Raw genomic sequence first — 56511 nt, forward strand, 5'->3', positions numbered from 1 at the left:
AGGAGCGCACCAGCGTCCGCCGCAACACGGCGATCTGCTCATTGAGCCCGGCCCGGCTGGCGGCGACCTGGAAGCGCCATTCGACCGGCGATCCCGGCAGCCGTATCTCGCGGTCGAGGATGCGCAGCGGCTCCCCGCCGAACTCGTCGCTGTCGGCGACATGGAGGGTCTGGCCGTCATGCTTCTCGCCCTGGCGCAGCGCCCGGTCCCACAGCGATCGGGAACGGAACGGCTCGTGCGTCGGCGCCGAGACCTGCCAGTAGAGGCCCGAATAGGGCTCCAGGAAGCGCTGGTCGCCGAGCGGCCGGTTGAAGCGCACCTCCCCGTCGGGGCCGATCTCGGCCGAGCCGATCATCGCAGTCAGCACATATTCGAGCTGGGCGTCGAAATTGCGGGTGATCGCCTCGCTGAGCACGCGATCGAGCGCGAAGCCGCCGCCGACCAGCAGCACGCTGATCCACAGCGCCGCGATCGAGATCATGCGGCGGGTGAGCGAGCCCGTGGACGCGCCCGCAGTGTGGCGCCGTTTCAGGAACCAGGCGCGCGCGGCGGCGAGGCCTCGCTTAAGCCGGGTCATCCAGCGAATAGCCAAGCCCGCGGATCGTGGTGATGACATCCTGGCCCAGCTTCTTGCGGATGCGGGTCACGAACACCTCGATCGTGTTCGAATCGCGGTCGAAATCCTGATCGTAGATATGTTCGATCAGCTCGGTGCGGCTCACCACCTTGCCCTTGTGATGGAGCAGATAGCTGAGCAGCTTATATTCCTGCGCGGTCAGCTTCACCGGCTCGCCCGCCAGCGTCACCTTGCCGCTGCGCGTGTCGAGGCGGACGTCGCCTGCCGTCAGTTCCGACGAGGCGTTGCCCGAGGCGCGGCGGATCAGCGCGCGGAGGCGTGCGATCAGCTCCTCGGTCTGGAAGGGCTTGGCGAGATAGTCGTCGGCGCCGGCATCCAGCCCGGCCACCTTGTCCGACCAGCTGTCGCGCGCGGTCAGCACCAGCACCGGCGTATCGCGGCCTTCGCGGCGCCAACGGTCGAGCACGGTCAGGCCGTCGACCTCGGGCAGGCCAAGATCGAGGATGATCGCGTCATAGGCTTCGGTGGAACCAAGGAAATGGCCGTCCTCGCCATCGGTGGCGAGGTCGATCGCATAGCCCGCGCCCTCCAGCGTGGCACGGAGCTGCCGGCCCAGATTGGGCTCATCCTCGACGATCAGGACGCGCATGGGACTATCCCCTTTATGTTTATTGACCGACCCGACCGACTTCGCGGCCGGTGCGGCCGTCCATGTCCATCCATATCACCGAACCGCCGCGCTGAAACTTGAAACGGTAGCGTCCGGTTCCCGGATCGAATTCCGATCCGATCATCTGGCCGTCGACCCGACCCTGCGCGCGCGCGCGCATCTCCTGATAGGGGATATATTCGCCCGAACGGACGCCGTTGCGCAGCGCATCCTGCTCGGGCACGCGATTCCGCTCCGCCGAGGCGGGGGATGCGGCAACGAAAAGCAGCGCCGACAAAAGGGCGACGAGGGGTTTACGCATTGACATGGGCTATTGGCATAGGGTCAGGGGCTTGAATAGGGCATGAATGTTCCTGCCCTGGCGAAAATCTCCCATTGTTGCACCGCGAAGACACATGGCCGCTCCCATATTATCCTATCAGAATCTCGGCCTGAACCAGGGCAGCGGCTGGCTGTTCCGGGGCCTCGACATCCACATCGCCCCCCGCGACCGGCTGGCCCTGATCGGCCGCAACGGCGCGGGCAAGACGACGCTGCTCAAGCTGCTCGCCGGCCGGATCGATGCCGATGAGGGGCTGCGCACGATCGTGCCCGGCACCAAAGTGATTCTGCTGGAGCAAGAACCTTCGCTGGCGGGCCATGCCACCCTGCGCGATTTCGCGCTGGCGGCCCCCGATGCGCCCGACGCCCATGCGGTGGAGGCGATCGCCGACCAGATCGGCATCGACCTGTCCCGCGAGGCGGCGAGCGCCAGCGGCGGCGAGCGGCGGCGCGCCGCCATCGCCCGCGCACTGGCGCAGGAACCCGATGTGCTGCTGCTGGACGAGCCGACCAACCATCTCGATCTCGCCGCGATCGAATGGCTCGAATCCTGGCTCGGCCGATATACCGGCGCGTTCATCGCAATCAGCCATGACCGCACCTTCCTGACCCGGCTGACCCGCCAGACGCTGTGGCTCGATCGCGGCGGCATCCGGCGCCATGAGGTCGGTTTCGGCGGCTTCGAGGAATGGACCGACCGGGTCTATGAGGAGGAAGCCCGCAACGCCGAGCGGCTCGATGCAAAGCTCAAGATCGAAGAGCATTGGAAGCTGCGCGGCGTCACCGCGCGGCGGCGGCGCAACCAGGGCCGGCTCACCAAGCTCTATGAGATGCGCGAACAGAGGAAGGCGATGCTCGGGCCGCCCGGCACCGCAAGGATCGCCATCGCCGCCGACGATACCAAGACCAAGGTGGTGATCGACGCCGAGCATGTCACCAAGGCGTTCGGAGAGCGGACGATCATCCGCGATTTCAGTTTCCGGGTGACGCGGCGCGACCGGATCGGAGTAGTCGGCGCGAACGGCGCGGGCAAGTCGACCCTGCTCAAGCTTCTGACCGGGGAGATCGCGCCCGACAGCGGCACGGTGAAGCTGTCGAAGACGCTGAACGGCATCATCATCGACCAGCAGCGCAAGCTGATGGCGCCCGAAAAGAGCGTGCGCGACGTCCTTGCCGATGGCGGGGACTGGATCGAGGTCCAGGGCGTGCGCAAGCATGTCCATGGATATCTTAAGGAATTCCTGTTCGAGCCGTCGATCGCCGACGCCAAGGTGGGAACGCTCTCCGGCGGCGAACGCTCCCGCGTGCTGCTCGCCCGCGAATTCGCGCGGCCCTCCAACCTGCTGGTGCTCGACGAGCCGACCAACGATCTCGATCTCGAGACGCTCGATCTGCTCCAGGAGGTGATCGCCGATTATGAGGGCACCGTCCTGATCGTCAGCCACGATCGCGACTTCCTCGATCGCACGGTCACGGTTACTCTGGGGCTCGACGGGTCGGGCAAGGTCGACATCGTCGTCGGCGGCTATGAGGACTGGGAAAGGCAGCGGACCGTCAGGACCGAGACGAAGCGGTCCGTCGCGCCCAGGACGGAGGTGGCGGCGCCCAAGGCCAGGACCAAGCTGAGCTACAAGGACCAGCGCGATCTCGACATGCTGCCGAGCGAGATCGAGAAGCTGGAAGCGGCGATCGCCCGCGACGAGGCCGCCATGGCCGATCCGGATCTCTATGCGAAGAACCCGGCGAAGTTCGATCAGTTGATGAAGGCGATCGAGACGGCCCGGGGCAAGAAGGAAGAAGCCGAGATGCGCTGGCTGAAGCTGGCGGAAATGGCGGAAGGGCTGGGTTGAAAGATTCTCCCTGCCCGTGGGGCGGGACGCCTGCGGCGCGGTCCCCTTCCCCATGCTTCGCATAGGGAGGATCTGGAAGGCTTATCCCTGCGCCCCAGCCTTGCGATGGTGATGGATCACCTCGTCGATGATGAAGCGCAGGAACTTCTCCGAGAAATCCGGGTCGAGATTGGCGCTCTTGGCCAGATTGCGCAGCCGTTCGATCTGCACGGTCTCGCGGCCGGGATCGGCGGGCGGCAGGCCGGTCTTCGCCTTGTGCTCGCCAACCGCCTGGGTGATCTTGAACCGCTCGGCGAGCATGAAGATCAGCGCCGCATCGATATTGTCGATGCTCTCGCGGTAGCGGCTCAGCGTCTCATCGGCCATGCAGCGGCGTCCCCTTGTCTTGCCCGTCCCATGCCTATTGTGGACAGCCCCCGCCTTGGCAAGCGCCGAGTTGGGGCAGGCCGGGCGATTGGCCCCCGAATCAAACCGTTACGGCGGCTTACGCTCTTGCGTTTCGACGCCGCGGAGCCCATGGGCACGCCCATGACCGCCACCGTCACCCCGATCCGCCGCGAGGCGCAGCCGTCGCTCGACCCGATCATGGCGCTCGTCGCCCCGGGAATGAATGCGGTCAACAGCGTCATCCTGGCGCGGATGCAATCGGATGTGCCGCTGATCCCGGAGCTGGCGGGTCACCTGATCGCGGGCGGCGGCAAGCGGATGCGGCCGATGCTGACGCTGGCCTGCGCCAAGCTGCTCGATTATCATGGCGAGCGGCACCACAAGCTCGCCGCCACGGTGGAGTTCATCCACACCGCCACCCTGCTGCATGACGATGTCGTCGATCAGTCGGGCCTGCGCCGCGGGCGCAGCACCGCCAACATGATCTGGGGCAATTCGGCCAGCGTTCTCGTCGGCGATTTCCTGTTCAGCCGCGCGTTCGAGCTGATGGTCGAGGATGGCTCGCTGCGCGTGCTGCGCATCCTGTCGAACGCATCGGCGGTGATCGCGGAGGGCGAGGTGAACCAGCTCACCGCGCAGCGCCGGATAGAGACCAGCGAGGAACGCTATCTGGAGATCATCACCGCCAAGACGGCGGTGCTGTTCGCCGCCGCCTGCAAGATCGCCGCCGTGGTCGCCGAGCGCGAACCGGCGGCAGAGGAGGCGCTCGATTCCTATGGGCGTTATCTCGGCATCGCCTTCCAGCTGGTCGACGACGTGATCGACTATGTCTCGGACGGGGCGACGATGGGCAAGGATGCCGGCGATGATTTCCGCGACGGCAAGGTCACCCTGCCCGTGATCCTCGCCTACGCCCGCGCCAACCCCGCCGACCGCGAATTCCTGCGCGAGGCGATCGAGGGGCTCCGCAACGAGGACGAGGATCTGGTGCGGGCGACCGGCATATTGCGCGGCACCGGCGCGCTTGCCGACACCGCCGCCCGCGCCCGCCTCTATGCCCAGCGCGCGATCGACGCGCTGGCCGGTTTCCCCAACGGCGTGGCCAAGGCGGCGCTCACCGAGGCGGCGCAGTTCGCGGTAGCGCGGGCCTACTGACCTCTTCCCCTCCCTTGAAGTGCGGGAGGCCGGGGGGTGGGGGAGCCTTGTCGGATTTTGCGGCTGCGCCGCACCCACCCCCTGGCCCCCTCCCTTGAAAGGGAGGGGGGAAGCGTCCAAACCCACGCCCATGCTGCCGATCGACGCCGTCCTGCCCGATCTGATCGCCGCGCTGCGCGATGGGCCGAACGCCGTGCTGGTCGCCCCGCCGGGCGCCGGCAAGACGACGGCGGTGGCGCCGGCGCTGCTCGGACAGCCCTGGTGCGACGGGCAGATATTGCTGCTTTCGCCCCGGCGACTCGCCGCCCGCGCGGCGGCCGAGCGGATGGCCGAACTGGCCGGCGAGGCGGTCGGCAAGACGATCGGCTATGCCACCCGGCTCGACACGAAACAGTCGGCGGGTACCCGCATCCTGGTCGTTACCGAAGGCATCTTCGTCAACCGCATCCAGGCCGATCCCGATCTGCCGGGCGTGTCGGCCGTGCTGTTCGACGAGGTCCATGAACGCAGCCTCGACAGCGATTTCGGCCTCGCCCTGGCGCTCGACGCGCAGGCGGCGCTGCGGCCCGACCTGCGCCTCGTCGCGATGTCCGCCACCCTCGACGGAGGCCGCTTCGCCGCGTTGATGGCCAGGGCTCCGCAGCAGCCCGCCCCGCTGATCGAGAGCGAGGGGCGCAGCTTCCCGCTCGACATCCGCCATGTCGCCCGCTCGGCAGAAAAGCCAATCGAGGACGACATGGCTCCGGCCATCCGCCGCGCGCTTGCCGAAGAGACGGGCAGCCTGCTCGCCTTCCTGCCCGGCGTCGCCGAGATCGAGCGCACCGCCGAGCGCCTGGAGGGCAGCCTGCCCGCCGACGTCGTGCTCCATCGCCTGCACGGCTCGCTCGAACCCGCCGAGCAGCGCGCCGCGATCGCCCCCGCCCCTGCCGGCAGGCGCAAGCTGGTGCTCGCCACCGCGATCGCCGAAACCAGCATCACCATCGACGGACTGCGCGTCGTTGTCGATTCGGGGCTCGCCCGGCGGCCGCGCTACGACCGTGCGGCGGGCATGACCCGGCTCGTCACCGAACGCGCCAGCCAGGCGGCGGTCACCCAGCGCGCCGGCCGTGCCGGGCGCCAGCAGCCCGGCGTGGTCTACCGGCTGTGGGAGGCGGCCGCGACGGCGGGCCTGCCCAAATATGATCCGCCCGAGATATTGGAGACCGACCTGTCGGCGCTGACGCTCGACTGCGCGATCTGGGGCGTGGCCGATCCCGGCAGCCTGCGCTGGCTGGACCCGCCCCCGGCCGCCGCGATCGGGGAAGCGCGCGAGCGGCTCGGGCGGCTCGACGCGCTGGACGAAGACGGCCGGCCCACTGCCCATGGCAAGGCGATCGCCGCGCTGCCGCTGCCGCCGCGCCTGGGCCATATGCTGATCCGCGCCGCCGAGCAGGGCTTTGCCGAGACCGCCGCCGAGGTGGCGGTGCTGCTTTCCGAACGCGGCCTTGGCGGCAGCGATGCCGATCTGGAACTGCGCTTGCGCCGGTGGCGGGGCGAGCGCGGCAAGCGGGCTGAAGGCGCGCGCCAGCTCGCCGGGCGCTGGGCGCGGCTTTCGGGGGCGCGCGGACGCGACGACGCGATGATCGCGGCATCGGTGGCGCTCGCCTATCCCGATCGCGTGGCAAAGCGGCGCACCGCATCGGGCGAGGAATGGATTTCGAGCGGTGGGCGCGGCTTCCGACTCGATCCCACCTCACCGCTGGCGCGCAACGAATGGCTGGCGGTCGCGGAGATACAGGGTGCGGCCTCCGGCGCGCGGATATTGTCGGCCGCACCGATCGAGGCGGGCGATGTCGAGCGGCTGTTCGCCGACCATATCGAGCTGCGCCGCACCGCGCGGTTCGATCCCGCGACAGGCGCGGTCGAGGCGCGCCGCGAGCGGCGGCTGGGGGCAATCGTGCTGGCGGCCGGACGCGACGAGAGCGCCTCGCCTGCGATGATCAGCGCCGCGCTGATCGACGCGGTGCGGACACGGGGCCTTGGCCTGCTGGCCTGGCCTGACGGAGTGCAGGGCCTGCGCGCCCGCGCCGCCTTCGCCGCCGAACAGGGGGGCGAATTGCCTGACCTCTCCGACGACACGCTGATGCTGACGCTCGACGACTGGTTCGCGCCGCTTGCCGAGGGCAAGCGACGGCTGTCGGATATCTCGGCCGGCGAACTTTCGCACGCCCTCCACGATCTGCTGGGATGGGACGGGCGGCAGGCGCTGGACCGGCTGGCGCCCGAGCATCTTCAGTCGCCGGCCGGGAGCAAACATCCGATCGACTATGCGGCCGAAGGCGGCCCCGCCGTGGAGGTGAGGCCGCAGGCGTTGTTCGGGCTGGCGCGGCATCCCATGGTCGGGGGCGGCCGGGTGCCGCTGACCCTGCGGCTGACCTCGCCCGCCGGACGGCCGATCCAGACCACCAAGGACCTGCCCGGCTTCTGGTCCGGCAGCTGGGCATCAGTGGCGAAGGAGATGCGCGGCCGCTATCCGCGCCACCCCTGGCCCGACGATCCTGCGGCGGCGGATCCCACGCTTCGTACCAAGAAAGCCGCGCAGCGTTCTTGACGGGCATCGCCGCGCTGCGGCATGGCGAGGGCAACGGATATCCCCTCGGGACGATCATCATGGCGCATGCACGTATCTATCAGCAGGCAAAGAACGCGATGCAGTCGGGACGCGCGCGCACCGATCAGTGGGTGATGGAATATGAACCCGCCGAGCCTAAGCGCCCCGATCCGCTGACCGGCTGGGCGGGCTCAGGCGACACGCGCGGCCAGGTCAGCCTGACCTTCCCCACGCTGGCCGCCGCGCAGGCCTATGCGGGCCGCGAAGGGCTGACCGCCCATGTCGTGGCTGGACCGGAAAAGAAGCTCAAGATCCAGGCCTACGCCGATAATTTCCAGGTCGGGCCGATCAGTTTCTAGCGTCGCTGCGCGCGCTCCGCTTCCCGCCGAGCGCTTTTCGTGGACCGCCTGCTTGCTCAGCCCGGCAGCCCCGGAATCACTGGATCACTTGGCGCGCCCGGATCGGGGTCAGTGGGCGTGGGCACCGGTATGTCCACCGGCGTATCGGCGGGAATGTCCTCGGGCGGGGGCGGCTGGCTGGCCATGGCGATTCTCCTTCGATGGGGAAACGCCCGACTCGGTCCGCTTATCCGCAGCAGCGGCAGGCCGATGCGCAGCCGCGATGGTCTGAAAATGCAAGCGCCGGGATCGTTTCCGATCCCGGCGCCGCGTGACGAAAATTCGCCAACCCCCTTGTCGCGCTCTACACCGGTCACCCCTTTAAATGACGGCGGAACAACGACTTTCTTCCCCGAACCATGGCCTGTTTTGTTTGCTCATGTTCAGTGACGCTTTTCCTACAGGGAGCCTCTGATCTTGTCATTGGCTTTCAAAGGAAGCGGACTCGAATGACTGACAACTGTGTTTTCTTGGCAACAGAGACCGACCGGTACGGGGGCGATTCGATCCGCGAAGCAGTTGCTCCGAACGGCTTCGACGAATAGACAGCCGCATCTCCGTTTCATTGCGAGTAACCCGTTTCATGCGCCTCTCCCGCCACTTCCTGCCCGTGATGAAGGAATCGCCCGCCGACGCCCAGATCGTGAGCCACAAGCTGATGCTGCGCGCGGGGCTGATCCGGCAGACAGCCGCCGGCATCTACAGCTGGCTGCCGCTCGGCCATCGCGTGCTGCGCAAGATCGAGCAGATCGTCCGAGAGGAGCAGGATCGCGCCGGGGCGATCGAGATGCTGATGCCGACGATCCAGTCGGCCGACCTGTGGCGCGAATCGGGCCGTTACGATGCCTATGGCCCCGAAATGCTCCGCATCAAGGACCGGCATGACCGCGAGATGCTGTTCGGGCCGACCAACGAGGAGATGATCACCGCGATCTTCCGCGACAACACGCGCAGCTATCGCGATCTTCCCCGCATCCTCTACCACATCCAGTGGAAGTTCCGCGACGAGGTCCGCCCCCGCTTCGGCGTGATGCGCGGCCGCGAGTTCCTGATGAAGGACGCCTACAGCTTCGATCTCGACGCCGAGGGCGCGCGTCGCAGCTACGCGATGATGTTCATTGCCTACCTTCGGACATTCACGAGACTTGGCCTGAACGCTATTCCGATGCGGGCAGACACAGGCCCTATCGGGGGAGATCTGAGTCACGAATTCATCGTCTTGGCTGATACCGGCGAAAGTGAGGTTTTTGTTGAGCAGGCGGTATTGGACCGTTCCAGCATAAATGATCTGACTGGCTGGGAATTCTCAGACGACCTCGGCGAAAGAGAGATGGCATTTTACCGAGAACATTATGCCGCCACGGATGAGAAGAGAGATCTCCATCGAGAACAAGAGCTTGGAGATCAGGTAGTCCAACGCCGCGGCATCGAGGTCGGCCACATCTTCTATTTCGGCGCCAAATATTCGGCGGCGATGGGGATGAGCGTGCAGGGGCCGGACGGCTCGCCGGTGGTGCCGCAGATGGGCAGCTACGGCATCGGCGTGTCGCGGCTGATGGGCGCGATCATCGAGGCGAGCCATGATGATGCGGGCATCATCTGGCCCGACGCGGTGGCGCCTTATCATGTCGGCCTGATCAACATGCGTGCCGACGATGCGCGCTGCGCCGGTGCGGCGGACGATCTTTACGCCAGGCTCGAGGCCGCCGGTGTCGAGACGCTCTACGACGACCGCGACGAGCGCGGCGGCGCCAAGTTCGCGACGATGGATCTGATCGGCCTGCCCTGGCAGATCGTGATCGGCCCCAAGGGCCTCGACAAGGGCGTTGTCGAAGTGAAGCGCCGCGCCACCGGCGAAAAGGTCGAGCTGTCGATCGAGGACGCGATCGCGAAGGTTGCGGGTGAATAAGAACAAGAAGACCCTCACCCAACCCTCTCCCGTGAAGACGGGAGAGGGCTCTGTCGGGCGGGACGGTCGGGCGCTTTGCTCCTTCTCCCGCTTGCGGGAGAAGGCTGGGATGAGGGTCTTCCTTTTCTCATGATCCTCAATCGCTACGAGCGCATGATCGCCAAGCGCTACCTGCTGCCCGGCAGGGGCGAGGCGTTCATCTTCCTGGTCGCATCGATCAGCCTCGTCGCGGTCGCGCTGGGCGTCGCCGCGCTGATCGTGGTGATGAGCGTGATGAACGGCTTCCGCGCCGAACTGTTCGACAAGATCGTCGGCCTCAACGGCCATGCCGTCGTCCAGGGCTATGACGGGAAACTGCCCGACTGGCAGCGCATCGCCACCGAGGCGAGGAAGCTGCCCGGCGTCACCTCCGCGACGCCGCTGATCGAACAGCCGCTGATGGCGACCTATGGCGGCCGGGTCGAGGCGGTGCTGGTGCGCGGCATGACGATCCCCGATATCCGCCGCAATCCGGTGATGCAGGGCAAGGTGGTGCGCGGCTCGCTGAACGCGCTGGCGCCCGGATCGGATCGGGTGGCGATCGGCGCGCGGCTCGCCGAGCAGCTGGGCGCCGACCTCGGCAGCCAGATCAGCCTGATCAGCCCGCAGGGGCAGACCACCCCCTTCGGAACGGTGCCGCGCATCGTCTCCTATCAGGTCGCCGCGATCTTCGAGGTCGGTGTCTATGATTATGATAAGGCGTTCGTCGTCATGCCGATGCCGGACGCGCAGACCCTGCTGATGCTGGGCGATGCGGTGGGAATGATCGAGGTGCAGACGGTCGATGCCGATCGGGTGGGCGAGATATTGGCACCGCTGAAGGACAAGGTCGCGCTGGTCGGGCAGGTCCGCGACTGGCGCGATCTCAACAGTTCGCTGTTCGAGGCATTGGCGGTCGAGCGGGTGACGATGTTCATCGTCCTGTCGCTGATCATCCTGGTCGCGGTGTTCAATATCCTCAGCTCGCTGATCATGCTGGTTCGCGCCAAGCGACGGGACATCGCGATCCTGCGCACCATGGGCGCATCGCGCGCGGCGCTGATGAAGATCTTCATGACCGTGGGCACGGTGATAGGGGTGCTGGGCACCGGCACCGGCATCGTGCTGGCGGCGGTGTTCCTCTTCTACCGGCAGGCGGTGGTCAATTTCGTCCAGCTGATCACCGGCCAGAATCTCTGGGACCCGTCGATCCGCTTCCTGACCGAGCTGCCCGCCAAGAGCGATCCGGTCGAGGTCACCGCGATCATCGTCATGGCGCTCGGCTTCAGCTTCCTGTCGACGCTCTATCCGGCCTGGAAGGCCGCCAGCACCGACCCGGTCGAGGTGCTGCGTTATGAGTGAGCCGGTCCTCCAGCTGCGCGGGCTCAGCCGCACCTTCCACCAGGCCGATGTCGCCATCCATGTGCTGCGCCAGGTCGACCTCGCCATCGCGCCGGGAGAGATCGTCGCGTTGCTCGGGCCCTCGGGCTCGGGCAAGTCCACCCTGCTGCAGGCAGTCGGGCTGCTGGAGGGCGGGTTCGAGGGCTCGATCCGGATCGCCGGCGAGGAGGCGGCGAAGCTCGATTCGGCCGGTCGTACCCGCGTGCGGCGCGATCGCCTGGGCTTCGTCTACCAGTTCCACCATCTGCTGCCGGACTTCACGGCGGTCGAGAATGTCGTCCTCCCCCAGCTGATCCACGGGGCGGAACCCGCGCCTGCCAGAGCCCGTGCCGAGGAGCTGCTCAGCACGCTCGGTCTCGCTCAGCGGCTCAGCCACCGCCCGTCGCAGCTGTCGGGCGGCGAGCAGCAGCGGGTCGCGGTCGCCCGCGCGCTTGCCAACCGGCCCGCGCTGGTGCTGGCCGACGAGCCTACCGGCAATCTCGATGAGACGACCGCCGACATCGTGCTGGCCGAGTTCCTCCGGCTGGTGCGCCAGGAGGGATCGGCCGCGCTGGTCGCGACGCATAATGAACGGCTTGCGGCGCGGATGGACCGTGTGGTGCGCCTCCATGACGGGCATCTGAGCTGAAAGGCGGGCGCGTTAACCAAGGTCCTTGGCAAGGTCGTTAAGCATTCCCGTTTAGAACGGCGCCATGGTCCGGACCTGGGTTCATTCGATCGCGTCGTCGCTCCGCGCGCTGCATCGCCATGAGGGCGGCGGCGTGGCGCTGATCGGCGCGCTCGCGCTGACCTCGATCATCGGCATGGGGGCCTTCGCGGTCGAGGCCAGCCAAGGCTATGCCGCGCGCGCCAGCAACCAGCGCATCGCCGATACGGCGGCGTTGGCGGGCGCGCTGGCCTATAATGTCAACAGCTCGACCAGCGAGATGACCGCGACGGCCAAGGCCGTGGTCGCGGCGCAGGGCCTCGCTGCCAGTGCCGCCAGCGTGGCGCTCGTCACCGACGCGGCGACATCGAAGCAGCTCGTCCAGGTGACCGTCACCACCTCCGTCCCGCTGTCGCTCGCCCGGGTGCTGACCACGGCGCTGAGCTATGACGTGCGGGCGGTAGGCTCGGCCACCACCAGCACCACGGCGACCACCACGCCGCCCTGCATCACCACGCTCCACACCGCCGCTGCGACCGGAGTGGTGCTGTCCGGCGGCGTCAGCATCAGCGCGCCCAATTGCGCGATCAACAGCAACGGCCGGGTCGAGGTGCCCTGGGGCACCTATATCACCGCCAAGCAGGTCTCCGCGGCCGGCTCGGTGATCAATCCCGGCAGCGGCATCACCACCACGCCGACCGCCAACAACATCCAGGCCAACAAGGCGGGCGCGGCGACTGACTGGATGCAGGACAATAGCAGCCTCAAGGCGATGCTGTGCGCGGTCAACAAGCTGACTGGCAGCAGCGATGCCGATTATGCGGACGGCAACACCGTCTGCATCACGCCGCTGGTGACGCCGGCGACGCAGACCGCATCAGTCTCGACCACCGATCTGCCTCTGAACTATAGTCCGAGTGCGGCATTGTTGCCTTATTGGAACAGCAGCACAGCCACTTATACCTTTCCGCCCAGCTTCGTGACGACCGGCTATCGCAACCTCGTCATGGCGGGCGGCATCAACGCCGTGTTCCAGGGGCCGGGGCTAAACTTCAAGTTCAACAATGTCGACATGAGCGGCAACAGCCTGACGATCGGCGACGGCACCGTCACCGTGGTCGGCACCTTCGGCTTCAACAGCGGCAGCGTCATCACCATCGGCAATGGCGCACACAGCTTCGGCACATTGTCCGTCTCGGGCGGACGCCAGCTCAACATCGGCAGTGGTGATTTCACCGTCACCGGCGCGATCACCGAGGCAGGCGGCAGCTATATCCGCGTCAACACCGGCGTCGGCGACGCGGTGACGATCGGCAATGACGGCGCCGGCACGCCGACCGCGATCAACATCGGCGGCGGCTCCTATCTCTGCTTCACCGCCAACTGCACCGCGCCGAGCGCCGCGGCGGGCACCTTCAGCGCCAACGGACAGGTGCTGACGAGCGGCGGCAGTACCCTGATCTTCCCAAAGGCTGCGACGCACGTCATCAACGGCAATCTCAGCCTGAACGGCAGCTCCACCTTCGGGTCGGGCAATTATTACATCAAGGGCAATTTCACCAACAACACCGGCGGCACCATGGCGGGCACCGATGTCAGCTTCGCGCTGGGCGGCACCTTCACCCTGGCGGGCGGCACCTCGCTCGATCTGGCGGCGCCGAGCAGCTCGGGCAGCTATGGCGTCCCCGGCCTATTGATCGTTACCAAGAGCACGACCGCGACCTCGATCGGCGGCGGATCGCAGAACAAATATGCCGGGCTGGTCTATGCGCCGAAATCGGACATGACCGTCAGCGGCGGCGCGGCGCTGTCGAGCAACGGCACCAACTGCCTGATGCTGATCCTCAAGACGCTGCTCCTGTCCGGCGGGACCACGGTGGCCAGCACCTGCTCGAGCCTGTCCACATCGGGCTCGGTGGCCAATGTGGCGCTGTTCAAATGAAGCGCGGCATCCTCTCCCGGCTGGCGCGCGAGGAACGCGGCGTCGCAACGATCGAGTTCGCGCTGCTTTCGGTGCTGTTCTTCTTCGTGATGACCGCCGGGCTCGACATCGCCATGTGGTATCAGCAGCGGCTGCGGCTCGACAGCGCGGTCGAGCAGGGCGCGATGATCGCCTTCAACAGCCGCTCCAGCGTCGATCAGGCGGCTATCGGCACCTATGTCGGGGCCGCCGCAAGGCTGTCCAGCGCACCGACGGTAACGGTGGGATGCAACGGCGGCAGTTCCAACTGCGTCAACAGCGCCCGCACCTGCGCCTGCGTCAGCGGCTCTGCGCCCAACCCGACCTTCACCACCACCGCCTGCAACGCCGCCTGCGCGGACGGCAGCCTTGCGGGCTATTATATGAACATCAAGGCGGTCGCGACGTCGAGCACGATGCTGGTTCCCGCCGCGATGCTGGGCGGCAACATGGTGCAGACGCGCAGCGCGGTGGTGCGGCTGCAATGAGGAAGCTGCTCCGCGACCGCAGGGGCGTCACCGCGACCGAGTTCGCGCTGGTCGCGCCGGCCTTCATGATGTTCCTGTTCCTGATCATTGACGGCGCACGCGCCGCCTGGACCTATCAGACCCTCCAGAGCGTGGCGACCGACGCAGCCCGTTGCGCGGCCCTGGGCGTCAGCACCTGCGACAGCTCGGCCGAGGTCAAGACCTATGCCGTCAATCGCGCCAACGGTTTCGGCGTGCCGCTGACCGCGGCGGCGGTTACGCTGACAACCTCGGCGACCTGCCAGTCGATGGCAGGGATGACCAAGGTCGCGATCTCGACCAGCTATCAGGGGGCCACCACCAAGCTGCTGCCCTCGCCGATCACCACGCTGAGCACCGAGAGCTGCTTCCCGACGGCTTCTTGAGATCCTCCCGGAGCTCCGCTCGGGGAGGATCTTGCTTGTGGATAAGCTTCAACTTCGGCTGGCGATTCGCGCCATCGCGCATACATTGCGAGCATGCCGTATCAGTCCTTCGTCCCGCTGCGCATCTTCTCCGCCTACACGATGCTCGAAGGCGCGATCGATCCCAAGGCAATCGCCAAACAGGCCAAGAAGCTCGGCTTTCCGGCGGCGGCGCTGACCGACCGCAACGGCCTGTACGCGGCGATGGCCTTTTCGGACGGCGCCAAGAAGGAGGGCGTCCAGCCGATCATCGGCACGATGCTGGCGATCAAGCGGCCCGGGATCGACCAGCTGATCATCGACTGGCTGGCGCTCTACGCGCAGGACGCCGCCGGTTATGACAATCTCTGCGCGCTCGTCTCGGCCGCGCATCTCGAACGGCCGGTGCATGAGGAGGCGCATGTCCCGCTTTCGGCGCTCGAAGGCCGCACCGAAGGGCTGATCGCGTTGACCGCAGGTGGCGAGGGCGCGCTGGCGAAATTGCTGGCGGGTGAACAGCGCGATGCGGCGGCCGCCTATGCCGACAGGCTGCAGGCGCTGTTCCCTGGCAAGCTCTATATCGAGCTGGCCCGCCGTGGCGACGCGACCGAGGAGGCCGCCGAGGAAGCGCTGATCGATCTGGCCTATGCGCGCGATCTGCCGCTGGTCGCGACCAATCCCGCCTGCTTCGCCGAGCCCGAGTTCCACGCCGCGCACGACGCGATGCTGTGCATCGCCAGCTCCTCCTATATCGACACGGTCGAACGGCCGCGCAGTTCGCCCGACCTGTGGATGAAGCCTGCCGGCAACATGGCGGAGCTGTTCGAAGACATTCCCGAGGCGCTTGCCAACACGCTGGTGGTGGCCCAGCGCTGCGCCTTCTCCGCCCCCTATCGCAAACCGATCCTGCCCAGCCTCGCCGGCGACCGGGAGGGCGAGGCGGAGGCCTTGCGCCGCGATGCGAAGGCGGGGCTGGAGATGCGGCTGGAAAAGCTCGGCATCACCGATCCCGAGAAGCGCCAGCAATATTTCGACCGGCTCGATTTCGAGACCGGCATCATCATCAAGATGGGCTTCCCCGGCTATTTCCTGATCGTCGCCGACTTCATCAAATGGGCGAAGGAACATGACATACCGGTGGGCCCGGGGCGCGGTTCGGGCGCGGGCTCGGTGGTCGCCTGGGCGCTGACCATCACCGATCTCGATCCGCTGCGGCTGGGCCTGCTGTTCGAACGCTTCCTCAACCCGGAACGCGTGTCGATGCCCGACTTCGACATCGACTTCTGCGAAACCCGGCGTGGCGAGGTGATCCGCTACGTCCAGCAGAAATATGGCCGCGACCAGGTCGCCCAGATCATCACCTTCGGTAAGCTGAAGGCGCGCGCGGTGCTCAAGGACACCGGCCGCGTGCTGCAGATGAGCTATGGCCAGGTCGATCGTCTCGCCAAGCTGATCCCCAACCACCCGACCGATCCCTGGACACTGGACCGCGCGCTCAATGGCGTTCCCGAGATGGCCGCCGAATATAAGGGTGACAAGGAGGTTCGCCGGCTGCTCGACCTGGCGATGAAGCTGGAGGGTCTGCCGCGCCACAGCTCCACCCACGCGGCGGGCGTGGTGATCGGCGACCGGCGCCTGGACGCGCTGGTGCCGCTCTATCGCGATCCGCGCTCGGACATGCCGGTCACCCAGTTCGACATGAAATACGTCGAGGGCGCGGGGCTGGTGAAGTTCGACTTCCTCGGCCTGAAAACGCTGTCGGTGCTGCAGAAGGCGGTGCAGTTCCTCGCCAGGCGGGGCGTGAAGGTGGATCTCGACACCCTCGCCTGGGATGATCCCGAAGTCTATGCCCTGCTCCAGCGCGGCGACACGGTCGGCGTGTTCCAGCTGGAATCGGAAGGCATGCGCCGCACGCTGGCGGCGGTGCGCCCGACCTGCTTCGAGGACATCATCGCGCTGGTCTCGCTCTACCGACCGGGGCCGATGGACAATATCCCGATGTTCGGCGCCCGCAAGAACGGCCGCGAGCCGATCGAATATCCACACCCGCTGCTCGAAGGAATTCTCGGCGAGACCTACGGGATCTTCGTCTATCAGGAACAGGTGATGCAGGCCGCGCAGATTCTGGCGGGCTATTCGCTCGGCGACGCCGATCTGCTTCGCCGCGCCATGGGCAAGAAGATCAAGGCTGAGATGGATGCCCAGCGCAGCCGCTTCGTCGAGGGCTGCGCGAAGAACGACATCAAGGCCGAGAAAGCGAACGAGCTGTTCGACTTGATCGACAAGTTCGCCGGCTATGGCTTCAACAAGAGCCACGCGGCGGCCTATGCGCTGGTCGCCTATCACACCGCCTGGATGAAGGCGCATCACAAGGCCGAATTCTACGCGGCCTCGATGTGCTACGACATGCACCAGACCGACAAGCTGGCGATCTTCATCGACGATATGCGCCGCATGGGCGTCCAGTGCCTGGGGCCGTGCATCAACCATAGCGAAGCCGAATATTCGGTCGAGCAGCAGGGAGAGGAGTTGGTCGTCCGCTATGCGCTGGGCGCCTTGAAGGGCGTCGGCGAGAAGGCGATGGAACAGCTGGTCGAGGAGCGGAAGAAAGGCGGGCCGTTCCGGAGCCTGGAGGATTTCGCCGACCGTATCGACCCCCGCCTGATCAACCGGCGCCAGCTGGAAAGCCTGGCCGGCGGCGGCGCGTTCGACATGATCGAGGAGGAGCGCGCCGGGGTGTTCGCCTCGGCCGAGGTGATCCTGGCACATGCATCGAGCGCCGCGGCGCAGCGAGAGAGCGGCCAGGGCGGCCTGTTCGGCGACAGCCCCGGCGACGTCGCGCCGATCCGCATCGATCGGGGCGTCCACTGGACCCTCGCCGATCGCATGGCGGCCGAGAAGGAGAGCTTCGGCTTCTATTTCTCGTCGCACCCGACCGACCGGGTCCGCCATCTGGCGGAAGCCAATGGCGCGCGCAGCTTCGCGGCGCTGTGCGCGCTCCCGGCGCCGGTCGATGGCGGACGGGTCAATTCGGTGATGTCGGCGCTGATCGAGGATGCGCGCTACCGCACCTCGGCCAAGGGCAAGCGCTATATGATGGCGACCTGTTCGGACAGTTCGGGCCAGTTCATAGCCACCTGCTTCGACGATCTGGCGGCAGGCGAGCTGGAGGCCGCGGCCAAGGCGGGGGCCTGCGCGCTGCTCCGCGTCGAGCTGGACTGGCGCGCGGGCGAAGAGACGCCGCGCGTCACGGTGCGCGGGCTGCAGAATTATGACTCGATGCAGCAGATCCGGCTGAGGGTGGATGTCGAGACCGCCGATCCGGCCGCGATCCCGGCACTCGCCGCAATGATGGCCGAGGAGCGCGGCGGGCGTGGTGAAATGTATCTGAAAGCGATCCTGCCCGATGGCACCCGCGCGGAAATCCTGCTCGGCCGCGACTTCCGCCTCGATGCGGAGCTGGTGGCCCGGATCGAGCGCCTGCCGAACATGACCGCGCGGATCGGCACGCTGGGCCGGCCCCAGCTGTCGGTGGTGGGGTAGTTCCCTCTCCCTTTCAGGGGAGAGGGCCAGGGTGGGTGATCTGTCGTGATGCGCCCGGCTGCGTCACCACCCCTCGATCCTCTCCCTTCAAAGGGAGGGGAAGCGGGTCACTTCCGCTTGTCGGGCGGTGCCACGGTGATCTTCACCTCTTCGCCCGAATTGCCGGGGAAGTTGGTGAACATCGCCTCGACCAGGTTGGGCACGAGGCGCGGCAGCGCATCGTCCAGCGAGCGGGCCCGCGCCTTGCCCTCGAACAGATGCTTGCCGTCCGAGACGCGCTCGATCGTCATGTCGGCCCAGCTGGTATAGACCGTGTAGGTATCGATATCCTGCCGGTACCAGGGATCGTAGAAGAAAGGATCCCAGCCATAATAGAAGGCTGATCCATAGCCCCAGCGCCGGCCATAGGGGCCGAAGCCACCATAGCCCCAGGGGCCAAAGGCCGGGCCGATCGAAGGCCGCGAAACCACCTTGGGGGTGCCCTTGTCGACGCCATAATCGAATTTCACCACCAGTTCCGGCTGGCCCGCGCCGTCCACCGGGCGATAGCCATAAGCCGCCAGCCTCTGGGTCACGAGACTGGCATATTGGGCGAATTCCAGCCCGCCCTGGTTGCGGGCGTCGGTGGGAATGACGGTGAAGGTCTGGCCTTCCGGCACCGGCAGGGCCTGGAAGCGCGAAACCTTGGCCTCGAAGGGCTGCGTGCAGGCGGAAACCGCGAGCAGCGCGATCGGGGCCGCCACGGCGAGGAGCTTGCGAAGGATCGGCATGGTGCTGCGCCTTGTCATTATTTCAGGCCCGGAACGAGCCGAGCCCTCAACCTAGTTCTGCCCCAGCTTATCGCAAGCGGCGCGTGAACCCTGGTTGAACGTTCGGGACGGTGCGGGGTTGCGTTCAGCCAGCCGAATCGTCCAAGGCGGAGAAAAAACGCGACATGGCATCGTCACCCTCCGGGGTGAGGCGCAACAGGGTCCGTCGTCCATCCATCTCGTCACGGCGACGCTGCACGAGACCCGATCGTTCCAGTTCATCGATCCGCCGCAGCACGGATGTCTGCGATTCCCGGAGCTGGGTGCGGATCTGCTTCACGCAAACCGGCCGGCCGGCCAGTTCGCCTGCCATGCAGCTGAGCATGATATCCCAGCAGGCACCACGCAGGACGGTTTCCGGAAAGACCTGATGCTGCGCCCGGCGGAAGTGCAGCGCGCGTTCCATGCTGGCGCGAAGTCCGCCGGCACCGGCCCTATTCGCACCCAGGGGCTTTTCGCCGGCCATAGCCGGCAGCAGCGATCGCAAGCCTCCATCTCGCGATCGAATCTCCAGGTGCTCATGAAGAGACCCAAGAGTTGGCACAGTTCTTACATCCCTGTTCTTCACCGGACCAAGGACTGATCCAGACTTATCCGATCTGGAGGAAATCCTCTCCCTGCACGATCCAGATACGATCATCGGGTCGCAAAAAGTCTATTACGCAAAGCTACTTATCAGCCTTTTTGATCCGAAAGCGGATGCAAGGGAACGGCGGGCGCCGGTGAAGATTACTCGGCCATCAAGGTTGTGGAGGTTGCTATGTTTATTCATCGGGCGAAAACACTTCCCTCTATCTTGTTCGTCTCGACGGCCGCGCTGGCGCTCGCCGGTTGCGACAGTTCGGGCAATATGCGGGTGGCGGGCGTCGGCCAGCTTCCGACGACCCCCGTCGATGGGGGAAGCGGTTCGGGCGATGGCAGCGGTTCGGGATCGGGCGGTGACACCGGCTCGGGAAGCGGCAGCGCGGGCGGCAGCGGTTCGGGAGGTTCGGGATCGGGCGGAACTGGCGCGGGCGGCGGTGGAAGCGGCGGCGGCGGAGGCGGCGGGACCGGCACCGGCAGCACAGGCGGCTCCACCGGGGGCTCGACGAGCGGATCGACCAGCGGCCTGCTGGCCACCTTGCCGGTTCCCGGCGTTGCCGGCCCCGACGGCTTGGCCGATACCGGGCTGCTCCCCAACACGGGCAATCCTTCCAATCCGGGCGCGCTGGGGCCGGTTCTGGTCGCTGCGGGCAACGCGGTACTCGGCGCCAACGGACAGACGCCGACCCTGGTGCAAGCGGTCGACAGCGCCGTGCCGGGCTCGGTGCCGATCGCGGGCACGGTATCACAGGTCCTCCAATCCACCGGCCAGGCGCTGGTCGACACCGGCCAGGGGCGGACCTATCTGGTCGACGGGCTTACCGCGGCGGTGGGCGAAGCCGTTTCGCTCAACGTCCTCAACAAGGATGTGCTGCCCGGCAGCGGTTCCCAGCTCGTCGGCACCAGCGTCCTGTCCAACACCCAGAATATGGGCTCGCTGGCCACGGTTGGCGTCGATGCCGCAGGCAACATCGTCAAGGCGGTGGCGACACCGCTGGGCACCGACAATGCGACGGCGATTTCCGCGGTGGTGCCGGGCAGCACGGGCAGCCTGACCGGCACCGTCGGCCAGATCGCGGGCGCGACCGTCGGCACGACGCAGGTGCTCGGCACGACAGGCACGGCTCCGCTGGTGGGTGCCAGCGTACTTTCGCCCACCCAGACCACCGGAAGCCTCGCGACGGTGGGAGTCGGTTCCGCTGGCAATGCCCTGACAGCCTCGGTCGGGCCGGTGGCGGGCACCAGCGCCAGCGGCAGCGTGACCGGCTCCACCAGCGCCCTGCCCACCAACGGGCTCGCCACCGTCGGCGCCGGCAACACGACACTGCTCAACGGTGGCGCCAACCCCGTGATCGGGGCCAGCGTGCTGTCGCCCACCCAGGCCACGGGTAGCGCGGTCACGGCCGGCGTGCTGTCGGCCGGCAACACGCTGACCACCAATGTCGGCACCCTCACCGCCCCGCTCACCGGCGGGGTGACGGCCGGCGGCACGGCGTCGGGCAGCACCACCACGAGCACGGGCGGCGTCACCGGACTTGTCGGAGGCCTGCTGGGCAAGGGCGGCTGATCCCCGCATCGGGGCGGAGGGCCAGCTCCGCCCCTATCTTTCCTTCACAACAGGGGATGTCTCGATGAGACCATCGACCGGGCTGGTCGCAGCCGGGCTGGCGCTCGGCGCGCCGATCATGGCGGCTGGGGCGCAGTCGCCGCTGATCCTCGACCGCAACCGCGCGGATCGCATTCAGCCGATCACGCCCACCGTGCCCAATGCGGCGCGGCAGGCGCCGGCCACGGCGGCGCCGGTGATCGAAGGTGGCGCCGAACAGGGCGGCACGATCATCAAGGCCATCCGCTTCGTCGGCACCCAGGCGCCGATCGAAGCCGCGCGGGCCGCCGAAGCCTATATCGGCAAGCCGGCCACGCGCGCCACGCTGCAGAATGTCGCGGCGGCTGTCTCGGCCGGCTATGCAAAAGCCGACGTCGCGCTCTATTCGGTGCTGATCCCCAACCAGGACATATCGGACGGCGTGCTGCGGGTGCTGCTGATCGAGGGCACCGTCGAGCAGGTGATCGTCACCGATACGTCGACCGGGCGCGCGCGCCGCCTGGTTGCCGCGATCGGCGACCGGCTGACCGCCGAGAAGCCGCTGCGCAAATCGACCCTGCAGCGTTATGTTTCGCTGATCCAGGATGTGCCGGGAACCACGACCGACATCGACATCGTCCAGGGATCGGCGCAGGGCTTGGTCCGTATCGTCCTGACCGTCCGCGACAAGAAGAACGAGTTCGCCAGCGGCTTCGACAACCGCGCGGGCTCCACCTATCGCGGCGGCGCCTTCACCGCGAGGGCGACCCTGTTCCATCTGCTGCGCGGCGGCGACCAGACCGACATCAATCTCGCCGCATCGACCAATTTCCGCAATTACCGCTATGCCTCGCTCAGCCATTCGACTGCGATCGGCAGCAATGGCGGGCGGCTGGCCCTATCGGCCGGCTATCTCAAGACGAAACCCCGCAATACGCCGATCAAGGGCGACGCGGAGATCGTCGGGCTGACCTACAGCTATCCGCTGATCCGCGATTACCGGCGCAACCTCACCGCCTCGGCCGGAGTCGACGGGCTGAACAGCGACAATGCCGCCTTCGGCCAGCTCATCGCCAGCGAACGCACCCGCGCCGCTCGCGTCGCACTTGGCTATGTCGAGGCACTGCCGAAGCGGACGCTGGCCGGCGGCGTCACCGTCAGCCGCGGTCTCGACATGCTCGGCGCCCGGGTGACCGCACCGCTGGCGGAAACGCGGTTCACCAAGGCCAACGCCCGGATCAGCCTCGACCAGGCGATCGGCAAGACCTTCATCGCCCGGCTGCGGCTGAGCGGCCAATATAGCCGCGACAGGCTTCCCGCGGCGGAGCGTTTCGCGGTCGGCGGCGAGGAGCTGGGCCGCGCCTTCGAGATCGCGGTGCTGACCGGCGATCGCGGCGCGGGCGCCCTGGCCGAGCTGGCGGTCAAGCCGATGATGAAGTCGAAGCTGTTCGGGGCGACCGAACTCTATGCCTTTGCCGATGCGGCGAAGCTGCGCATCCTGCCGCGCGGCCCGCTGCCCGGCGGGACCTTCGACCTCGCCTCGGCCGGCGGCGGCCTGCGCCTGGCCTATACCAGCAAGGCGGCGCTGTTCCTCGAGGCGGCCAAGCCGCTCGACCGGCCCTATGCCGGCTATGAGAAGGACTGGCGTCTTTCGGTCGGCTGGAAACTGGCGTTGCGGTCCTAGGCTTCCGCCACCAGCACGCCCTCCGCCGCCGGCTCCTCCAATATCCCCTCGCGCCTGGCGACGATCATCGGCACCAGGATCTGGCCGGCGACGTTGACGGCGGTGCGCCCCATGTCGAGGATCGGGTCGATCGCCAGCAGCAGGCCTGCCCCTTCCAGCGGCAGGCCGAGGGTGGAGAGGGTGAGGGTCAGCATCACCGTCGCGCCGGTCAGCCCGGCGGTCGCGGCGGAGCCCAGCACCGAAGCCAGCACGATCAGTCCATAGTCGGTGACGCCCAATGGGATCGCGTAGAATTGCGCGACGAAGATCGCCGAAATCGCCGGATAGATCGCCGCGCAGCCGTCCATCTTGGTGGTCGAGGCGAGCGGCACCGCGAAGCTCGCATAGCTCTTCGGAACGCCGAGCAGCTCGGCCGAGCGCTCGGTAACGGGCAGGGTGCCGACCGAGGAACGCGACACGAAGCCGAGCTGGATCGCCGGCCATGCCCCCGCGAAATAGCGGCGCGGGCTGATGCCGTTGGCGAGCAGCAGCAGCGGATAGACCACCAGCAGCACCAGCCCGAGGCCGATATAGACCGACAGCGCGAAGGCGCTCAGCCCTGCCAGTGCATCCCAGCCATATTTGACCACCGCGGCGCCGATCAGTCCCGCGCTGCCAATCGGGGTCAGCCGGATCACCCACCAGAGCAGCCTGCGCATGATCATCAGCAGGCCGCGCACGAAGCCGATGAACGGCTCGGCCGCCTCCCCCGCCTTCAGCGCGGCGGCGCCGACCGCGATCGAGAGGACGATGATCTGGAGGACGTTGAAGCCGATCGAGGTGGTGACGGCGCCGTCGTCTCCGGTCTTGTTGCTGGCATAGATGCCGAGCGCATTGGCGGGCACCAGCCCCTTGATGAAGTCCAGCCAGCTGCCCATCGTCTTGGGCACCGCCGCCTCGCTGTGCGCGACCCCGGCCGCGACGCCGGGCTGGATCAGCAGCCCCAGCGCGATGCCGATGCTCACCGCGATCAACGCGGTGATCGCGAACCATAGCAGCGTCTGGCCGACCAGCCGCGCGGCGTTGGTCAGGTCGCGCAGATTGACGATCGACGTGACGATCGCCGCGAAGATCAGCGGCGGTACCAGCGCCTTGAGCAGCTGGACGAACAGCGAGCCGATCAGGTCGAGCGTCTGGGCGAGCGCGTTGGGATCGCCGCCGGCCGGCCCCATCGACCGCGCGAGCAGGCCCAGCAGCAGGCCGATGGCCATGCCGGCCAGCACCTGCAGCCCGAAGCTGCTGACATAAGGGGATTGCGGCTTGGTCGCTGTGGCCATGGCGGATTCTCGCGCTGAAACTGGCCCGAAGGTGGGATCGGGCCACATCCATAACAAACGAGATTAGCTTACAGGCCTGACAACAGGCCTATGCACGGCTCAGGGGCGCAATTGCCCCGAACCGCGCACCAGCCATTTGTAGGTGGTGAGCCCTTCGAGCGCGACCGGGCCGCGCGCGTGCATCCGGCCGGTGGAGATGCCGATCTCGGCGCCCAGCCCGAACTCGCCGCCATCGGCGAACTGGGTGGAGGCGTTGTGCATCACGATCGCGCTGTCGACCGCGCTCAGGAAGCGATCGGCCTTTGCCTGGTCCTCGGTGACGATCGCGTCGGTGTGGTGCGAACTGTGGCGGGCGATGTGCGCCATCGCCGCCTCGATCCCGTCGACCATCGCCACCGAGACGATGCTGTCGAGATATTCGCAGTCCCAGTCATTGTCGGACGCCGGCTTCACCCGCGCGTCGAGCGCCTGGATCGCGCCGTCGCCGCGGACCTCGCAACCCGCCTCGATCAGCGCGGCGAGGATGGGTTGGGGGGCGGCATAGGCGCGGTCGATCAGGATCGTCTCGGTCGCGCCGCAGACGCCGGTGCGGCGCATCTTGGCGTTGACCGCGAGCGGCAGCGCCTTGGCCGGATCGGCGGCACCGTCGATATAGAGATGGACGATGCCGTCGAGATGGGCAAGCACCGGCACCCGTGCCTCATCCTGCACGCGCGCGACCAGGCTCTTGCCGCCACGCGGCACGATGATGTCGATCAGCCCCTGCGCCGTCAGCATCGCACCGACCGCCGCGCGATCGGTGACCGGCACCAGCTGGATCGCGTCGTCAGGCAGGCCCGCCGCGCGCACGCCATCGAGCAGCGCGGCGTGGATCGCGCGGTTGCTGGCCGACGCCTCGGAACCGCCGCGCAATATGCAGGCATTGCCCGACATCAGCGACAGCGCACCGGCATCGGCAGTGACGTTGGGGCGGCTTTCATAGATGATGCCGATCACGCCCAGCGGCACGCGCACCCGCTGAAGGATCAGGCCGTTCGGCCGCCGCGTCTCGTCGATCGTCTCGCCGACCGGATCGGGCAGGCCGGCAACCGCCTCCAGGCCCGCCGCCATGCCTTCCAGCCGCGCGGGGTTCAGCGTCAGCCGGTCGATCATCGCCGCCGACAGGCCATTGGCCTGGGCCCGCGCGACATCCCCGGCATTGGCGGCGAGGATCGCCTCGCCCTGCGTGCGGATCGCCTTCGCGGCCTCGACCAGTGCCCTCGCCTTGTCGGCGGTCGGCGTTCCCGCGAGCCGGGCGGCGGCGGCACGGGCACGTGTGCCCATATCCGCGATCAGGGCGGCGGCGTCGGTGGGGCGCATGGCAACGGCTTCGGTCATGGCCGCGCCACTAGCATAGCCGTGGCGCCGCTCCAAAGCCCCCTCGCGCTTGTCGCCCGCCAATGCTAGCTTTCAGCCATGTCAGGGGAATTCGAAGCAATGGCCGATGCCGCCACCGGCGGCCTTGCGGCGGGGGCGATCGACGGGACGGGCCGATCGCGTCATGAAGGTCATGGCGGCGCCTGCCTCAACTGCGGCACCGCGCTGGTCGGGCCGCATTGCCATCGATGCGGCCAGACGGCGCATATCCATCGCACCGCGTCAGGCCTGTTTCACGACATAGCCCATGGCGTGTTCCATTTCGAAGGACGGACCTGGCACACCTTGCCGCTGCTGTTCTGGCGGCCGGGGGAAGTGACCCGGCGCTACATCCAGGGCGAACGTGTGAACTTCGTCTCGCCGATGGCGCTGTTCCTCTTCTCGGTCTTCCTGATGGTCGCGGTCTTCGGGGTGCTGGGCGGGCCGTTCGGACCGCTCAACACGGGCGATGTCGCCGCCACCGCCAAGGCGCGGACCGACGCGGCCAATGAGCTGAAGCGGGTCGAGACCGAAATAAGGACGCTCAAGGCGCGCAAGGATGCGCTCAAGGCCCAAGGCAGGAGCGACCCCAAGCTGAACGAACAGCTGGGCGATCTCATCTCCGACGAGGCGGGGCTGCGGCTGGTGACCAAGGGCATCCTCAAACCCAACATCAAGTCACAGCCGATCGATATCGAGGAGGCCGGGATCAAGACCGGGGTTCCCGGGGTCGACCATGTCATCCAGCATGCCGCCGACAATCCCGAGCTGGCGGCCTACAAGCTCCAGTCGAGCGCCTATAAATTCTCCTGGGCGCTGATCCCCATCTCCCTGCCCTTCATCTGGCTGCTGTTCGCCTTCCGCCGCGATGTCGGCATGTATGATCACGCCATCTTTGCCACCTATTCGCTGTCGGCGATGACCCTGATGGTGGTCGCGCTGAGCATCGGCGCCGCGCTGGGCCTGTGGGGTGGGGCGATCGCGGCGGTGCTGCTGCTGTTCCCGCCCTGGCACATGTACCGCCAGCTCAAGGGGGCTTACGGACTTGGCCGCTTCGGCGCGCTGTGGCGCACCTTCGCGCTGATCATATCGGCCTATACGGCCGCGCTGATCTTCTTCATCTTCCTGCTGACGATGGGGGCGTGATGCGGCGGTAGGGGCTGCAGGATCGGGGGATCTATGGGCAGGACATTGTTGATAGCGCTTGCACTGGCCATGCTGGTCGCCGTGACGCTTGCGATCAGGACCTGTGGACAGACAGGTCCGGTCACGACGCAGCCGGCGCGGGACCTGTCCGCGGTCGTCGCCCTGCCCAACGGATCGACGATGACCGCGCCCAAGGGGACCGTCGGACGTGACATGGTCGACTGGCTGGCTTCCAACGATGACACCGAACGGCGCTTCGAACTGGGCGGCCGGGAGTTCGACGGCCGCTCGGTCGAACCGACGATCGAATCCAAGGTCCGCATCACGCGCGGCATCCAGATCCTGAAGGCGAATCCCAATGTGGACCTGCATGTGATCGGCTACACCGCGGCGAGCGGCGATGAAGCGGCGGACATCAAGCTGTCGCAGGCACGGGCGAAATGGATCGTGGATGCGCTGCGCGACGGCGGCGTTGCGGGTTCGCGCCTGACCAGCGAAGGCCGGGGCGGGGCCGACCCGATCGGCGACAACAACACGGCGCAAGGCCGCGCCGCCAACGAGCGGGTCGCGATGATCCTGCGGCATCGACGCTGAGCCGGGGCCTCGCTTATTTGGGCAGGCGACAGACCGGCAGCTTGAGATCGGCGAGGTCGCGGCAGGGCCGGACCTGCACCGAGGCGTCGAGCCCGATGAACACGGCATAGGCGGCGCCACGATCGCACTGGACCGTCCACATCTCCAGATTCTTGTAGGACTGCTGATAGGCGACCGGCCCGATCCGCTTGCAATATTGGCCGTTGTCCAGAACCGCGCGGCGCATCGTCGCGCGCTGCTGGAGCGACGACAGCTTCTTCAGCTGGTTGCTGTAGTCATTGGTGAGCGCGGCCGCCGGGGCGGCGGCGAGCAGGGCGGCGGTGATGGCAAGGATCGTTTTCATGGCACCAGCATAGACCCGTTCCGGGCGCGCGAAAAAGGGGCCGCCGAGGCGGCCCCTGAAACGCTACGCAACAACATCGTATCTAAAGCGATTGGCTGATCTTCTTGCCCGCGAACAAGGCGAGCAGCGCGAAGATGATGAACAGGGCAATCGCGATGAAGAAGAGGATCTTGGCGAGGCCGACAAAGGCGCCACCGATGCCGCCGAAGCCCAGTGCGCCAAGGACAAGGCCGACCACCAGGAAGATAAGCGCCCATTTCAGCATTGCAGTCACTCCGTTCCAGATGCGGATTGAACGGAGAAGGCGCCAGGAGGTTCCAATATATTGCCCTGCGCAACGAACAGGCGGTCAGGCCGGGCGCGAAACCCTACTCCCCCGGCGCCTTCGCCTTGATCGCCAGCGCATGGATCTTGTCGCGCAGCAACTCGGCCAGCGCATGGTTGACCGCGCGCTGGCGGGCCACACGGTTCTGGCCGGCAAAGACCGCGCTTTCTATCTCGACGGTGAAATGGCTTTCGCCCGCCCCGTCATGGCCGGCATGGCCACGGTGGCTCTCGCTGTCGTCGATCACGGCAAGGCGGGTGGGGGCAAGCGCGGCACTCAGCCGGCGGTGGATTTCAGCGGCGACGGGGCCGGTGGGAAGTTCGCTCATCCGCACTATATAGGCGCTTTGGTCAGGAAGAGGCGAGCGTTGAGCGAAGAGTTTGCCACCAGGCGCGCGGGACCGCGCTTCCACGGGCGAATCGAAGGGAAAGGCCGGCCTTGCGCCGAACCAGGCTGCAAGGCGCCAGGCGAGTTCCGGGCGCCTGCGGCCCATGGCCAGCGTTCGGGTTTCGACGGCCCCGGCGACTGGCGCTACCTGTGCCTCGATCATGTCCGCGCGTTCAACGGCGGCTATAATTTCTTCGCGGGCATGAGCAGCGACGAGATCGAGGCGCAGCAGACCCCCTATGGCGGCTGGGACAGAGAGACCCGCGCCTTTTCCCCCAATGCGGGGGGCAGCCCGCGGTGGGCCGACTTCACCGACCCGCTCGATGCGATCGGCGCCCGATTCGCCCGCCGAGCCGACCAGGAACGCAAGGATGGCCGGGAGCTGTCGGAGGGCGACCGCAAGGCGCTGAAGACGCTCGGCCTCGACAAGGATGCCGACCGCCGCGCGCTGCGCAGCCGCTATGCCGAACTGGTTCGCCGCTATCATCCGGACAGGAATGGCGGCGACCGGAGCCACGAGAAGGCTTTGCAGGATGTGATTTCGGCTTATACGCAGCTGAAAGGCCGTCCCGCCTTCGCATAAGCAGCATAATCGATTCAAGTTAAGGCAGCATGTCATGACCGACCTCCCCAACGTCCAGCCCGACAGCCGCACCGACACGGTGCTCGCGTCGCCCGACAAGATGGTGAAGGTGCGCGAGCTGTTCGGGATCGACAGCGATCTGGAGGTGCCCGCCTTCTCCGAGGCGGACGAGCGCGTACCCGATCTCGATCCCGCCTATGTGTTCGATCCGGACACGACGCTGGCGATCGTCGCGGGCTTCGCGTTCAACCGGCGCGTGATGGTCCAGGGCTATCACGGCACCGGCAAGTCGAGCCATATCGAGCAGGTCGCGGCACGGCTGAAATGGCCGTGCATCCGCATCAACCTCGATGCGCATATCAGCCGTATCGATCTGGTCGGCCGCGACGCGATCGTGCTGCGCGACGGCCAGCAGATCACCGAATTCCGTGAAGGCCTGCTGCCCTGGGCGCTGCAGACCCCGACCGCGCTGGTGTTCGACGAATATGATGCCGGCCGGCCGGACGTGATGTTCGTGATCCAGCGCGTGCTGGAGACCGAGGGCAAGCTGACCCTGCTCGACCAGAACCGGGTGATCCGCCCGAACCCCTGGTTCCGCCTGTTCGCCACCGCCAACACGGTGGGCCTGGGCGACACCACCGGCCTCTATCATGGCACCCAGCAGATCAACCAGGGCCAGATGGACCGCTGGAACATCGTCGTGACGCTCAACTATCTGCCCGCCGCGACCGAGGCGCAGATCGTGCTCGCCAAGTCCGGCGAATATGACAAGCCCGACGGCAAGAAGGTGGTCGAGGACATGGTGAAGGTCGCCGACCTCACCCGCCAGGGCTTCATCGCCGGCGACATCTCGACCGTGATGAGCCCGCGCACCGTTATCAGCTGGGCGCAGAACACGCTGATCTTCAACGATGTCGGCTTTGCGTTCCGCCTGTCGTTCCTGAACAAGTGCGACGAGAGTGAACGAACGCTGGTCGCCGAATATTATCAGCGCGTGTTCGGCAAGGACCTGCCGGAGAGCATCGTCGGGAAGGCGTAATGACGGAGATGTCGCCGCTGCTGCCGCTGGAGGGCGGGTTCAACCTGCGCGACATGGGCGGCTATGCGACCGGGGACGGGCGCCGGGTGAAGCGCGGAATGCTGTTCCGATCGGGCATGATGTCGCTGCTGACCGAGGCGGACGAGGCGCATCTCGCCGGCCTCGGCATCGCCACGGTGTGCGATTTCCGCCGGCCCGGCGAGCGCCGCCGCGATCCGACCCGCTGGTGCGAGCCGGCGGGGACCCTCTACTGGACCCGCGACCATGACGCATCGAGCGGCGTGCTCGGCGAACTGCTGCGTGGCGCCCTGCCCACGGCCGATAGCGTCCGCGCGTCGATGATCATCGTCTATCGCGACCTGCTCGTCGAGCATGCGCCGTCCTATCGCTTCCTGTTCGAGCGGCTGGCGGGCGGCCATGTGCCGCTGCTGTTCAACTGCTCGGCGGGGAAGGACCGCACCGGCGTCGCGGCGGCGCTGATCCTCTCTGCGCTCGGCGTGCCGCGCGACACGATCTACGAGGATTATCTGCTGACCAACCGCTACGCGGATTTCAGCCGGATCATCGGCCGCGAGCCGTCCGACCAGTATCGCGATGTCGATGCCGCGGTGATGGCACCCCTGCTCGCGGCCGACACCGACTATCTCGATGCCGCCTTCGAGAGCATCGATCGCGATCATGGTGGAATGGACGCCTATCTGGGCTCGATCGGCGTGGACGACGGGGTGAAGACGACGCTCCGGGGGTTGCTGCTCGACTGATGGCGGAGCAGTCCCCCCTCGAAGCCTTTCGTCTCGTCCTGAGCGGCACCGCCCGGGCGATGGCGCGCGAGCCCGAACTGGAAGTGAGCTTTACCGCCGAAGCGCCATCGGCCTCCTACAAGCAGCTGCGGGTGCCGATGCCGTCGCGCAGCCTGCCCGCGCAGGCCGTGGCCGAGGCGCGCGGCTTCGCCGACGGATTCGCCCTGAAGATCCGCCATCACAACCAGACGCTGCACGAGCGCATGGCGCCGAGCGAGCCGATCGCCCGCGCCGTCCATGACGCGGTCGAGCAGGCGCGGATCGAGGCGCTGGGATCGCGGGCGATGGCGGGCGTGCGCGACAATCTCAACCAGGCGCTGGAGGTGCGGCTGCGCTCCGACCCGCTGGTGCGCGCCCGCGCCCGCGAGGAAGTGCCGCTGTCGACCGCGATCGGCCTGCTGGTGCGCGAGCGCCTGACCGGACAGGCCCCGCCGCCGATCGCCCAGCCGGGCCTGGGCCTGGTGCGCGACTGGATCGAGGAGAAGGCGGGCAAGGATCTCGACGCGCTCGAACTTGCCTTCGACGATCAGGCCGCTTTCGCCAAGCTGGTCAGCCGCCTGCTCGAGGATCTCGAGCTGACGGAGGGCGAGCAGGCGCCGGAGAGCGATCCCGAGGCGGGCGACGACGATCAGGACCAGCAGCAGGAAGAGGGCCAGGACCAGGAGGACGAAGGCGACGAATCGGGCGGCTCGTCCGATTCCGAGGTGCAGATGCGCGCCGAGAAGTCGGAAGGCGGCGACGAGGAAGGCGAGCAGCGCCAGCTCGACGACGACAGCCCGTCCGACATGGATGGCGAGATGGGCGACGACGGCGAGGAGGGCATGATGCCGGTCCGCCCGAACCGGCCGCTGTCGGACCTGCCGCCGAGCTTCGACTATCACCCCTACACCACGCAATTTGACGAGGAGATCGCCGCCACCGAGCTGTGCGACGAAGAGGAACTGACGCGCCTGCGCGCCTATCTCGACCAGCAGCTCGTCCATCTCCAGGGTGCCGTCACCAAGCTCGCCAACCGGCTGCAGCGCCGGCTGATGGCGCAGCAGAACCGCAGCTGGGACTTCGACCAGGAGGAAGGGCTGCTCGATGCCGCCCGGCTGGCCCGCGTGGTGATCAACCCGACCCATTCGCTGAGCTACAAGATCGAGCGCGATACCGATTTCCGGGACACCGTCGTCACCCTGCTGATCGACAATTCGGGTTCGATGCGCGGCCGGCCGATCTCGATCGCGGCGATCTGCGCCGACATCCTCGCCCGCACGCTGGAGCGCTGCGCGGTGAAGACCGAGATATTGGGTTTCACCACCCGCGCCTGGAAGGGCGGCCAGTCCCGCGAGGCGTGGCTGGCGGCGGGCCGCCCGCCGTCGCCGGGGCGGCTGAACGATCTGCGCCATATCGTCTACAAGAAGGCCGACGAGCCCTGGCGCCGCGCGCGCAAGTCGCTGGGCCTGATGATGCGCGAGGGGCTGCTCAAGGAGAATATCGACGGCGAGGCGCTGCTCTGGGCGCACAACCGGCTGATCGGCCGGCGCGAGGAGCGCAAGATATTGATGGTGATCTCCGACGGCGCGCCGGTCGACGATTCGACCCTGTCGGTGAACAACGGCTCCTATCTGGAACGGCATCTGCGCCAGATGATCGGCTGGATCGAGAACCGCTCCCCGGTCGAGCTGATCGCGATCGGCATCGGCCACGACGTGACGCGCTATTATCAGCGCGCCGTGACGATCATGGACGTCGAGCAGCTGGGCGGGACGATGGTGGAGCAACTCGCGGCGCTGTTCGACATCGAGACGAGATAGGCTTCCCGGCCTCCCCGACGACAATCTCGGCTCCGTCGGCTGAGAGGATTGTAAATCCTTTCCGGCGGCGCGCGATCCGCCTTCCGCTCGGCATCGGGCGGGTCTAACCTTCCGCCTCAGGCTGAAGGAGAAGGGCGCATGATCGACGAGCAGGGCATATTCCTGGGCGCGAGCGCCAGCTCATCCGGCCCGGTGCCGCAGCACCTCAACCTGCGCCGCGCCAACCGCCATGGCCTGATCGCGGGAGCGACCGGCACGGGCAAGACCGTCACCCTTCAGGGCATTGCCGAAAATTTCTCGGCGGCCGGCGTGCCGGTGTTCCTCGCCGACGTGAAGGGCGATCTTGCCGGCATCTCGCTGGCAGGTTCCCCGACCGCCAAGAATGCCGACAAGCTGGTCGCGCGCGCGGCAGAGATAGGCCTCCAGCCTTTCGTCTGGGGTGATAATCCCGCGATCTTCTGGGACCTCTACGGCGAGCAGGGCCACCCGATCCGGACCACGGTGTCGGAGATGGGGCCGCTGCTGCTCGCCCGGCTGATGAACCTCAACGAGGTGCAGGAAGGCGTGCTCAACATCGCCTTCCGCTATGCCGACGAACAGGGGCTGCTGCTGCTCGATCTCGGCGATCTCCAGGCGATGCTCGCCTATTGCGCCGAACATGCCGACGAGCTCTCGGCGAAATATGGCAATGTCACCAAGGCCAGCGTCGGATCGATCCAGCGTCAGCTGCTCCAGCTCGACAGCCAGGGCGGCGCGCATTTCTTCGGCGAGCCGGCGCTCGATATCCAGGATTTCCTGGGCGTCGACGATCAGGGGCGCGGCTATGTGAACATCCTCGCCGCCGACAAGTTGATGCAGAGCCCCAAGCTCTATGCCACCTTCCTGCTGTGGCTGCTGAGCGAGCTGTTCGAGACTCTTCCCGAGGTCGGCGACCCCGACAAGCCCAAGCTGGTTTTCTTCTTCGACGAGGCGCATCTGCTGTTCGAGGACGCGCCCAAGGCGCTGACCGACAAGATCGAGCAGGTCGTGCGCCTGATCCGATCGAAGGGCGTCGGCGTCTATTTCATCACCCAGAACCCCATCGACGTGCCCGAGGACGTAGCGGCACAACTCGGCAACCGGGTGCAGCACGCGCTGCGCGCCTTCACCCCGCGCGATCAGAAGGCGATCGACGCCGCCGCCGAGACCTTTCGCATCAACCCCGAACTCGACGTCGCCAAGGCGATCATCGAACTGAAGGTGGGCGAGGCGCTGGTGTCGGTGCTACAGGATGACGGTTCGCCCAGCATCGTCCAGCGCACCTTGATCGCGCCACCCCGTTCCCGCCTCGGCCCGGTCGATGCCAAGGAGCGCGGATTGCTGGTTTCGATCTCGCCGGTCGCAGGCAAATATGACGATGCGATCGACCGCGAGTCCGCCGAGGAACTGCTCGCCGCCAAGGCCGATGCGGCGGTCGCCGCCGCCAATGCCGCCAAGGCGCAGGCCGAAGCCGAGAAGGCTTCCGCCGTACAGGCCAGGATCGAAGCCAAGGCACGCGAGGCGGCGCTCAAGGAACAGGCCCGGCAGGACGCCATCGCCGCGCGCGAGGCCGCGAAACCCAGCGCCGTGGATCGCGCGATCCAGTCGGCGACCCGGGCGGCGGCCTCCTCGGTCGGACGGCAGGTGGCCAACGAGATCGGCCGGGCGGTGTTCGGCGGCGGGCGCAGCCGTTCCGGCGGGGTCGCCGGCCAGCTGGTGCGCGGCATCCTCGGTGGACTGTTCAAGTAAGGAGAGTGACGATGGTTCGTTTCCTCATCCCCGCTTTCGCCTCCGCGATGCTGATCGCGATACCCACGGCCATCCAGGCCGCGCCGTGCAAGGACGCCAAGGGGAAGTTCATCACCTGCCCGCCGCCGCCGGCCGCCAAGAAGCCGTGCAAGGATGCGAAAGGCAAGTTCATGGCCTGCCCGCAGAAGCCCAAGGTCTGCAAGGATGCGAAGGGCAAGTTCGTGAAGTGCGGGACCCCGGGTTCGAAGGCGGTCTGATCCGCATCAGAGCCGTCGCCCCGGCGGAGGCCGGGCCGCAACGGGCTCTTGCGAGAACGCCGGGCAGGAACCGACGACGGCCCCGGCCTCCGCCGGGGCGACCGACAGGAGCGCTTACCGCCCCTGGTTGCGCCAGCGGCCGATGACGTGCTCGACCAGTGTGTCCTCATTGCCGGTACGCCGCCACAGTTCGGAGAAGACCGGGTCGTTCGAGGCGGGGCGCAGGCCTTCCTCGAGGTCGTCGAAGGCGACCCGGATCGGGATCGGCACGCCTTCGCCGCAGATGATAGCCTCGCGGTTCCTGAGCGCCGGGATCGCATCGAGGAACCCCCGCGCGCCCTCGGGCATCGCCGCCTTGACGAAGGCCTGGTCGCGCTCGTTGTTCAGGCGCATCGAGATGATCGTGCCGCATTGCGAGAGCACGCCTTCGGCCAGGTCCGATGGGCGCTGGGTGATCAGGCCTAGTGACACGCCATATTTGCGGCCTTCCTTGGCGATCCGTTCGAGGATGCGGCGGACGGGCCCGTTGTTGGTCGAGCGATCGGAGGGGACGTAGCGATGCGCCTCCTCGCAGACCAGCAGGACCGGATGCTCGACCGTGCCCCGCGCCCATATCGCATAGTCGAACACACAGCGCGCGAGCACGGAGACCACCACCGAGGTGATTTCGGACGGGACACCGGACACGTCGATCAGCGAGATCGGCCTGCCCTCGCCCGGCAGGCGGAAGATGCGCTTGATGAAGCTCTTCATGCTGTCGCCGACCAGCATGCCCGAGAACATGAAATGATAGCGCGGGTCCGAGCGGACCTCGTCGATCTTCTGCTTGAGGCGGAGATAGGGGGCGCTGTTCGACGCCTTGTCGAGCTTGCCCATCTCCGCCGAGATGATCGTGGTCAGTTCCGACAGCACATAGGGGATCGGGCTGTCGACGGTGATCCGCGCGACGCTTTCCGCCGCCTTGTTCTTCTGCCGCGCGGCGAGCAGGCATTTGGCGAGGATGTCGGCATCCATCTGCCGCTCGGCGCCGCTGGTGGTCAGCAGCACCTCGCAATGCTCCTCGAAGTTCATCAGCCAATAGGGCATGGCAAGGTTCGAGACGTCATAGGCGGCCCCGACCTGCGAGAAGGCGGCGGCATATTCGCCGTGCGGATCGATCATCACGACATGGGCGGCGGGGGCCATCCGGCAGATGCGGTGGAGGATCAGCGCGGTCGCGGTCGACTTGCCGGTGCCGGTCGATCCGAGCAGCGCGAAATGCTTGCCGAGCATCCCATCGACCAGCAGCGCAGCACGGGTCGAGCAGGTCGGGTGAACGGTGCCTATCTCGATATGCGGCATGTCGCCGGCTGCGAAGATCGCGTCCATATCGCCACTGGACACGGGATGTACGGGGGTGCCCGGCAACGGGTAGCGGGTGACCCCGCGACGGAAGCCTGCGATCCGCCCGCCGTCATCGACCAGCCCTTCGCCCAGGAAGGAGATGCGCGCGCTCACCTCGACCCCGACGATGCCGAGTTCATGTATCGAGGCGATCACGCAACGGCCCGCCACCATCATCTTGAGCATCGCGCCGATCTCGCCGGCCATCGCCAGGGCGGCGTCGCTTTCGGTGGCGAGCAGTTCGAGCAGGCGCCGGTCGAGCCGCGTCTCGGCACCGCCGCCGGCGACCGATTCGATCCGGCCGAGCGCGGCGGATCCGAGCCTTGCGGCGGTTGCGAGGGCGTTGCCGCCGACAATGTCGTTCATCTGCGAAGCCATTTTCCCTGTTCGAGAACGACCGGGCATAGCGGCGCAGGGTTAATTCCTGGTTCTTCCAGACCCCCGAAACGCAAAAAGGGCCGCGGCATCGCCGCGGCCCCTCCCTGCCCCCACAGACGGGAAGCTCGTCAGACCCGAAGGATCAGAAGGCGTAGGTCGCCGAGATGACGACGCCGGCCTTGGCCAGGTCCTTGCCCGAGGTCGGGCTGACCAGGAAGTTCTTCTTCTGGTCGGTGTCGACATAGGAGATGCCGAAGGTCGCGGCCTTCCAGGTGTAGGTCGCGCCGACATTCCAATCGAGATACTTGTCGCCGGTGATGAAGGTCGTGTCCGGCGAGTAGCCGAGGTGGGCAGAGATGCCGAACGGCGTCTCCGGCACCGCGAACGAAACGTCGCTGTACAGGTACAGATTGTCTTCCTTGCCGAAACCGACGCTCAGCGCGTTCGACTTGGGCGCATAGGCGGCGCCGACCTTGATGGTCGCCGGGCCGACCGGCATCTTCGCCGAGGCATAGAGCTCGAGGAAGTCGGTGGGCGCGCCCTTCACCGCCGAGGTGTAGACGTAATAGAGCGCACCGCCGTCGAGGGTGACGCCGCCGACGGTGGTCGAGTAGCCGGCGATCAGGTCGAGCTCGGCATCGGCGCCGGCCGCGACATAGTCGTCGATCGAGCTGGCCCAGAAGCTGCCGTAGAAGCCCGAGCTGTGGGTGATGGTGGCGCTCGCCTGGGCAGCGATGTGCTTGCCCGACTGCGAAATGCCACGGAAGCGATAGTCGCTGACGAGGGCAGCGCTGCCGGTCAGCGTGAAATCGTCGCTGTCTTCCTGCGCGAGGGCAGGCGCGGCGGTGGCGAGCAGCGCAAGGGCCGAGAGACCGATCATGGAAGCGCGCATTGGTAATCCCCTTATAATAGCTTCGATCCGTTCTCCTGCCTCACAGGCGCCGCGCTTCTATGTCCCCCCGAATATCATTGGGCCGAGCCGACTGCGTGCGAGTGCGCTGTTTGTGCGTCACGATCCCGCATCGCACAATGCGCAACATATCAATTCCTTGCTGGTTTGAGACGAACTGTTGCTGGACTGTCACACCTCAAAATCGACGGAAATCCGCCATTTTCCTACCGCCCGCACGGTCAATTCGTTGACTGATTATTAAGCAATCTCGCGCATAATGTGCCTGTTCTGTGGGCGGTGCGTCGAAAGGGCATTCCATGTACGAGACGAGGATCCAGGCCAACGGAGCAACGGCGCGGGCATCGGCCGAGCTGCTCGCGCCGATGCAGGCCATGCTCGACATGCTGTCCGGCTTCGCCGACGCGGCAGCGCCCCAAAGCACCGCGAACGGCGGCTTGTCGCCGTGCCTGGCGGCGCGCTACGCCGCCGCCAGCCCGATCGCCCGCCGCCGCTTCGACGCGGTCCTGCGGGAAGCCGAGACGATCGGGACCACCGGCTTGCGGCTGGTCATGGGCCGCTGCGACAGGGCCGACGCGGCGACGATCGCCGCCGCCCGTTTTTTAGGCAATTCGCTCGACGCCGCGCTGCGCCGGCTCGACCATCTGCTGCCCGCCCAGGCTGCCTGATTTCTTTCGCATCGGGGCCGATCGGCCTCGATATTTCCCGATCATGACCGTCGGTGACGCGCCGATTCGAATCGGGCGAGCCCCCTTTCGAGGTCGGCGATGAGGTCGGCGGGATCCTCGATGCCGATATGGAAGCGCACCACCGGCCCATCGGCCTGCCATGTGGTGGCACTACGCAGCCCCGCCGGATCGACCGGCAGGGCCAGGCTTTCATAGCCTCCCCAGGAAAAGCCGATCCCGAACAGGTCGAGCCCGTCGATCAGGGCGGCGCGGGCGGCATCGTCGCCACCGTCCAGCACGATGCCGAACAGCCCCGATGCGCCCGCGAAGTCCCGCCGCCAATATTCATGGCCCGGGCAATCGGGGAGGGCCGGGTGGAGCACGCGCGCGACCTGTGGCTGTTCCGCGAGCCAGCGCGCGACCGCCAGGCCCCCCTCCTCGTGCTGGCGCATCCGCACCCCCAGCGTCCTCAAGCCCCGCGCGGCGAGATAGGCGTCATCAGGGCTCACGCACTGCCCGAGCGACATGGCGGTGCGACGGAGCGCCGGATAATGGGCGGGCCCCGCCGTGGCCGATCCCATCATCACATCCGAATGGCCGACGATATATTTGGTGCAGGCCAGGATCGAGATGTCGACGCCATGGCCGAGCGCCGGGAACAGCAGCGGCGTCGCCCAGGTGTTGTCGATCACCGTCGCGATGCCGTGTTCGCGGGCGACGGCGGCGATCGCGGGCACATCCTGGACCTCGAAGGTCAGGCTGCCGGGGCTTTCGAGGAAGATGACCCGGGTCTTGTCGCCGATCAGTTCGGCGATTCCGGCGCCTATCAGCGGATCATAATAGCGTGTGGTGACACCGAAGCGCTTGAGCATCCCGTTGCAGACCGCGCGGGTAGGCTCATAGGCGCTGTCGACCATCAGCAGTTCGTCGCCAGGGGACAGCAGCGACAGCAGCACCGAGGTCACCGCCGCCACGCCGGACGGGAACAGCAGGGTGCCCTCGGCGCCGGGCTCCAGTTCGGTCAGCGCATCGGCGAGCGACCATTGGGTGGGCGTGCCGCGCCGGCCATAATAGAGGCCGTCGTCCGGCTTGCGCGTGCCCGCGCGCAACTCGGCCACGCTCTCGTAGAGAATGGTGGAAGCGCGCCAGACCGGGGGATTGACGATCCCCCGGCCGGCAACGAGTTCGGGGCGCCCGGCCGTAACCAGCCGGGTACCGGGATTCAGGCGTCTGTCGTCGTCTTGCACGCCTCACCAGTCGCCTTTTCGGTGTCAGGGAGCAAGCCCCACTCGCTCCACGAGCCGTCATAGAGCGCCAGATCCTCGCGCCCCAGCAGGGCCGCAGCGAACAGCACCACCGAGGCGGTGACGCCCGAACCGCAGGTGGTGACCATTGGCTTCGACGGATCGACCCCGGCCGCATCGAACGCCGCCTGCAGCTCGGCCCTGTCCTTGAAGGTGCCGTCGGCATTCAGCAGCCGATCGAAGGGCAGGTTCTTCGACCCCGGGATATGGCCAGAGGCGAGGCCGCGCGGATCGGCCTCCTCGCCGGTGAAGCGCTTCTCCGAGCGGGCATCGACGACCTCCTCGACGCGGCTGGCTACATTGGCCTTCATCTGGGCGAGATCGCGCACCGCCGCGGGATCGCGCCACACGGTGAAATGGCGGTGGCGCAGCGCCACCTTGCCCGATTCCAGCTCGCGCCCCTCGGCGATCCACTTGGCGAGGCCGCCGTCGAGGATCGCGACCTGGTTCACCCCGAACATGCGGAACATGAACCATGCGCGCGCCGCCGTGCGATGCGGGCTGTTGTCGTAAAGGACGATGCGGCTGCCGTCGCCCAGGCCCAGCGACTGCATCCGGCTGGCGAATTTCTCGGCCGTCGGCAGCATGCCCGGCAGGCTCGACATGTCGTCCTTCAGATTGGCGAGGTCGAGATAGACGGCGCCGGGGATATGCCCCGCCTCATATTCGCTTCCGGCATCGCGCGCGGGATCGAGCGCGAAATAGGTCGCGTCGACGACGCGGAGATCATTGGCCCCGAGTTCGCCTGCGAGCCATTCGGTCGAAACCAGCAAATCCATCATTTCCTCCTTCACCACACGCACATCATCATCGCAGAATGGCGACAACGAATCGAGTTACCTGGGGAGGTGATGTTTAATTATTCCCAAGGCCGATACATTGCAAGTATATTGCAACAAAAACAATCGGTGAGAAACTTTCGTACATCGATGGCGCGAGCGCAATGGCTTCGCTAGAGCCGCGCCATGGCCATGACCCCGCTTCACCTCGGCAAGACCAGCGCCCTGCCCGCTTCCCCCGAACAGGCGGTGCTCGACTATGTTCCCAATCCGCGCCCCGGCAGCCTCTATCTGGTGCGCTTCGCCGCGCCCGAGTTCACCTCGCTCTGCCCGGTGACCGGGCAGCCCGACTTCGCGCATCTGGTGATCGACTATGCGCCGGGTGAGACGATCGTCGAGTCCAAGTCGCTCAAGCTGTTCCTCGGCTCCTTCCGGAACCACGCCGCCTTCCATGAGGATTGCACCGTCGGCATCGGCGAGCGGCTGGTGGCGGAGATGCAGCCCCGCTGGCTGCGCATCGGCGGCTACTGGTATCCGCGCGGCGGCATCCCGATCGACGTCTTCTGGCAATCGGGTGCGCCGCCCGAAGGTCTGTGGGTGCCGGATCAGGGCGTGGCGGGCTATCGCGGGCGGGGATAGTTTTTTCTTAGATCCTCCCTAGCGCAGCTGGGGAGGGGGACCGCGCTCGAAGAGCGCGGTGGAGGGGTTCCACCTCGATCCTATCGCTGTCATCAAGGTTGCAGACCCCTCCACCACCCTGCGGGCGGTCCCCCTCCCCATCGCTTCGCGATAGGGAGGATCTTGATCACCGCGCCCGGATGAACGCCCGCACATCGGCGCTCAGCTTCCTGAGATCGTCGGGCCGGACGTACATCATGTGTCCGGCGTCATAATAATGATATCGGATGCGCGAGGGATCGAACCCGGTCCGGCTCATCGCATATTCGGCGCCGAAAAAGGGCGTCGCGAAATCATACCAGCCCTGACCGACGAACACCTTCAGCCCGCTATTCTCGCGTAGCGCCTTGCCGAGATAGGGCGCGACGTTGACATAGACCTGGCCGCCGCGGCCGTTCTGGTCGGCCAGCTTCCAGTCCCAAGGGCCGACGCTGCCGATCGTCACATATTGGCGATCCATCTTCAGCTTCAGATCGTCGCGCAGATAGGCATTGATCGCGGCGGTATAGGCGGCATCGATGCCGTAGAAGCTCGGATCATTGTCCGGCTCCTCGCCGGCCCTGTCATAATCGACGCCGGTATAGCGGGTGTCGAGCCGGCCGATGGTCAGGCCGCGATCGCGCAGCAATTCCTTGTAGAAGCGGCCGGGCGACACGCGCAGATCGGCATTGTCGACGAACCGCTCCGAAAGCCCCGTCAGCCGCGCCAGCTCGGCACGCACCGAGGCCCGTTCCTGCACCCCCAGCGCATTGCCCTTCAGCAGCGCCGCCGCATAGGGCCCGATCGCGAAGGCGCGGGCCTGCGCGGCCATCTCGGCAACCGTGGCCGGCGGGTTGGCGATCTTCCTGTGATACCAGGCGGTTGCGGCCATCGACGGCAGGTTGAGGATATAGGGCATCTCATTGCCCTGGGTCTCGGCGGTGGCGGCGAAATCGAGGATCGTCGAGATCAGGATGATCCCGTTGATCGAGACATCGTTATACTGCCCCTCCAGCTCGTTGATCAGCGCGACGGAGCGCGTGGTGCCATAGCTTTCGCCGCCGATATATTTGGGCGAGGACCAGCGGCCATTCTCGTTCAGCCAGATGCGGATAAACTCGGCGATCGACTTGGCATCGGCCGACACGCCCCAATAATCCTTGGGATCCTTCTTGCCGATGGCATGGGCGAAGCCGGTGCCGACCGGATCGATGAAGACGATGTCGGTGACGTCGAGCAGGCTTTCCGGATTGTCGACGACCGGATAGGGCGGCGCGCCGTCGTCCCCGGCATCGCGCGGCAGCACGACCCGCTTCGGGCCGAATGCGCCCATATGCAGCCACACCGAGCCCGAGCCGGGGCCGCCATTGTAGAGGAAGGTGACCGGACGGCCCTTGTCGCCGCCGTCCTTCACATAGGAGGTGGCGAAGATCGCGGCGAGCGGCTTGCCGTCCTTGTCCTTCAGATAGGTCTCGCCGGTGGTGGCGGTGTAGGCGATCGACTGGCCGCCGAACACGCCCTTGTGCCTGGTGACGGACATGACAGGCGGCGGCACGGGCGCCTCGGCGGCATCGTCCTTCCTGTCGTCGTGGGCATGGGCGGAAACGGGAAGAGCGGCCAGCGCGATGGCGGCCAGGCAGGTGGAGAAGCGCATGATGGAATCCCTTATTATGGGATCAGGCTAGCGCCCTGCTGACAGGAGTGAAAGGGCTGTCCCGCGGAACGTCATCCCGGACTTGTGTGGACGAGGTATCGCTCGCGGGTGGGGCTAGCCCAGCTTGATCTCCCTCAGCCGCTCCAGCAGATAATCGTTCGCGGTGATCGGATCGGGGAACTGGTCGGGCCGCTCCGGCGTGATCGTCTGCGGCAGGGTCCGGATCAGATAGTCCGGTCGGAAGTGCAGGAAGAAGGGCATCGAATAGCGCGCGAAACCCCGCCGTTCGGGAGGCGGGTTCATCACCCGGTGGCTGGTCGAGGGCAGGCGTTTGTTGGTCAGCCGCTGGAGCATGTCGCCGATGTTCACCACCAGTTCGCCCGGCTCGATCTCGACCGCCAGCCAGCGGCCGTCGCGGTCGAGCAGCTGGAGCCCCCCCTCCTCCGCGCCGAGCAGCAACGTAATCGAATTGATGTCCTCATGCGCGCCGGCGCGGATGCCCGGGGCGTCGGGGCCGATCGGCGGATAATGGAGCAGGCGCAGTATCGAATTGCCGTCCTCGATCGCGTCGTCGAAAAAGTCGGGCGCGAGGCCCAGATAGCGCGCGATGGCGGACAGGATGCGCCGGCCGGTCGCCTCGAACGCGGCGAAGAGTTCGATATAGGTGGAGCGGAAGCCCTCGACCTCGTCGGGCCAGAGATTGGCGGGCATATCCGCCGCGTAGCGATGTCCGACGGGCAGCTCGCGCCCGACGTGCCAGAACTCCTTGAGGTCGGCGATCGTCCCGCCCTTGGCGGTCTCGACCCGGAAGGGGGTGTAGCCACGCTGGCCCATCCCGCCATCGACGAAATAGGCGCGCTTCACCTCCTCGGGCAGGGCGAAGAAGGCCTTCGCCTTCGCCTCGGCCCGCGCGATCAGATCGGCGGGGATGCCATGGTCGGCGACGACGGCGAAGCCGAACCGCTCGAAGGAGCGGCCGATCGCCTGTGCGAAACCATCGGGGTCTTTGTCGGAGTTGGCCAGCGAGACGCTGGGGACGTGCTTCATGTCTGCAATGTCGGTCATGGCAACAGATATAGAGTTGCCCGCCCTGCCCGTCACCCTTCCCCGTCATTCCTGCGAAGGCAGGAATCCATGTCTGTCGTCTTCTCAGATGCCATCTCGGGCGGCAGCAGACATGGACCCCAGCCTACGCTGGGGGGACGATTGAGGAATTGGGGCGTTTCGCCACCGAGTCATCCACAGCTTTCTGCGCCGGGGGCTTGCCCCCATCCGTTCCCATCCGCCAGAAACCGCGCGTGACCGCACGAATCGACATAGGCACCACGGGGGGCACCAGCGGCCCGGGCCAATCGGTCTTCTTCGATACCGAGGAACTGCTCGCCACCCGTCTGCTCGTCCAGGGCAATTCGGGCTCGGGAAAGTCGCACCTGCTGCGCCGGCTGCTCGAAGGATCGGCGGGCGTGGTCCAGCAGGTGGTGGTCGATCCGGAGGGCGATTTCGTCACCCTCGCCGACAAATTCGGCCATGTCGTGATCCAGGCCTTCGATCATAGCGAGGCCGAGATCGTCCGCCTCGCCACCCGCATCCGCGAGCATCGCGTGTCGGTGGTGCTGGCACTCGACGAGCTGGAGATCGAGCAGCAGATGCGCTGCGCGGCGACCTTCCTGGCGGCGCTGTTCGATGCCCCGCGCGAGCATTGGTATCCGGCGCTGGTCGTGGTCGACGAGGCCCAGCTGTTCGCGCCCGCCGTCGCCGGCGAGGTGTCCGACGAGGCGCGCCGCGCGTCGCTGGGCGCGATGACCAATCTGATGTGCCGCGGGCGCAAGCGCGGGCTGGCCGGGGTGATCGCCACCCAGCGGCTCGCCAAGCTCGCCAAAAATGTCGCGGCGGAAGCCTCCAACTTCATGATGGGGCGCACCTTCCTCGACATCGACATGGCGCGTGCCGCCGACCTGCTGGGCATGGACCGCCGCCAGGCCGAGCAGATCCGCGATCTGCCGCGCGGTCAGTTCCTCGCGCTCGGCCCCGCCGTATCACGCCGCCCGATCGCGGTGACGATCGGCGCGGTGGAAACCTCGGCGAGAAGCGGCAGCCCCAAGCTCGTCCCCCTGCCCTCCGCCCCGCCCGAGGACCTGCAGGGGCTGCTCTTCGCCCCCGGCGACGATCTGCCGCTGGCGCCGCCGCCGCCCCGCGCGCCGGTGCCGACCAGCGACGACCTGCTGCGCGCGATCAGCAAGAGCGGCCCGGTGCTGACCCCTGCCCCGTCCGCCGGCCCCACCATGCCCGACGAGGAGCGTGAGGCGGTGATCGACGCGGTGCTGCGCGAGATGGTCGAGGATCCGGAAGCGACCTATCGCCAGCCGGCCATATTGTTCCAGGATTTCGCGGTGCGCTGCCGGATGCAGCGGCTCGCCCAGCCGGGGCTCGATCTCGCCGGCTTCCGCCGCCGGCTGGCGATGGCGCGCGCGGGGCTGTACGGCGAACTCGACGAGGGCTGGCTCGACGCGATGGCGATCGGCGCCTCGCTGCCCGACGATATGCTCGCCCCCTTCCTGCTGGTCGCCCGCGCCGCCCGCGACGGAATGGAAGCACCGTCCGACACCGCGCTGGCCCATGTCTACGGCACCCATTCGCTCGGCCGGGTCCGCCGCCTGATCGCCTATATGGAGGAACAGGGCATCTTCGTGCTGCGCACCGACCTGTCGGGCAAGCGATCGATCAACATCCCCCGGCTGGGATGGACGACGGCGGCATCGCTTCCCGAAGCCGCCGAATAATCAGGGAAACAGGATCGGAAGCTGGCCGGCCCGCCACGGCTCCAGCCGCACCATCGCAGCCGCGAACAGCGCCGATGCCAGATTCCGCGCCAGCCACGCCTGCAGTCGCAGCAGGGGCTGGGCATCGAACCAGCCCCGGTCGGTCTCGGCGAATTGCCGGACGAACGGGAAGATCGCGATGTCGGTCAGGCCCCGTTCGGCGCCGTGCAGATAGGGGACGCCATCGAACCGGCCTTCCAGCGCTTCAAGCAGCGCCAGCCCGGCGGCACGGTGCCTTGCCGGATCGGACTGGTGGCGATCGGGATATTTATAGCGATCGAGATGATGCTTGAACGGGCCGTCATTGGCAGCGATCAGCGCCGGATCGTCCCGTTCCAGCCAATCCTCGGGATCGTGGCGGCCCAGCGCCCAGCGCATGATGTCCAGGCTCTGGTCGATCACCGCACCATCGGGCAGCACCAGCACCGGCACGGTCGCCTTGGCCGATGCGGCGGCGAGTTCGGGCGGCTTGGCCGAAAGCTTCACTTCGCGGATCTCGCAGACCGTGCCGCTTGGCAGCAGCGCCATCCGCGCCCGCATCGCATAGGGGCAGCGGCGGAAGCTGTAGAGGATCGGCCTATCGCCCATCGTCGCGCGCGGGCGGCGCGACGACCGCCCCGACATGGGCGACGCCACGCGCCGCCGCGAGGGCCTCCTGCCGGTGCCGCTCGGCATAGCCGGCGCGCTGCGAATCCGTACGCTCCTCGGCGCAGGCCGGACAGCGCTCCCCCTCGACGAACAGCGGCGAGGCGCGGCCGGCGGCGCTGACCGGGCGGCGACAGGCACGGCACAGGCTGTGGCTGCCGGGTTCCAGGCCGTGGCCTACCGCGACCCGCTCGTCGAACACGAAGCATTCGCCCTGCCACAGGCTCTGATCGGCCGGGACGGTCTCCAGATATTTCAATATGCCGCCCTTGAGGTGATAGACATGCTCCACCCCCTCGGCCTTCAGGAAGGCGGTCGCCTTCTCGCAACGTATGCCGCCGGTGCAGAACATCGCCACCTTGGCGGCTGCGCCGTCGCCCAGCAACCGCTCCCGCTGTTCGCGGAACCAGGCCGGGAAATCGCGGAAGCTGGGGGTTTGCGGATCGATCGCCCCGGCAAAACTGCCGACCGCGACCTCATAATCGTTGCGCGTGTCGATGACGATAGTGTCCGGATCGGCGATCAGCGCGTTCCACTCCCCCGGCTCGACATAATGGCCGGCACCCTCCAGCGGATCGATGTCCGGCTCGCCCATCGTCACGATCTCGCGCTTGAGGCGGACCTTCATGCGGTGGAACGGCATGGTCTCGGCGCGGGCATATTTCACGTCGATCGCGGCGCAGCCGGGCAGGGAACGAATATGGGCGATCGCCTCGTCGATCGCCGCATCGCCTCCGGCGATCGTGCCGTTGATCCCCTCGCCCGCGATCAGCAGGGTGCCCTTCACGCCAAGCCGGTCGCACAGCGCAGCAAGCGGCGCGCGCACGGCCTCGCAATCGGCAAAGCGGGTGAACTGATAGAGCGCCGCGACGCGGATCGGGGAAAGGGGCTGGGTCATGTCGGTCCGCGACGCTCCTAGCCGCAACCGGCGGCGCGGAGCAAATATGGCGGCCGGCGTCCGGAAGGGGGTATCGACAATATATCTCCATATCGGAGGAAAAACCGTACGGACTCCTCGGCCAAGCTTCGGCTAAGCTGGGCGCCTGACTTGGGGGGATTGATGATCGGATCGCATGCGCTGCGGGTCGGCTTGGCCGTGCTCGCCCTGGCTACCACCACCATGATGCCTGTCGAGGCGGCGCCACCGCTGGAGGTCTACGGCCGGCTACCCGAAACCGAGATGGTGGCAATGTCGGCGTCAGGCAGGCGCGTCGCCATGGTCGCCACGGTCAAGGACCAGCGCCGGCTGATCGTGCTCGAGGAAGGCAAGGTGATCCAGTCGCAGCCCTTCGGGAATCAGAAAGTCCGCAGCCTGCGGTGGGCCGGCGAGGACAAGGTGCTGATGCAGGTGAGTCGGACCTTCTCGCTGGCCGTTGAGTTTCTGCGCGGCCGGTCCGAGATGTCGACGATGATCGTGATCCCGGTGAACAGCGGCCCGGTCTGGGCCGTGTTCGAACGCGACAAGGACGTATTCGCCGGTGCGCGCGGCTTCTACGGCATGTCGGGCGGCGACCGCTTCGCCTATTTCGGCGGCATCGCCACGAAACGCGACCGGGCCAGCGTTCAGGTCAATGACGGACGCCCGACCCTGTACCGGGTCGATCTGGAAACCAGGACCAAGCAGCCCATCGCATACCAGCCCGACAATGCCTCGCGGGACTGGCTGCTAGGCTCCGACGGCCAGGTCGCGGCCATGCTGGACTTCACCTCGTCACTGGGCAACTGGACGATCCGCAATGCCAGCGGCCGCGCGCTCGCATCGGGCAAATCGGCTTCGGGATCGGTAGACCTTCTCAGCCTCGGCCGCTCACCCCGGACGCTACTCTACTGGACACGCAGGGACGATGTCGGCGAGGGCGTGCTGATCGAGCAGCCCTTCGACGGCTCGCCGGGCACCGAGATATTGTCCGACGACAGCGTCCATGATTACATCATCGACCCCCGCAGCAAATTGTTCATCGGCTACGTCAGCAGCGGCGACAGGCAGATCCACATGTTCGACCCGCAGCGCGAGAAGATCGTCGCCGCGACCCGCAAGGCCTTTCCAAACCTGACCGTGGAACTGGCGGGATGGAACGAGGCCTTCGACCGGCTGCTCGTGTTCACGTCGGGCGAGGGCGATCCGGGCACCTGGTGGCAGATCGACCGGCCGACGCGATCGGCCAATGTGCTCAGTACCGCCTATGCAATCGAGCCGACCGATGTCGGCCCGATCCGGACCTTCACCTATCGCGCAGCGGACGGCCTGGAAATGTCCGGCGTGCTGACCCTGCCGCCCGGCCGTCCCGCGAGGAACCTGCCGGTCGTGCTGCTGCCGCATGGCGGCCCCCGCTCACAGGACGAGCCCGTGTTCGACTGGTGGGCGCAAGCCTTTGCATCGCGCGGCTATGCCGTGTTCCAGCCGAATTTCCGCGGCTCGACCGGGTTTGGGCGCAGCTTCGAGCAGGCGGGATGGGGCGAGTGGGGCCGCAAGATGCAGACCGACATCTCCGATGGCCTCGCGGCGCTGGTGAAGGAGGGAATTGCCGATCCCAAGCGCGCCTGCATCATGGGAGGGAGCTATGGCGGCTATGCGGCGATGGCGGGCGTGACCCTGCAACAGGGCCTCTATCGCTGCGCGGTATCGGTTGCGGGGGTCGGCGACGTCAGCAAGCTGGTTGCGATCAACCTGCGCGAGACCGGAGGGAACCCTTTCCTGGACCGCTATTACCGGCGGCAGATCGGCACCGGCCGGGACTATCGCGAGATTTCACCGGTAAACCATGCCTCGAAGGCCGATGCGCCCATATTGCTGATCCACGGCGTCGACGACATCGTCGTTCCGTTCGACCAGAGCAACGATATGGCGACCGCACTGAGCCGCGCCGGCAAGCCGTTCGAATTCGTCAAACTGCCCGGCGAAGACCATTGGCTGTCGCGCGGCGAGACGCGGCTGGAGATGCTGAAGGCGGCGGTCGCCTTCGTCGAGAAGCACAACCCGCCCGATCCCGCACCCAAACCCTGATCGGCGGCGGGCGTCAGCTACCGCTGCCGGCGGAAGCCACATGCACGGGCCGCGCGGCGGGGGTGCCGTCGACCTTCACCAGCCGCTCGCCATAGCGGACCGAGCGGCGCGGGGTCATCGCTTCGACCGTGCGGGCGGACGCGGCCTGCGGCTCGATATCCTGGCGCGGCGCCTCGACATCGAAGGCATCGGCGTCGAAATCGATCCGCAGGCCCTGCGCGCACAACCCTGTCGGAGCCAGTATCAGCCCGATCATCACTGCCAGTTTCTTCATGGCTTTGCCCTCGCCACGCATCCGATCATGTCGGACCGGTGACGATCATGCGGGCCAGAGGTGGAGCGGAACTTAAGCGGAGCGGTTAACGGGCTCTACACCCATTTTTCCCCACGCTACCTTGGTAGCACCGATTCCTTGCCAAAAGATGATCAGTTGAGGAAGCGTCCGAGGTCCGCCACATCGACCTGCACCTCGCGCCGGCCGACATGATCGGGCGAGGAGACGATGCCGTCCTTCTCCAGCCGCTCGATCAGCCGCGCCGCCGAGTTGTAGCCGACGCGGAGCTGGCGCTGGAGCCAGCTGGTCGAGGCCTTGCGGTTCTCGACCACCAGCTGGATCGCGCGGCGATAGACCTGGGTTTCGGGATCGTCGGGGCCGGTGGGGCCGCCCTCCATCGCGAAGCCGCCATCTTCGGGCTCCTCGGTGACCGCCTGGATATAGTCGGGCGTGCCCTGGCCGCGCCAGTGATCGGCCACGGCGCGCACCTCGTCGTCGGAGACGAACGGCCCGTGGACGCGGATGATCTGCTTGCCGCCCGCCATGTAGAGCATATCGCCCTTGCCCAGCAGCTGCTCAGCGCCCTGCTCGCCCAATATGGTGCGGCTGTCGATCTTGCTGGTCACCTGGAAGCTGATCCGGGTGGGAAGATTGGCCTTGATGACACCGGTGATGACGTCGACAGAGGGGCGCTGCGTCGCCATGATCAGGTGGATACCAGCCGCGCGCGCCTTCTGCGCGAGCCGCTGGATCAGGAATTCCACCTCCTTGCCAGCGGTCATCATCAGGTCGGCCAACTCGTCGACGATCACCACGATCTGCGGCAGCGGCTCGAACTCGAGCTTCTCCTCCTCATAGATGGGCTGGCCGGTCTCCGCGTCATAGCCGGTCTGGACCTTTCGGCCGAGCGGCTGACCCTTGGCCTTCGCGTTGCGCACCCGCTCGTTAAAGCTGGCGAGGCCGCGCACACCGACGGAGGACATCATCCGATAGCGGTCCTCCATCTGCTCGACCGCCCATTTGAGCGCGCGCACCGCCTTCTGCGGTTCGGTAACGACCGGCGAGAGGAGATGGGGGATGTCGTCGTAGATGCTGAGCTCCAGCATCTTCGGATCGATCATGATCATCCGGCACTGATCCGGCGTCAGCCGGTAGAGCAGCGACAGGATCATCGAGTTGATGCCGACCGACTTGCCCGAGCCGGTGGTGCCGGCGACCAGCAGGTGCGGCATCGGCGCGAGATCGGCGATCACAGGATCGCCGCCGATATTCTTGCCGAGGACGAGGGCGAGGCCGCCATTGGCGAGATCCTCGAACGCGTCGCTGGCGATCAGTTCGCTGAGTGACACGGTCTCGCGCTTGGCGTTGGGCAATTCGATGCCGATCACGGTGCGGCCCGGGATCACCGCGATGCGCGCCGACATGGCGGACATGTTGCGGGCGATGTCGTCGGCCAGCGCGATCACGCGGCTGGCCTTGATGCCGGCGGCCGGCTCCAGCTCGTACATGGTGACGACCGGACCGGGGCGAATCTCGACAATGCGGCCCTTGACGTTGAAGTCGTCGAGCACGGTTTCGAGCAGCCGCGCGTTGCGCTCCAGCGCGGCCTTGTCGATCGTCTTGTTGGCCGAGGGCGCCGGCGGGCTGAGCAGCGACAGGCTGGGCAGCTTGTAGGTGTCGCCGAGCGGCAGCGAGGATTGCCGCTCGCGCGCGACCGCCTTGGCCGAGGGCGCGGCCGCCTTCTTGCGATCGACCACCACCGGCGGCGGCGCCTGCTCGGCAGTTTCGTCGATCGGGGCATAGCGCGGCGGGCGCGGCGGCACGGGCACCTGTTCGATATCGGCGAAATCGGCTTCGTCGAACGGCACCTCCCCATCCTCGTCATGGGGTTCGCGCGGACGGCGGGCATAGGCGCCGCGCCGGAACAGCCAGTCGCGCTCATCGGCAAGCAGGCCGAGGCCCCATACCCACAGCGAGAGGCCAAGGATCGCGAACAGCACCGCCGCGCCCAGCCTGACCCCGTTGGCGATCATCGGATCGGAGATCTGCGCCAGCCCGAGCCCGACGAGCGCGGCACCGCCCAGCCCCAGACTGCCGCCGAAGCCGGCGGGAAGCCCGGCCACCGACCCGTTGCGGAACAGCGCGAGACCGACGCCGAGCAGCAGCACCGCGACCAGGGCAACCAGCAGCGACCGCTTCCACCGCCCCACTGGATGGCCACGCCACAGCCGCAGCCCCCAGAGAAAGCCGAGCGGCAGCACGAGCCCGACCGCCGGCCCGAAGATGCTGAGCGCGAGATCAGCGACCCACGCGCCGGCCGGGCCGAACACATTCTGCGCGGGGCCGCCCGCCGCGGTGTTCAGCGCGGGATCGGTGACATGATAGCTCGCCAGCACGAAGCCGAGTGCGATCGTCGCCGCGATCAGGCCCAGCGCGGACAGGATCGATCCGGCGCGCTTGCCGAGCCCGGACAGCGCCATGCGCCAGCCGCTGCCTTCGGCCGGCGCCGGATCGCTGCTTTCGCCGGCGATGATGATGCTGCGACTTGCCATATGACGCCTACCCGGATTCCCGCTTCGTTCCAGAATCCCACATGGCGGAGTCGCGGTCAAGCAAAGGGGCTATCGGCTGGTCGCTTCGCGCTGCCCCCTCTCCCGCCTCTCCAGACCTGTCTTTCCCGCACAGGCGGGAGAGGGATGGTCATTGGCTTCATCTTTCCCCCGGCCTATGACGCAGCGCATGGATCGCTATGACGTCATCATCCTCGGCGGCGGGCTCGTCGGCCTCACCCTTGGCATCGCGCTGGCCCGGCATCAGGTGAGCGTGGCGGTGATCGACCCGGCCGACCCGGACAAGGTGCTGGCAACCGGATTCGACGGCCGCGCCTCCGCGGTGGCGAGCGCGCCTTGGCGGATGCTGCAGGCGATCGGCGTCGGCGAGCGGCTGGAGGGCAAGGGTTGCCCGATCCACGCGATCAAGGTGCAGGACGGGTTGAGCCCCGAAAGCCTGATGTTCGAGCCGTCCGCCGACGACGGGGCGCTGGGCCACATGTTCGAGAATCGCGACCTGCGCATCGCCCTCGACCAGACCGCGCGGGCGGCCGAGGGGCTGACCCTGTTGCGCCCCGCCCGCCCTGCAACCGTGGAGCGCGACCTGGACGGCGTGCGGGTCACGCTGGCGGACGGACGGACGATAACCGGGGCGCTGCTGATCGGGGCCGAGGGCCGCCAGTCCCCGACGCGCGAGGCCGCCGGCATCACCGTGGCACGCTGGCGCTATGAGCATGTAGCGATGATCGCCTCGATCGCGCATGAGAAACCGCACGGCAATGTCGCCTATGAGATATTCTATCCGGCGGGGCCCTTCGCAATCCTGCCGCTGATCGATGGGCCGGACGGGGAACATCGCTCGGCGCTGGTCTGGACGGTGGACGAGAAGCACGCCCCGGCCATGCTGGGCCTGCCCGACCGCGCCTATCAGGCCGAGGCCGAGAAGCGGATGGGCGGGATGCTGGGTGCAGTCCGGCTGATCTCGCCCCGCTCCTCCTACCCGCTAGGCTTCCACCACGCCGCGCGGATCACCGACACCCGGCTGGCACTGGTCGGCGATGCCGCGCACGGCATCCACCCGATCGCGGGCCAGGGCGTCAATCTCGGCTATCGCGACGTCGCCGCGCTGACCGAAGTGCTGGTGGAGGGAATGCGGCTCGGCCTCGATCCGGGCGACGCGCAACTGCTCGCCCGCTATCAGCGCTGGCGCAGCCTGGACAGCTTCCTCGTCGCCTCCTCCACCGACGGCCTCACCCGGCTGTTCGGCCTGAAGGGCCGCACCGCGCGGACGGTGCGCCGCATCGGCCTCGGCGCGGTCCAGCGGCTAGGGCCGCTGAAGAAGCGCTTCATGGCCGAGGCGCGCGGCGAGACCGGCGCGATGCCGAGACTGCTGCAGGGCGTGGCGATCTGACGGCGGCCTTCGTCCCGCGAGGGGGCGGGCCTATTTTCCGAGCCGCCGCGCCTCTTCGACCAGCATCACCGGCACACCGTCGCGGATCGGATAGGCGAGCCCCGCCGCTTCCGAGAGCAATTCCTGGGCCGCTTCGTCATAGCGCAGCTCCGTACGGGTCACGGGGCAGACGAGCAGCTTAAGCAGGTCGGGATCGGCTGTCATTGCAGGGTCGCGGGATCGTCATCGCCGCGGCGGAAGAAGCCGAGGAACTGGGCGAGCAGATCGGCCCGGTCGGTGAGCGTCATCGCCTCCAGCAGCGCCTGCTTGGCGGCGGCGTCGAACGGCGCGATCGCCGATATCGCGTTGACCAGCGTCTCGTCGTCGAGCCGGCTGACCTGGGTCCAGTCGACCGCGACGCCGCGGCTGTCGGCGAAGCGACGGGCCTCCCGCTCGATCTCGGCGCGCATGACCATGGGCAGAGGCTCGGGCGTCTGCGCGTCGCCGAAGCTCGCGGTATCGCCCTCGACCTGTCGGAACGGCGTGGTGACCGGCAGCTCGCGGAGCAGCCGGAAGCGCGTGACGCCTTCGAGTATGATGTTGAAGCGCCCGTCGTCGAGCCGCTCGAACTCGCGGATATGGCCGACGCAGCCGACGTCGAACAGCGGCGGCGGCTCCCCGGGACCGCGCGGCTGGATCATCGAGATGCGCCGGTCGCGCGCCAGCGCGTCGGTAACAAGCGCCCGGTAGCGCGGCTCGAAGATGTGCAGCGGCAGATGCCCGCGCGGGAAAAGCAATGCGCCCGCCAGCGGGAAGATCGACAGGCGTTCGGCCATCTCAGGTGAAGAGGATGGCGGAGAGGCGGCGGCGCTGGTCCCGCACCCACATATCCTCGAGGCCGACGACCTCCAGCAGCTTGAGCAACCGCTGCCGCGCGGCGCCGTCGTTCCAAGTACGATCGCGGGCGATGCTCTCCAGCAGCTGATCCGCGGCGCCGTCGCGGTCTCCGGCGGCCATCAGCCCGCCGGCCAGTTCGAAACGCGCCTCATGATCGTCCGGATCGGCGGCAATCCTCGCCCGCAGCGCGCCGAGATCGTCGACCGAAGCGGCTTCGCGCGCCAGCGCCACCGCCGCCTGGGCACGGGCGATCGGCGCCTCCTTCGTCTTTTCGGGCGGCAGGGCGGCGAGCAGCGCGTCGGCCGCATCGACGTCACCGGCCTTGACCTGGGCACGGGCCAGTCCCGAGACGACATCGGCATTGTCGGGCGCCATCTCGACGAGCTGGCCGAAGATCGACAGGGCGCGCTCGACGTCGCCGGCCTCCAGCACCTCCTCGCCCATCGCGATCAGCGGGGCGATGTCCTCCTCCATCTTCTGCGCGTCACCCTGCACCGGCAGCTGGCGCAATATCTGGTCGAGCATCTGCTTGAGCTGGCTCTCGCTGCGCGCGGGAGTCAGGTCGGCCACGGGCTGGCCCTGGAAGATCGCGTAGACGGTGGGGATCGACTGGATACGGAACTGGGCCGCGATCAGCTTCTGCTCGTCGACGTTGATCTTGGCGAGGACGACGCCCTTGTCGGCATAATCGGCGGCAACCTTCTCCAGAACCGGGGTCAGCGCCTTGCACGGCCCGCACCATTCGGCCCAGAAATCGAGGATGACGAGTGAGGTCATCGACGGTTCGACGACATCGCGCCGGAACGCCTCGATGGCTTCCTTGTCCGCCGCGCTCATCCCCAGGGTGGCCACTTATGATTCTCCCTAAGTCCAAAAATCCGGCCCCTTATGTGGGAGGCCGCCCGCTTATGCCAAGCCCCGCAAGTTTTTCACGAATCAGGCTTGCGGACCACGAACCCCCACGCTAATAGCCGCGCCTCGACAGCAGGCAGGCCCTGCTGGACGGCGCCAGAGCGGGCGTAGCTCAGGGGTAGAGCACAACCTTGCCAAGGTTGGGGTCGAGGGTTCGAATCCCTTCGCCCGCTCCAGTTTTCTCCCAGAAAACCAACATCTTCCAGCGGACGGGCCGCTTGCTACAGCTGGAGACAAGGCCTCCGCGAAGAGCCATTGTCTCCATATTGTCTCCAATTTTGGGCGAAGTGTCGCGAAGGTTTGGCAGTGCCGGCGTAGGGCTCGGGTTTGTCGCGTGCTGGTGTAACCGTCCGGACGGTTCACGCGAATTGCATCGGGGCGCCCAAAATTGGTTGCGGTGCCCATGGGGCGGCCCGGGGACCAATGAACATCCACTTCGCGTGCACACAATGCGGCAGATGCTGCCATGGGTTGAGACTTACCCTCAGTGTCGACGAAGCGATCGCATGGGCAGGAAATGGCGATACGGTCCAGATCCTGACCGAGGCGCTGCCCCAGAGCGAGGGTAACGCTGACGAGGAATCGCACGCCGAATACGAGAAAGCTCGATCATTTCCCGCAACCAGCGGCGAGGCAACGATTCGGATTGCCGCAATCCTGGTCGCGTTCCACCCCGGACCTTGCCCCCACTTGCGCCCCGACATGCGGTGTGGAAACTATTCGGCGCGACCTCGCATCTGTCGCATATACCCGCTTGAAAGCCGACCGTTCACAAACCTGTCGGTTGAGCGGAAGCTCTGCCCGCCAGAGGCCTGGGCACTTGGACACCCGCCGCTCATGTCTGGTGAACTGATCGCAGACCCTGCAGGCGCCCGCATCGTTGGCGAACACAGGCGCATTCTTATCGAGGATGTCCCGGTCGTATCAGCAACATGCACAACACTTGGCATATCCACTGCAGCATTCGCTAACGAAGGTCTGGCCGTGCACACTCCTGAGCCTTCGGCTCTAGTCGCGGCCCTTCAAACGGCAAAAGCCGCATCCAGCCATTTGCCGAGAGCGGAGCAATGGGCGATTGTTACCAACCGCCGATCGACACTCGCGATACTGGAATCTGCGGGTTGCCAAGCTGAACTCGTCACCCGAGGTGGCAACTATCTCGGATCGTTCCCGGACGAAATTTGAGATCCACAAGGTCACACTGTGACCATGGTGCCTGCTGGGGAAAGCCTTCCCCTGACCAGGAGCCATCATCATGTCTCCTGCTACCCCTTCTGCGGGGACACCCCGCAACACCCCGAGAAGCGGAGCGGGACGAAGACGCGCTCGGTCCCGCACGCCGTTCCGGCGCGCTCCTGCGGGCGCGGCTTATGACGAGGATGGCCCCGCGCGCACTCTGAATCGGCGGTCATGATTTCTCGTCCAGGCGATGAAAGCCGACACGCCCCGCCTTTCCGCCTGTACGAGCAAGTGAGCAACGCCGCCTCGTTTCAGGGTGCGGTTGCTTGTCTTGGCAATCTCGCTGGCCGCTCGCGCGACGCG

Annotated in this window: 52 protein-coding genes and 1 tRNA gene (1 of these 53 only partly in view); 28 read left to right on the forward strand and 25 right to left on the reverse strand. The window is 67.0% G+C overall.

Going from position 1 to position 56511, the window contains the following annotated elements; translation table 11 throughout:
• The 3 genes in view from CMV14_RS21925 to CMV14_RS21935 are tightly spaced (at most 19 nt apart) and all read right to left on the reverse strand, a layout consistent with a single transcriptional unit that may run on beyond the window.
• Positions 1-577: the beginning of a sensor histidine kinase gene (locus tag CMV14_RS21925; protein ID WP_066965713.1), read on the reverse strand. 854 nt of this gene lie to the left of the window's left edge; only the first 577 of its 1431 coding nucleotides appear in the window; the start codon lies at positions 575-577; the stop codon falls past the left edge of the window.
• The gene (locus CMV14_RS21930; protein ID WP_066965710.1) at positions 564-1226 is read right to left on the reverse strand and encodes a response regulator transcription factor; all 663 of its coding nucleotides are present in this window, start codon (positions 1224-1226) and stop codon (positions 564-566) included. Before CMV14_RS21930 ends, CMV14_RS21925 begins: the two co-directional genes overlap by 14 nt.
• 19 nt (positions 1227-1245) lie before the next feature.
• On the reverse strand, positions 1246-1548 hold the full coding sequence (locus CMV14_RS21935; RefSeq protein ID WP_238147117.1) for a PepSY domain-containing protein: 303 nt from the start codon (positions 1546-1548) through the stop codon (positions 1246-1248).
• 94 nt (positions 1549-1642) lie between these two features.
• Here CMV14_RS21935 and CMV14_RS21940 point away from each other — a divergent pair, with 94 nt between their 5' ends.
• Entirely contained in the window at positions 1643-3418 is a 1776-nt protein-coding gene (locus CMV14_RS21940; protein WP_066965703.1) for an ABC-F family ATP-binding cassette domain-containing protein, read from the forward strand.
• 81 nt (positions 3419-3499) lie between these two features.
• On the opposite strand, the gene CMV14_RS21945 is transcribed toward CMV14_RS21940, so the two are convergent.
• Positions 3500-3784, reverse strand: coding sequence for a chorismate mutase (locus CMV14_RS21945; protein ID WP_066965701.1), 285 nt, complete (start codon positions 3782-3784; stop codon positions 3500-3502).
• A gap of 150 nt (positions 3785-3934) precedes the next feature.
• Between CMV14_RS21945 and CMV14_RS21950 the strand changes: the two genes are divergently transcribed.
• The 3 genes from CMV14_RS21950 (at position 3935) to CMV14_RS21960 (ending at position 7909) form a co-directional block, all read left to right on the forward strand.
• The gene (locus CMV14_RS21950; protein ID WP_083215957.1) at positions 3935-4960 is read left to right on the forward strand and encodes a polyprenyl synthetase family protein; all 1026 of its coding nucleotides are present in this window, start codon (positions 3935-3937) and stop codon (positions 4958-4960) included.
• Positions 4961-5090: 130 nt separating this feature from the next.
• A complete protein-coding gene (gene hrpB, locus CMV14_RS21955; protein WP_066965699.1) occupies positions 5091-7550 on the forward strand; it encodes an ATP-dependent helicase HrpB in 2460 nt (819 codons plus the stop codon).
• A gap of 59 nt (positions 7551-7609) precedes the next feature.
• A complete protein-coding gene (locus CMV14_RS21960) occupies positions 7610-7909 on the forward strand; it encodes an ETC complex I subunit (protein WP_066965791.1) in 300 nt (99 codons plus the stop codon).
• A gap of 56 nt (positions 7910-7965) precedes the next feature.
• Here the strand turns inward: CMV14_RS21960 and CMV14_RS27415 are convergent, their stop codons facing one another.
• On the reverse strand, positions 7966-8094 hold the full coding sequence (locus CMV14_RS27415) for a hypothetical protein (RefSeq protein ID WP_255250149.1): 129 nt from the start codon (positions 8092-8094) through the stop codon (positions 7966-7968).
• A 437-nt stretch (positions 8095-8531) separates the two neighbouring features.
• Between CMV14_RS27415 and proS the strand changes: the two genes are divergently transcribed.
• The 7 genes from proS to dnaE all read left to right on the forward strand — a co-directional run bounded on the left by proS (position 8532) and on the right by dnaE (position 18335).
• Positions 8532-9857 (forward strand): proline--tRNA ligase, encoded by a 1326-nt coding sequence (gene proS / locus CMV14_RS21965; RefSeq protein ID WP_066965698.1) that lies wholly within the window; start codon positions 8532-8534, stop codon positions 9855-9857.
• Between the two features lie 129 nt (positions 9858-9986).
• Positions 9987-11237 carry a lipoprotein-releasing ABC transporter permease subunit gene (locus CMV14_RS21970; protein WP_066965695.1) on the forward strand — a complete coding sequence of 417 codons (1251 nt, stop codon included), beginning with the start codon at positions 9987-9989 and terminating at the stop codon, positions 11235-11237.
• Positions 11230-11904, forward strand: coding sequence for an ABC transporter ATP-binding protein (locus tag CMV14_RS21975; protein ID WP_066965693.1), 675 nt, complete (start codon positions 11230-11232; stop codon positions 11902-11904). The genes CMV14_RS21970 and CMV14_RS21975 overlap by 8 nt, the downstream gene beginning before the upstream one ends.
• Positions 11905-11968: 64 nt before the next feature.
• Positions 11969-13864, forward strand: coding sequence for a TadE/TadG family type IV pilus assembly protein (locus tag CMV14_RS21980; RefSeq protein WP_066965691.1), 1896 nt, complete (start codon positions 11969-11971; stop codon positions 13862-13864).
• Positions 13861-14370 carry a TadE/TadG family type IV pilus assembly protein gene (locus CMV14_RS21985; RefSeq protein ID WP_066965689.1) on the forward strand — a complete coding sequence of 170 codons (510 nt, stop codon included), beginning with the start codon at positions 13861-13863 and terminating at the stop codon, positions 14368-14370. Before CMV14_RS21980 ends, CMV14_RS21985 begins: the two co-directional genes overlap by 4 nt.
• Complete coding sequence (locus CMV14_RS21990) at positions 14367-14774, forward strand: TadE/TadG family type IV pilus assembly protein (RefSeq protein WP_066965686.1); 408 nt, start codon at positions 14367-14369, stop codon at positions 14772-14774. Before CMV14_RS21985 ends, CMV14_RS21990 begins: the two co-directional genes overlap by 4 nt.
• 93 nt (positions 14775-14867) lie before the next feature.
• Positions 14868-18335 (forward strand): DNA polymerase III subunit alpha, encoded by a 3468-nt coding sequence (dnaE, locus tag CMV14_RS21995; protein ID WP_066965683.1) that lies wholly within the window; start codon positions 14868-14870, stop codon positions 18333-18335.
• A gap of 107 nt (positions 18336-18442) precedes the next feature.
• Here the strand turns inward: dnaE and CMV14_RS22000 are convergent, their stop codons facing one another.
• Together CMV14_RS22000 and CMV14_RS22005 are read right to left on the reverse strand one after the other, a co-directional pair.
• A complete protein-coding gene (locus tag CMV14_RS22000; protein ID WP_066965679.1) occupies positions 18443-19105 on the reverse strand; it encodes a DUF4136 domain-containing protein in 663 nt (220 codons plus the stop codon).
• Positions 19106-19229: 124 nt separating this feature from the next.
• Complete coding sequence (locus CMV14_RS22005) at positions 19230-19631, reverse strand: MarR family winged helix-turn-helix transcriptional regulator (protein WP_176488944.1); 402 nt, start codon at positions 19629-19631, stop codon at positions 19230-19232.
• A 273-nt stretch (positions 19632-19904) separates the two neighbouring features.
• Between CMV14_RS22005 and CMV14_RS26905 the strand changes: the two genes are divergently transcribed.
• Together CMV14_RS26905 and CMV14_RS22015 are read left to right on the forward strand one after the other, a co-directional pair.
• Positions 19905-21293, forward strand: a complete 1389-nt coding sequence (locus tag CMV14_RS26905; RefSeq protein WP_192876302.1) for a hypothetical protein — start codon at positions 19905-19907, stop codon at positions 21291-21293.
• Positions 21294-21357: 64 nt separating this feature from the next.
• Complete coding sequence (locus tag CMV14_RS22015) at positions 21358-22995, forward strand: ShlB/FhaC/HecB family hemolysin secretion/activation protein (RefSeq protein WP_066965670.1); 1638 nt, start codon at positions 21358-21360, stop codon at positions 22993-22995.
• Here CMV14_RS22015 and CMV14_RS22020 read toward each other — a convergent pair.
• Both CMV14_RS22020 and CMV14_RS22025 read right to left on the reverse strand, forming a co-directional pair.
• A complete protein-coding gene (locus CMV14_RS22020) occupies positions 22992-24311 on the reverse strand; it encodes a dicarboxylate/amino acid:cation symporter (RefSeq protein WP_066965667.1) in 1320 nt (439 codons plus the stop codon). The two genes, CMV14_RS22015 and CMV14_RS22020, sit on opposite strands and share 4 nt — an antisense overlap.
• A gap of 99 nt (positions 24312-24410) precedes the next feature.
• Positions 24411-25688 carry a glutamate-5-semialdehyde dehydrogenase gene (locus CMV14_RS22025; RefSeq protein WP_066965790.1) on the reverse strand — a complete coding sequence of 426 codons (1278 nt, stop codon included), beginning with the start codon at positions 25686-25688 and terminating at the stop codon, positions 24411-24413.
• Between the two features lie 78 nt (positions 25689-25766).
• On the opposite strand from CMV14_RS22025, the gene CMV14_RS22030 reads away from it, so the two are divergent.
• Both CMV14_RS22030 and CMV14_RS22035 read left to right on the forward strand, forming a co-directional pair.
• Positions 25767-26852 carry a DUF3667 domain-containing protein gene (locus CMV14_RS22030; RefSeq protein ID WP_066965663.1) on the forward strand — a complete coding sequence of 362 codons (1086 nt, stop codon included), beginning with the start codon at positions 25767-25769 and terminating at the stop codon, positions 26850-26852.
• A 213-nt stretch (positions 26853-27065) separates the two neighbouring features.
• Complete coding sequence (locus tag CMV14_RS22035; protein WP_192876303.1) at positions 27066-27446, forward strand: OmpA family protein; 381 nt, start codon at positions 27066-27068, stop codon at positions 27444-27446.
• A gap of 13 nt (positions 27447-27459) precedes the next feature.
• Here the strand turns inward: CMV14_RS22035 and CMV14_RS22040 are convergent, their stop codons facing one another.
• The 3 genes from CMV14_RS22040 to CMV14_RS22050 all read right to left on the reverse strand — a co-directional run bounded on the left by CMV14_RS22040 (position 27460) and on the right by CMV14_RS22050 (position 28442).
• Positions 27460-27789: a hypothetical protein gene (locus CMV14_RS22040; RefSeq protein WP_066965657.1), complete on the reverse strand. Its 330-nt coding sequence runs from the start codon at positions 27787-27789 to the stop codon at positions 27460-27462.
• 82 nt (positions 27790-27871) lie between these two features.
• Positions 27872-28054, reverse strand: a complete 183-nt coding sequence (locus tag CMV14_RS22045; RefSeq protein WP_066965654.1) for a DUF1328 domain-containing protein — start codon at positions 28052-28054, stop codon at positions 27872-27874.
• A 103-nt stretch (positions 28055-28157) separates the two neighbouring features.
• Positions 28158-28442 carry a BolA family protein gene (locus CMV14_RS22050; protein WP_066965650.1) on the reverse strand — a complete coding sequence of 95 codons (285 nt, stop codon included), beginning with the start codon at positions 28440-28442 and terminating at the stop codon, positions 28158-28160.
• Positions 28443-28481: 39 nt separating this feature from the next.
• Here CMV14_RS22050 and CMV14_RS22055 point away from each other — a divergent pair, with 39 nt between their 5' ends.
• From CMV14_RS22055 to CMV14_RS22080, 6 genes are all read left to right on the forward strand, one after another.
• Entirely contained in the window at positions 28482-29084 is a 603-nt protein-coding gene (locus CMV14_RS22055; protein WP_066965647.1) for a J domain-containing protein, read from the forward strand.
• A 34-nt stretch (positions 29085-29118) separates the two neighbouring features.
• A complete protein-coding gene (cobS, locus tag CMV14_RS22060; RefSeq protein WP_066965644.1) occupies positions 29119-30123 on the forward strand; it encodes a cobaltochelatase subunit CobS in 1005 nt (334 codons plus the stop codon).
• Positions 30123-30884 (forward strand): tyrosine-protein phosphatase, encoded by a 762-nt coding sequence (locus tag CMV14_RS22065; protein ID WP_066965641.1) that lies wholly within the window; start codon positions 30123-30125, stop codon positions 30882-30884. The genes cobS and CMV14_RS22065 overlap by 1 nt, the downstream gene beginning before the upstream one ends.
• Positions 30884-32722: a cobaltochelatase subunit CobT gene (gene cobT, locus CMV14_RS22070; protein WP_066965638.1), complete on the forward strand. Its 1839-nt coding sequence runs from the start codon at positions 30884-30886 to the stop codon at positions 32720-32722. Before CMV14_RS22065 ends, cobT begins: the two co-directional genes overlap by 1 nt.
• 138 nt (positions 32723-32860) lie before the next feature.
• Positions 32861-34489 carry a helicase HerA-like domain-containing protein gene (locus tag CMV14_RS22075; RefSeq protein ID WP_066965635.1) on the forward strand — a complete coding sequence of 543 codons (1629 nt, stop codon included), beginning with the start codon at positions 32861-32863 and terminating at the stop codon, positions 34487-34489.
• Between the two features lie 11 nt (positions 34490-34500).
• On the forward strand, positions 34501-34746 hold the full coding sequence (locus CMV14_RS22080; RefSeq protein WP_202820873.1) for a hypothetical protein: 246 nt from the start codon (positions 34501-34503) through the stop codon (positions 34744-34746).
• Positions 34747-34860: 114 nt separating this feature from the next.
• Here CMV14_RS22080 and CMV14_RS22085 read toward each other — a convergent pair whose 3' ends face one another.
• Both CMV14_RS22085 and CMV14_RS22090 read right to left on the reverse strand, forming a co-directional pair.
• Entirely contained in the window at positions 34861-36495 is a 1635-nt protein-coding gene (locus CMV14_RS22085) for an ATP-binding protein (RefSeq protein ID WP_066965784.1), read from the reverse strand.
• Positions 36496-36649: 154 nt separating this feature from the next.
• On the reverse strand, positions 36650-37399 hold the full coding sequence (locus CMV14_RS22090; RefSeq protein ID WP_066965632.1) for a TorF family putative porin: 750 nt from the start codon (positions 37397-37399) through the stop codon (positions 36650-36652).
• A 317-nt stretch (positions 37400-37716) separates the two neighbouring features.
• Here CMV14_RS22090 and CMV14_RS22095 point away from each other — a divergent pair, with 317 nt between their 5' ends.
• Positions 37717-38085: a hypothetical protein gene (locus CMV14_RS22095; protein WP_066965628.1), complete on the forward strand. Its 369-nt coding sequence runs from the start codon at positions 37717-37719 to the stop codon at positions 38083-38085.
• Between the two features lie 41 nt (positions 38086-38126).
• Here the strand turns inward: CMV14_RS22095 and metC are convergent, their stop codons facing one another.
• A complete protein-coding gene (gene metC, locus CMV14_RS22100) occupies positions 38127-39332 on the reverse strand; it encodes a cystathionine beta-lyase (protein WP_066965625.1) in 1206 nt (401 codons plus the stop codon).
• A complete protein-coding gene (gene sseA / locus CMV14_RS22105; RefSeq protein WP_066965781.1) occupies positions 39308-40168 on the reverse strand; it encodes a 3-mercaptopyruvate sulfurtransferase in 861 nt (286 codons plus the stop codon). The genes metC and sseA overlap by 25 nt, the downstream gene beginning before the upstream one ends.
• A gap of 186 nt (positions 40169-40354) precedes the next feature.
• Here sseA and queF point away from each other — a divergent pair, with 186 nt between their 5' ends.
• Positions 40355-40807 carry a preQ(1) synthase gene (gene queF, locus CMV14_RS22110; RefSeq protein WP_066965623.1) on the forward strand — a complete coding sequence of 151 codons (453 nt, stop codon included), beginning with the start codon at positions 40355-40357 and terminating at the stop codon, positions 40805-40807.
• A gap of 166 nt (positions 40808-40973) precedes the next feature.
• On the opposite strand, the gene CMV14_RS22115 is transcribed toward queF, so the two are convergent.
• On the reverse strand, positions 40974-42479 hold the full coding sequence (locus CMV14_RS22115; RefSeq protein WP_066965620.1) for a S10 family peptidase: 1506 nt from the start codon (positions 42477-42479) through the stop codon (positions 40974-40976).
• A 114-nt stretch (positions 42480-42593) separates the two neighbouring features.
• Positions 42594-43544, reverse strand: a complete 951-nt coding sequence (locus CMV14_RS22120; protein ID WP_066965617.1) for an isopenicillin N synthase family dioxygenase — start codon at positions 43542-43544, stop codon at positions 42594-42596.
• A 233-nt stretch (positions 43545-43777) separates the two neighbouring features.
• Between CMV14_RS22120 and CMV14_RS22125 the strand changes: the two genes are divergently transcribed.
• Positions 43778-45259 (forward strand): AAA family ATPase, encoded by a 1482-nt coding sequence (locus CMV14_RS22125; protein WP_066965614.1) that lies wholly within the window; start codon positions 43778-43780, stop codon positions 45257-45259.
• Here CMV14_RS22125 and CMV14_RS22130 read toward each other — a convergent pair whose 3' ends face one another.
• Both CMV14_RS22130 and trhO read right to left on the reverse strand, forming a co-directional pair.
• Positions 45260-45886: a glutathione S-transferase gene (locus tag CMV14_RS22130; RefSeq protein WP_066965595.1), complete on the reverse strand. Its 627-nt coding sequence runs from the start codon at positions 45884-45886 to the stop codon at positions 45260-45262.
• Positions 45876-46841 (reverse strand): oxygen-dependent tRNA uridine(34) hydroxylase TrhO, encoded by a 966-nt coding sequence (gene trhO, locus CMV14_RS22135; RefSeq protein WP_066965592.1) that lies wholly within the window; start codon positions 46839-46841, stop codon positions 45876-45878. Before trhO ends, CMV14_RS22130 begins: the two co-directional genes overlap by 11 nt.
• A gap of 162 nt (positions 46842-47003) precedes the next feature.
• Here trhO and CMV14_RS22140 point away from each other — a divergent pair, with 162 nt between their 5' ends.
• Positions 47004-48947, forward strand: a complete 1944-nt coding sequence (locus CMV14_RS22140; protein ID WP_066965589.1) for an alpha/beta hydrolase family protein — start codon at positions 47004-47006, stop codon at positions 48945-48947.
• Between the two features lie 13 nt (positions 48948-48960).
• Here CMV14_RS22140 and CMV14_RS22145 read toward each other — a convergent pair whose 3' ends face one another.
• Positions 48961-49221 carry a hypothetical protein gene (locus CMV14_RS22145; protein WP_139114737.1) on the reverse strand — a complete coding sequence of 87 codons (261 nt, stop codon included), beginning with the start codon at positions 49219-49221 and terminating at the stop codon, positions 48961-48963.
• 152 nt (positions 49222-49373) lie between these two features.
• Positions 49374-51773: an FtsK/SpoIIIE family DNA translocase gene (locus CMV14_RS22150; protein ID WP_066965584.1), complete on the reverse strand. Its 2400-nt coding sequence runs from the start codon at positions 51771-51773 to the stop codon at positions 49374-49376.
• Positions 51774-51960: 187 nt separating this feature from the next.
• Between CMV14_RS22150 and CMV14_RS22155 the strand changes: the two genes are divergently transcribed.
• Positions 51961-53181, forward strand: a complete 1221-nt coding sequence (locus CMV14_RS22155) for a UbiH/UbiF/VisC/COQ6 family ubiquinone biosynthesis hydroxylase (protein WP_066965778.1) — start codon at positions 51961-51963, stop codon at positions 53179-53181.
• Between the two features lie 30 nt (positions 53182-53211).
• Here CMV14_RS22155 and CMV14_RS22160 read toward each other — a convergent pair whose 3' ends face one another.
• Genes CMV14_RS22160 through CMV14_RS22170 form a run of 3 tightly spaced genes read right to left on the reverse strand, consistent with a single transcriptional unit; the run spans position 53212 to position 54894 of the window.
• Positions 53212-53385 carry a Trm112 family protein gene (locus CMV14_RS22160; protein WP_083215950.1) on the reverse strand — a complete coding sequence of 58 codons (174 nt, stop codon included), beginning with the start codon at positions 53383-53385 and terminating at the stop codon, positions 53212-53214.
• On the reverse strand, positions 53382-53996 hold the full coding sequence (locus CMV14_RS22165) for an LON peptidase substrate-binding domain-containing protein (protein WP_066965581.1): 615 nt from the start codon (positions 53994-53996) through the stop codon (positions 53382-53384). Before CMV14_RS22165 ends, CMV14_RS22160 begins: the two co-directional genes overlap by 4 nt.
• 1 nt (position 53997) lies before the next feature.
• Positions 53998-54894, reverse strand: a complete 897-nt coding sequence (locus CMV14_RS22170; RefSeq protein ID WP_066965577.1) for a tetratricopeptide repeat protein — start codon at positions 54892-54894, stop codon at positions 53998-54000.
• Between the two features lie 176 nt (positions 54895-55070).
• Here CMV14_RS22170 and CMV14_RS22175 point away from each other — a divergent pair.
• Together CMV14_RS22175 and CMV14_RS22180 are read left to right on the forward strand one after the other, a co-directional pair.
• Positions 55071-55145, forward strand: a tRNA-Gly gene (locus CMV14_RS22175).
• 247 nt (positions 55146-55392) lie between these two features.
• The gene (locus tag CMV14_RS22180; protein ID WP_083215949.1) at positions 55393-56154 is read left to right on the forward strand and encodes a YkgJ family cysteine cluster protein; all 762 of its coding nucleotides are present in this window, start codon (positions 55393-55395) and stop codon (positions 56152-56154) included.
• Positions 56155-56511 lie beyond the last annotated feature (357 nt).

Origin of the sequence: Rhizorhabdus dicambivorans, from assembly GCF_002355275.1 — a bacterium.
GTDB classification, from domain to species: domain Bacteria; phylum Pseudomonadota; class Alphaproteobacteria; order Sphingomonadales; family Sphingomonadaceae; genus Rhizorhabdus; species Rhizorhabdus dicambivorans.

Coding starts and splice junctions, on each gene's coding strand:
- CMV14_RS22030 (WP_066965663.1), top strand. CDS start 25,767: ATGTCAGGGGAATTCGAAGCAATGGCCGATGCCGCCACCGGCGGCCTT.
- proS (WP_066965698.1), top strand. CDS start 8,532: ATGCGCCTCTCCCGCCACTTCCTGCCCGTGATGAAGGAATCGCCCGCC.
- CMV14_RS22020 (WP_066965667.1), bottom strand. CDS start 24,311: ATGGCCACAGCGACCAAGCCGCAATCCCCTTATGTCAGCAGCTTCGGG.
- CMV14_RS22075 (WP_066965635.1), top strand. CDS start 32,861: ATGATCGACGAGCAGGGCATATTCCTGGGCGCGAGCGCCAGCTCATCC.
- CMV14_RS27415 (WP_255250149.1), bottom strand. CDS start 8,094: ATGGCCAGCCAGCCGCCCCCGCCCGAGGACATTCCCGCCGATACGCCG.
- CMV14_RS21990 (WP_066965686.1), top strand. CDS start 14,367: ATGAGGAAGCTGCTCCGCGACCGCAGGGGCGTCACCGCGACCGAGTTC.
- CMV14_RS22040 (WP_066965657.1), bottom strand. CDS start 27,789: ATGAAAACGATCCTTGCCATCACCGCCGCCCTGCTCGCCGCCGCCCCG.
- CMV14_RS22035 (WP_192876303.1), top strand. CDS start 27,066: ATGGTCGACTGGCTGGCTTCCAACGATGACACCGAACGGCGCTTCGAA.
- CMV14_RS22065 (WP_066965641.1), top strand. CDS start 30,123: ATGACGGAGATGTCGCCGCTGCTGCCGCTGGAGGGCGGGTTCAACCTG.
- CMV14_RS21950 (WP_083215957.1), top strand. CDS start 3,935: ATGGGCACGCCCATGACCGCCACCGTCACCCCGATCCGCCGCGAGGCG.
- CMV14_RS22045 (WP_066965654.1), bottom strand. CDS start 28,054: ATGCTGAAATGGGCGCTTATCTTCCTGGTGGTCGGCCTTGTCCTTGGC.
- CMV14_RS21945 (WP_066965701.1), bottom strand. CDS start 3,784: ATGGCCGATGAGACGCTGAGCCGCTACCGCGAGAGCATCGACAATATC.
- CMV14_RS22130 (WP_066965595.1), bottom strand. CDS start 45,886: ATGGGCGATAGGCCGATCCTCTACAGCTTCCGCCGCTGCCCCTATGCG.
- CMV14_RS21940 (WP_066965703.1), top strand. CDS start 1,643: ATGGCCGCTCCCATATTATCCTATCAGAATCTCGGCCTGAACCAGGGC.
- CMV14_RS22000 (WP_066965679.1), bottom strand. CDS start 19,105: ATGCCGATCCTTCGCAAGCTCCTCGCCGTGGCGGCCCCGATCGCGCTG.
- CMV14_RS22115 (WP_066965620.1), bottom strand. CDS start 42,479: ATGCGCTTCTCCACCTGCCTGGCCGCCATCGCGCTGGCCGCTCTTCCC.
- sseA (WP_066965781.1), bottom strand. CDS start 40,168: ATGGATTTGCTGGTTTCGACCGAATGGCTCGCAGGCGAACTCGGGGCC.
- CMV14_RS22085 (WP_066965784.1), bottom strand. CDS start 36,495: ATGAACGACATTGTCGGCGGCAACGCCCTCGCAACCGCCGCAAGGCTC.
- queF (WP_066965623.1), top strand. CDS start 40,355: ATGGCCATGACCCCGCTTCACCTCGGCAAGACCAGCGCCCTGCCCGCT.
- CMV14_RS22095 (WP_066965628.1), top strand. CDS start 37,717: ATGTACGAGACGAGGATCCAGGCCAACGGAGCAACGGCGCGGGCATCG.
- CMV14_RS21980 (WP_066965691.1), top strand. CDS start 11,969: ATGGTCCGGACCTGGGTTCATTCGATCGCGTCGTCGCTCCGCGCGCTG.
- CMV14_RS26905 (WP_192876302.1), top strand. CDS start 19,905: ATGTTTATTCATCGGGCGAAAACACTTCCCTCTATCTTGTTCGTCTCG.
- CMV14_RS21985 (WP_066965689.1), top strand. CDS start 13,861: ATGAAGCGCGGCATCCTCTCCCGGCTGGCGCGCGAGGAACGCGGCGTC.
- CMV14_RS22155 (WP_066965778.1), top strand. CDS start 51,961: ATGGATCGCTATGACGTCATCATCCTCGGCGGCGGGCTCGTCGGCCTC.
- CMV14_RS22120 (WP_066965617.1), bottom strand. CDS start 43,544: ATGACCGACATTGCAGACATGAAGCACGTCCCCAGCGTCTCGCTGGCC.
- CMV14_RS21930 (WP_066965710.1), bottom strand. CDS start 1,226: ATGCGCGTCCTGATCGTCGAGGATGAGCCCAATCTGGGCCGGCAGCTC.
- CMV14_RS21960 (WP_066965791.1), top strand. CDS start 7,610: ATGGCGCATGCACGTATCTATCAGCAGGCAAAGAACGCGATGCAGTCG.
- CMV14_RS22150 (WP_066965584.1), bottom strand. CDS start 51,773: ATGGCAAGTCGCAGCATCATCATCGCCGGCGAAAGCAGCGATCCGGCG.
- CMV14_RS22080 (WP_202820873.1), top strand. CDS start 34,501: ATGGTTCGTTTCCTCATCCCCGCTTTCGCCTCCGCGATGCTGATCGCG.
- CMV14_RS22140 (WP_066965589.1), top strand. CDS start 47,004: ATGATCGGATCGCATGCGCTGCGGGTCGGCTTGGCCGTGCTCGCCCTG.
- CMV14_RS22050 (WP_066965650.1), bottom strand. CDS start 28,442: ATGAGCGAACTTCCCACCGGCCCCGTCGCCGCTGAAATCCACCGCCGG.
- CMV14_RS21975 (WP_066965693.1), top strand. CDS start 11,230: ATGAGTGAGCCGGTCCTCCAGCTGCGCGGGCTCAGCCGCACCTTCCAC.
- CMV14_RS22015 (WP_066965670.1), top strand. CDS start 21,358: ATGAGACCATCGACCGGGCTGGTCGCAGCCGGGCTGGCGCTCGGCGCG.
- CMV14_RS22165 (WP_066965581.1), bottom strand. CDS start 53,996: ATGGCCGAACGCCTGTCGATCTTCCCGCTGGCGGGCGCATTGCTTTTC.
- CMV14_RS21970 (WP_066965695.1), top strand. CDS start 9,987: ATGATCCTCAATCGCTACGAGCGCATGATCGCCAAGCGCTACCTGCTG.
- cobS (WP_066965644.1), top strand. CDS start 29,119: ATGACCGACCTCCCCAACGTCCAGCCCGACAGCCGCACCGACACGGTG.
- dnaE (WP_066965683.1), top strand. CDS start 14,868: ATGCCGTATCAGTCCTTCGTCCCGCTGCGCATCTTCTCCGCCTACACG.
- CMV14_RS21935 (WP_238147117.1), bottom strand. CDS start 1,548: ATGCGTAAACCCCTCGTCGCCCTTTTGTCGGCGCTGCTTTTCGTTGCC.
- CMV14_RS22170 (WP_066965577.1), bottom strand. CDS start 54,894: ATGAGCGCGGCGGACAAGGAAGCCATCGAGGCGTTCCGGCGCGATGTC.
- hrpB (WP_066965699.1), top strand. CDS start 5,091: ATGCTGCCGATCGACGCCGTCCTGCCCGATCTGATCGCCGCGCTGCGC.
- trhO (WP_066965592.1), bottom strand. CDS start 46,841: ATGACCCAGCCCCTTTCCCCGATCCGCGTCGCGGCGCTCTATCAGTTC.
- CMV14_RS22090 (WP_066965632.1), bottom strand. CDS start 37,399: ATGCGCGCTTCCATGATCGGTCTCTCGGCCCTTGCGCTGCTCGCCACC.
- CMV14_RS22145 (WP_139114737.1), bottom strand. CDS start 49,221: ATGAAGAAACTGGCAGTGATGATCGGGCTGATACTGGCTCCGACAGGG.
- CMV14_RS22160 (WP_083215950.1), bottom strand. CDS start 53,385: ATGACAGCCGATCCCGACCTGCTTAAGCTGCTCGTCTGCCCCGTGACC.
- cobT (WP_066965638.1), top strand. CDS start 30,884: ATGGCGGAGCAGTCCCCCCTCGAAGCCTTTCGTCTCGTCCTGAGCGGC.
- CMV14_RS22025 (WP_066965790.1), bottom strand. CDS start 25,688: ATGACCGAAGCCGTTGCCATGCGCCCCACCGACGCCGCCGCCCTGATC.
- CMV14_RS22180 (WP_083215949.1), top strand. CDS start 55,393: ATGAACATCCACTTCGCGTGCACACAATGCGGCAGATGCTGCCATGGG.